The organism is Planosporangium mesophilum, from assembly GCF_016863255.1.
Classification (GTDB): Bacteria; Actinomycetota; Actinomycetes; order Mycobacteriales; family Micromonosporaceae; genus Planosporangium; species Planosporangium mesophilum.
The window spans coordinates 1-57,671 of the sequence record NZ_BOON01000059.1; the positions used below are offsets into that span (position 1 = coordinate 1).

General features: G+C 71.4%; 47 protein-coding genes (1 of these 47 running past the window's edge). 20 read left to right on the forward strand and 27 right to left on the reverse strand.

Annotated elements, in window-relative coordinates:
* The first annotated feature begins 1,136 nt into the window (after positions 1 to 1,136).
* Positions 1,137 to 1,673, forward strand: a complete 537-nt coding sequence (locus tag Pme01_RS26775; RefSeq protein ID WP_168118106.1) for a hypothetical protein — start codon at positions 1,137 to 1,139, stop codon at positions 1,671 to 1,673.
* Between the two features lie 129 nt (positions 1,674 to 1,802).
* Positions 1,803 to 5,345: a DNA polymerase III subunit alpha gene (gene dnaE, locus Pme01_RS26780; protein WP_168118105.1), complete on the forward strand. Its 3,543-nt coding sequence runs from the start codon at positions 1,803 to 1,805 to the stop codon at positions 5,343 to 5,345.
* A gap of 36 nt (positions 5,346 to 5,381) precedes the next feature.
* Here the strand turns inward: dnaE and Pme01_RS26785 are convergent, their stop codons facing one another.
* Entirely contained in the window at positions 5,382 to 6,995 is a 1,614-nt protein-coding gene (locus Pme01_RS26785) for a histidine kinase N-terminal 7TM domain-containing diguanylate cyclase (RefSeq protein ID WP_168118104.1), read from the reverse strand.
* 212 nt (positions 6,996 to 7,207) lie between these two features.
* Between Pme01_RS26785 and Pme01_RS26790 the strand changes: the two genes are divergently transcribed.
* Positions 7,208 to 12,487 carry a diguanylate cyclase gene (locus Pme01_RS26790; RefSeq protein ID WP_168118103.1) on the forward strand — a complete coding sequence of 1,760 codons (5,280 nt, stop codon included), beginning with the start codon at positions 7,208 to 7,210 and terminating at the stop codon, positions 12,485 to 12,487.
* 38 nt (positions 12,488 to 12,525) lie between these two features.
* Positions 12,526 to 13,038: a flavin reductase family protein gene (locus Pme01_RS26795; protein ID WP_203935894.1), complete on the forward strand. Its 513-nt coding sequence runs from the start codon at positions 12,526 to 12,528 to the stop codon at positions 13,036 to 13,038.
* A gap of 21 nt (positions 13,039 to 13,059) precedes the next feature.
* Here Pme01_RS26795 and Pme01_RS26800 read toward each other — a convergent pair whose 3' ends face one another.
* Together Pme01_RS26800 and Pme01_RS26805 are read right to left on the reverse strand one after the other, a co-directional pair.
* Positions 13,060 to 14,556, reverse strand: coding sequence for a long-chain-fatty-acid--CoA ligase (locus Pme01_RS26800; protein ID WP_168118102.1), 1,497 nt, complete (start codon positions 14,554 to 14,556; stop codon positions 13,060 to 13,062).
* Positions 14,557 to 14,681: 125 nt separating this feature from the next.
* The gene (locus Pme01_RS26805) at positions 14,682 to 15,902 is read right to left on the reverse strand and encodes an MFS transporter (RefSeq protein ID WP_168118101.1); all 1,221 of its coding nucleotides are present in this window, start codon (positions 15,900 to 15,902) and stop codon (positions 14,682 to 14,684) included.
* Between the two features lie 202 nt (positions 15,903 to 16,104).
* On the opposite strand from Pme01_RS26805, the gene Pme01_RS26810 reads away from it, so the two are divergent.
* Entirely contained in the window at positions 16,105 to 17,289 is a 1,185-nt protein-coding gene (locus Pme01_RS26810) for a zinc-dependent alcohol dehydrogenase (RefSeq protein ID WP_168118100.1), read from the forward strand.
* A 73-nt stretch (positions 17,290 to 17,362) separates the two neighbouring features.
* On the opposite strand, the gene Pme01_RS26815 is transcribed toward Pme01_RS26810, so the two are convergent.
* The gene (locus Pme01_RS26815; RefSeq protein ID WP_168118099.1) at positions 17,363 to 17,578 is read right to left on the reverse strand and encodes a hypothetical protein; all 216 of its coding nucleotides are present in this window, start codon (positions 17,576 to 17,578) and stop codon (positions 17,363 to 17,365) included.
* 61 nt (positions 17,579 to 17,639) lie between these two features.
* On the opposite strand from Pme01_RS26815, the gene Pme01_RS26820 reads away from it, so the two are divergent.
* Positions 17,640 to 18,764: an NHL repeat-containing protein gene (locus Pme01_RS26820; RefSeq protein ID WP_168118098.1), complete on the forward strand. Its 1,125-nt coding sequence runs from the start codon at positions 17,640 to 17,642 to the stop codon at positions 18,762 to 18,764.
* A 13-nt stretch (positions 18,765 to 18,777) separates the two neighbouring features.
* Here Pme01_RS26820 and Pme01_RS26825 read toward each other — a convergent pair whose 3' ends face one another.
* The 4 genes from Pme01_RS26825 to Pme01_RS26840 form a co-directional block, all read right to left on the reverse strand.
* Positions 18,778 to 20,136: a UDP-glucose dehydrogenase family protein gene (locus Pme01_RS26825; protein ID WP_168118108.1), complete on the reverse strand. Its 1,359-nt coding sequence runs from the start codon at positions 20,134 to 20,136 to the stop codon at positions 18,778 to 18,780.
* A gap of 126 nt (positions 20,137 to 20,262) precedes the next feature.
* A complete protein-coding gene (locus Pme01_RS26830; RefSeq protein WP_168118097.1) occupies positions 20,263 to 21,516 on the reverse strand; it encodes a right-handed parallel beta-helix repeat-containing protein in 1,254 nt (417 codons plus the stop codon).
* A complete protein-coding gene (locus tag Pme01_RS26835; RefSeq protein ID WP_168118096.1) occupies positions 21,513 to 23,399 on the reverse strand; it encodes a right-handed parallel beta-helix repeat-containing protein in 1,887 nt (628 codons plus the stop codon). The genes Pme01_RS26830 and Pme01_RS26835 overlap by 4 nt, the downstream gene beginning before the upstream one ends.
* 11 nt (positions 23,400 to 23,410) lie before the next feature.
* Positions 23,411 to 24,661, reverse strand: a complete 1,251-nt coding sequence (locus Pme01_RS26840) for a glycosyltransferase family 2 protein (protein WP_239088491.1) — start codon at positions 24,659 to 24,661, stop codon at positions 23,411 to 23,413.
* Between the two features lie 751 nt (positions 24,662 to 25,412).
* Here Pme01_RS26840 and Pme01_RS26845 point away from each other — a divergent pair.
* A complete protein-coding gene (locus Pme01_RS26845; RefSeq protein ID WP_168118094.1) occupies positions 25,413 to 26,246 on the forward strand; it encodes an MIP/aquaporin family protein in 834 nt (277 codons plus the stop codon).
* 89 nt (positions 26,247 to 26,335) lie between these two features.
* Positions 26,336 to 27,853, forward strand: a complete 1,518-nt coding sequence (glpK, locus tag Pme01_RS26850; RefSeq protein WP_168118093.1) for a glycerol kinase GlpK — start codon at positions 26,336 to 26,338, stop codon at positions 27,851 to 27,853.
* Positions 27,854 to 27,950: 97 nt separating this feature from the next.
* On the opposite strand, the gene Pme01_RS26855 is transcribed toward glpK, so the two are convergent.
* Complete coding sequence (locus Pme01_RS26855) at positions 27,951 to 29,144, reverse strand: glycoside hydrolase family 3 N-terminal domain-containing protein (RefSeq protein ID WP_168118092.1); 1,194 nt, start codon at positions 29,142 to 29,144, stop codon at positions 27,951 to 27,953.
* A gap of 119 nt (positions 29,145 to 29,263) precedes the next feature.
* On the opposite strand from Pme01_RS26855, the gene Pme01_RS26860 reads away from it, so the two are divergent.
* Entirely contained in the window at positions 29,264 to 29,590 is a 327-nt protein-coding gene (locus tag Pme01_RS26860; protein WP_168118091.1) for a TfoX/Sxy family protein, read from the forward strand.
* A 155-nt stretch (positions 29,591 to 29,745) separates the two neighbouring features.
* Here the strand turns inward: Pme01_RS26860 and Pme01_RS26865 are convergent, their stop codons facing one another.
* Positions 29,746 to 29,952 carry a hypothetical protein gene (locus Pme01_RS26865; RefSeq protein WP_168118090.1) on the reverse strand — a complete coding sequence of 69 codons (207 nt, stop codon included), beginning with the start codon at positions 29,950 to 29,952 and terminating at the stop codon, positions 29,746 to 29,748.
* 139 nt (positions 29,953 to 30,091) lie between these two features.
* On the opposite strand from Pme01_RS26865, the gene Pme01_RS26870 reads away from it, so the two are divergent.
* The gene (locus Pme01_RS26870; RefSeq protein WP_168118089.1) at positions 30,092 to 30,493 is read left to right on the forward strand and encodes a hypothetical protein; all 402 of its coding nucleotides are present in this window, start codon (positions 30,092 to 30,094) and stop codon (positions 30,491 to 30,493) included.
* Positions 30,494 to 30,647: 154 nt separating this feature from the next.
* Positions 30,648 to 31,007, forward strand: a complete 360-nt coding sequence (locus Pme01_RS26875; protein WP_168118088.1) for an STAS domain-containing protein — start codon at positions 30,648 to 30,650, stop codon at positions 31,005 to 31,007.
* A gap of 7 nt (positions 31,008 to 31,014) precedes the next feature.
* Here Pme01_RS26875 and Pme01_RS26880 read toward each other — a convergent pair whose 3' ends face one another.
* Positions 31,015 to 31,482: a DUF309 domain-containing protein gene (locus Pme01_RS26880; protein WP_168118087.1), complete on the reverse strand. Its 468-nt coding sequence runs from the start codon at positions 31,480 to 31,482 to the stop codon at positions 31,015 to 31,017.
* Between the two features lie 91 nt (positions 31,483 to 31,573).
* On the opposite strand from Pme01_RS26880, the gene Pme01_RS26885 reads away from it, so the two are divergent.
* Positions 31,574 to 33,616: a 4-alpha-glucanotransferase gene (locus Pme01_RS26885; RefSeq protein WP_239088492.1), complete on the forward strand. Its 2,043-nt coding sequence runs from the start codon at positions 31,574 to 31,576 to the stop codon at positions 33,614 to 33,616.
* Here Pme01_RS26885 and Pme01_RS26890 read toward each other — a convergent pair.
* A complete protein-coding gene (locus Pme01_RS26890) occupies positions 33,604 to 33,741 on the reverse strand; it encodes a hypothetical protein (RefSeq protein WP_168118086.1) in 138 nt (45 codons plus the stop codon). The two genes, Pme01_RS26885 and Pme01_RS26890, sit on opposite strands and share 13 nt — an antisense overlap.
* Before the next feature lie 83 nt (positions 33,742 to 33,824).
* Here Pme01_RS26890 and Pme01_RS26895 point away from each other — a divergent pair, with 83 nt between their 5' ends.
* The gene (locus Pme01_RS26895) at positions 33,825 to 34,166 is read left to right on the forward strand and encodes a DUF952 domain-containing protein (RefSeq protein ID WP_168118085.1); all 342 of its coding nucleotides are present in this window, start codon (positions 33,825 to 33,827) and stop codon (positions 34,164 to 34,166) included.
* A gap of 124 nt (positions 34,167 to 34,290) precedes the next feature.
* Here the strand turns inward: Pme01_RS26895 and Pme01_RS26900 are convergent, their stop codons facing one another.
* Complete coding sequence (locus Pme01_RS26900) at positions 34,291 to 34,485, reverse strand: phosphatidylethanolamine-binding protein (RefSeq protein ID WP_168118084.1); 195 nt, start codon at positions 34,483 to 34,485, stop codon at positions 34,291 to 34,293.
* Between the two features lie 378 nt (positions 34,486 to 34,863).
* On the opposite strand from Pme01_RS26900, the gene Pme01_RS26905 reads away from it, so the two are divergent.
* Positions 34,864 to 36,039, forward strand: coding sequence for a cytochrome P450 family protein (locus Pme01_RS26905; RefSeq protein WP_239088497.1), 1,176 nt, complete (start codon positions 34,864 to 34,866; stop codon positions 36,037 to 36,039).
* Here Pme01_RS26905 and Pme01_RS26910 read toward each other — a convergent pair.
* Together Pme01_RS26910 and Pme01_RS26915 are read right to left on the reverse strand one after the other, a co-directional pair.
* Complete coding sequence (locus Pme01_RS26910; protein ID WP_203935895.1) at positions 36,029 to 36,910, reverse strand: YceI family protein; 882 nt, start codon at positions 36,908 to 36,910, stop codon at positions 36,029 to 36,031. The two genes, Pme01_RS26905 and Pme01_RS26910, sit on opposite strands and share 11 nt — an antisense overlap.
* Before the next feature lie 20 nt (positions 36,911 to 36,930).
* Positions 36,931 to 39,633 carry an MFS transporter gene (locus tag Pme01_RS26915; RefSeq protein ID WP_168118234.1) on the reverse strand — a complete coding sequence of 901 codons (2,703 nt, stop codon included), beginning with the start codon at positions 39,631 to 39,633 and terminating at the stop codon, positions 36,931 to 36,933.
* Positions 39,634 to 39,831: 198 nt separating this feature from the next.
* Between Pme01_RS26915 and Pme01_RS26920 the strand changes: the two genes are divergently transcribed.
* Both Pme01_RS26920 and Pme01_RS26925 read left to right on the forward strand, forming a co-directional pair.
* The gene (locus Pme01_RS26920) at positions 39,832 to 40,329 is read left to right on the forward strand and encodes a universal stress protein (RefSeq protein ID WP_239088493.1); all 498 of its coding nucleotides are present in this window, start codon (positions 39,832 to 39,834) and stop codon (positions 40,327 to 40,329) included.
* Between the two features lie 40 nt (positions 40,330 to 40,369).
* Positions 40,370 to 41,857 (forward strand): APC family permease, encoded by a 1,488-nt coding sequence (locus Pme01_RS26925; RefSeq protein WP_168118235.1) that lies wholly within the window; start codon positions 40,370 to 40,372, stop codon positions 41,855 to 41,857.
* A gap of 21 nt (positions 41,858 to 41,878) precedes the next feature.
* Here Pme01_RS26925 and Pme01_RS26930 read toward each other — a convergent pair whose 3' ends face one another.
* Together Pme01_RS26930 and Pme01_RS26935 are read right to left on the reverse strand one after the other, a co-directional pair.
* Positions 41,879 to 42,892: an alpha/beta hydrolase family protein gene (locus Pme01_RS26930; protein ID WP_239088494.1), complete on the reverse strand. Its 1,014-nt coding sequence runs from the start codon at positions 42,890 to 42,892 to the stop codon at positions 41,879 to 41,881.
* A gap of 1 nt (position 42,893) precedes the next feature.
* Positions 42,894 to 43,241, reverse strand: coding sequence for a hypothetical protein (locus Pme01_RS26935; RefSeq protein ID WP_168118236.1), 348 nt, complete (start codon positions 43,239 to 43,241; stop codon positions 42,894 to 42,896).
* A 54-nt stretch (positions 43,242 to 43,295) separates the two neighbouring features.
* Here Pme01_RS26935 and Pme01_RS26940 point away from each other — a divergent pair, with 54 nt between their 5' ends.
* Both Pme01_RS26940 and Pme01_RS26945 read left to right on the forward strand, forming a co-directional pair.
* Positions 43,296 to 43,820, forward strand: a complete 525-nt coding sequence (locus Pme01_RS26940) for a helix-turn-helix domain-containing protein (protein ID WP_168118237.1) — start codon at positions 43,296 to 43,298, stop codon at positions 43,818 to 43,820.
* Positions 43,821 to 43,832: 12 nt separating this feature from the next.
* Positions 43,833 to 45,470 carry an ABC-F family ATP-binding cassette domain-containing protein gene (locus tag Pme01_RS26945; protein ID WP_168118238.1) on the forward strand — a complete coding sequence of 546 codons (1,638 nt, stop codon included), beginning with the start codon at positions 43,833 to 43,835 and terminating at the stop codon, positions 45,468 to 45,470.
* Positions 45,471 to 45,474: 4 nt separating this feature from the next.
* On the opposite strand, the gene Pme01_RS26950 is transcribed toward Pme01_RS26945, so the two are convergent.
* The 6 genes from Pme01_RS26950 to Pme01_RS26970 all read right to left on the reverse strand — a co-directional run bounded on the left by Pme01_RS26950 (position 45,475) and on the right by Pme01_RS26970 (position 51,184).
* Positions 45,475 to 46,680 carry a cytochrome P450 gene (locus tag Pme01_RS26950; protein WP_168118239.1) on the reverse strand — a complete coding sequence of 402 codons (1,206 nt, stop codon included), beginning with the start codon at positions 46,678 to 46,680 and terminating at the stop codon, positions 45,475 to 45,477.
* Positions 46,681 to 46,996: 316 nt separating this feature from the next.
* On the reverse strand, positions 46,997 to 47,803 hold the full coding sequence (locus Pme01_RS26955) for an SGNH/GDSL hydrolase family protein (RefSeq protein ID WP_168118240.1): 807 nt from the start codon (positions 47,801 to 47,803) through the stop codon (positions 46,997 to 46,999).
* 459 nt (positions 47,804 to 48,262) lie between these two features.
* Positions 48,263 to 48,388: a hypothetical protein gene (locus Pme01_RS31595; RefSeq protein ID WP_275408572.1), complete on the reverse strand. Its 126-nt coding sequence runs from the start codon at positions 48,386 to 48,388 to the stop codon at positions 48,263 to 48,265.
* 108 nt (positions 48,389 to 48,496) lie between these two features.
* Positions 48,497 to 49,354 (reverse strand): ACT domain-containing protein, encoded by an 858-nt coding sequence (locus Pme01_RS26960; RefSeq protein ID WP_168118241.1) that lies wholly within the window; start codon positions 49,352 to 49,354, stop codon positions 48,497 to 48,499.
* Positions 49,355 to 49,422: 68 nt separating this feature from the next.
* Entirely contained in the window at positions 49,423 to 50,667 is a 1,245-nt protein-coding gene (locus Pme01_RS26965; RefSeq protein ID WP_168118242.1) for an MFS transporter, read from the reverse strand.
* Between the two features lie 55 nt (positions 50,668 to 50,722).
* Positions 50,723 to 51,184: a MarR family winged helix-turn-helix transcriptional regulator gene (locus tag Pme01_RS26970; RefSeq protein WP_168118243.1), complete on the reverse strand. Its 462-nt coding sequence runs from the start codon at positions 51,182 to 51,184 to the stop codon at positions 50,723 to 50,725.
* Between the two features lie 190 nt (positions 51,185 to 51,374).
* Between Pme01_RS26970 and Pme01_RS26975 the strand changes: the two genes are divergently transcribed.
* Positions 51,375 to 51,596, forward strand: coding sequence for a hypothetical protein (locus Pme01_RS26975; RefSeq protein ID WP_168118244.1), 222 nt, complete (start codon positions 51,375 to 51,377; stop codon positions 51,594 to 51,596).
* 9 nt (positions 51,597 to 51,605) lie between these two features.
* Here Pme01_RS26975 and Pme01_RS26980 read toward each other — a convergent pair whose 3' ends face one another.
* From Pme01_RS26980 to Pme01_RS26990, 3 genes are all read right to left on the reverse strand, one after another.
* Positions 51,606 to 53,642: a bifunctional copper resistance protein CopD/cytochrome c oxidase assembly protein gene (locus tag Pme01_RS26980; protein ID WP_168118245.1), complete on the reverse strand. Its 2,037-nt coding sequence runs from the start codon at positions 53,640 to 53,642 to the stop codon at positions 51,606 to 51,608.
* Positions 53,639 to 54,295 (reverse strand): copper resistance CopC family protein, encoded by a 657-nt coding sequence (locus tag Pme01_RS26985; protein ID WP_168118246.1) that lies wholly within the window; start codon positions 54,293 to 54,295, stop codon positions 53,639 to 53,641. Before Pme01_RS26985 ends, Pme01_RS26980 begins: the two co-directional genes overlap by 4 nt.
* An 84-nt stretch (positions 54,296 to 54,379) precedes the next feature.
* The gene (locus Pme01_RS26990) at positions 54,380 to 55,117 is read right to left on the reverse strand and encodes a YcnI family copper-binding membrane protein (RefSeq protein WP_168118247.1); all 738 of its coding nucleotides are present in this window, start codon (positions 55,115 to 55,117) and stop codon (positions 54,380 to 54,382) included.
* 399 nt (positions 55,118 to 55,516) lie between these two features.
* Here Pme01_RS26990 and Pme01_RS26995 point away from each other — a divergent pair, with 399 nt between their 5' ends.
* A complete protein-coding gene (locus Pme01_RS26995) occupies positions 55,517 to 57,232 on the forward strand; it encodes an NAD-dependent malic enzyme (RefSeq protein ID WP_168118248.1) in 1,716 nt (571 codons plus the stop codon).
* A 45-nt stretch (positions 57,233 to 57,277) separates the two neighbouring features.
* Here the strand turns inward: Pme01_RS26995 and Pme01_RS27000 are convergent, their stop codons facing one another.
* Positions 57,278 to 57,671, reverse strand: partial view of an SAM-dependent methyltransferase gene (locus Pme01_RS27000; protein ID WP_239088495.1) — the 3' end only. It continues 404 nt past the right edge of the window; only the last 394 of its 798 coding nucleotides appear in the window; its start codon lies beyond the right edge, outside the window — the gene reads right to left on this strand; the stop codon is at positions 57,278 to 57,280.

Sequence of the window (57,671 nt, forward strand, 5' to 3'; positions counted from 1 at the left end):
CCACCGCCCGAACCGCGCAACACCGCCCCCGACTCTCGTCGGGACCAGCAACACGGGGGAAGTCTGACAGGCCGTCCGCAGCAGCGCCCTCAAGCACCACACCTCGTCCGGTTCCCTGCCGGCCGTTCACCTTACCCGATCCAGCACGCCAGCTCCAACCGGACACCACGTCCGCCCGAAACCGCCGCCCCAACCGGGCCACCAGCCGAGACCGGCGCTGTCCGCGCCATCCGCCTGGCTCGCCTCACACGACCCCGGACTTGATCTCCGGCGGCCCCGCGGGCAGAGAGAAAACTACGCCCGCCCAAACATGACCGTCAAATCAGACGACCTTGTCCTGCGTCACACCGTGACGCCCTCGGACGGACCCCGTAGCTCAACGCCGACCCGAGGAACTTCATTCCCCGCACCGGCGCACCCGACCCGCACCAGCGATCAGCCAGCGCAGCTCAGGTACCTCGCATCTCAACACCACGGCCCCGGGAAGCATTCCCAGGACACCGACGCCCCCGCCGGCGGACCAGCCGCACAGACGGGAGAGACGCAGAAGGTTCAACACCGGCACTGGGACAACAATTCCCAGGCCGGCGGCCCCACCACACCGAACGAATCCGGCGCAGCTCAGGCGGCTCGTATCTCAACGCCGCAGCCTCAGAAGGCATTCCCGGCACCGGCGAACCGGCACCACGACGCCTCCCAGATCCACGACGCCCAGAAATCCAACGCCACCACCACACGCCGCATTCCCCGCTCCGTGCAGGGAGATGGCGACCGCAGCAGCAAACCGCAGGACCAAGCACAACACCGACACCGGGACAACAATTCCCGGGCCAGCGGCCCCACCGCGCCGAATCGGCGCAGCTCATGCGACCTTCAGCTCAACGATCCGGCCCGGCGAGGCATTCCCACCGGCTCGGCACCGACCGCAGGCTCGGCACCGACCGCAGGCTCGGCACCGACCGCGCGGACCAGCCGCGCAAGCGGGCGACGTGGAACTCAACGACGACGTACCGGGACGCATTCCCGGCCTCGGTCCCGCGCCGCCCTCGACGAGTTCAACGCCGGCCGCGCCGCACTGGCTTACGAGGTACGCCACGGCGGGCCCCGGGCACCCGGTACCGACCTAGGCTGAGCCGGTGACGCCGCTCGCATGGCTGGTGGAACTGTACGACCCGGCGGCGCGGTACCTGCGCCGGCACGGCGGCAGGCTCCGGTCACGGCCCCGACGCCGGGCAACGGACCCCGGCGCCGCCGCGTTCGGGTCCGCTGTCGTGTTCGGGCCCGGCGTGCCGGGTGGGGCGCGGCCGGCGACGCCGGAGGAGATGTCCGACCTGAGCGGGCGTGCCGGGCGGCACCGCGACCGTCACCGCGCGGCGGTCGAGGCCGCCCGGCGCCGGTGGGGCGACCGGGCGCTGGCCTGTGCTCGTGAATTACTCGAACACGGCAGCACTGTGTTACCAGTCGACAACGCAACGGTACGGGGACGCCTGGTCCGGCTCTGGCGCGGCGACAGCGTGCTGGAGCTGCGGGCGAGCCGGGACAGCGGTACCACCGGGTCGTCAACCACAACGTCTTCGTTGACGAGGCTGAGCCGCCGCCACCAGGATCCGCAGGTGATCGCCGAGTACCTCGTCCACGTGATCGCGCAGGTGGACGACGGGCAGCGACGATAGGCGTCCCTCGTCACGTTAATCGAGGGGTGACACGCCCCTCTCGCGCCCACCTTCACCGGGCACGGGCGACTACCGTCATGGGGTCCGGCGCCGGGGGGTGCCGGAGGCTGTCGCACCCGGGGGCTCGCTTTGACCGACCAGTTCGTCCACCTGCATGTTCACTCCGAGTACTCGATGCTGGACGGCGCGGCCCGGCTGAAGGAGATGTTCGGGGAGGTCGAGCGGCTGGGCATGCCGGCGGTGGCCATCACCGATCACGGGAACATGCACGGGGCGAACGACTTCTACAAGCGCGCGATGGCGGCCGGGGTCACCCCGGTGATCGGCGTCGAGGCGTACGTCGCCCCGGCCACCCGGTTCGACAAGAAGCGGATCTTCTGGGGCACCCCGGAGCAGAAGCGTGACGACGTGTCGGGTAACGGCGCGTTCACCCACATGACGATGTGGGCGCGGAACGCCGAGGGCCTGCACAACCTGTTCCGGCTGAACTCCCGGGCGTCGATCGAGGGGCACTACGTCAAGGGCCGGATGGACGCCGAACTGATCGCCGAGCACTCCGCGGGCATCATGGGCACGACGGGCTGCCCGTCGGGCGAGGTGCAGACCCGGCTGCGGCTCGGCCAGTTCGACGCGGCTGTCGCCGCCGCCGCGAAGTACCAGGACATCCTCGGCAAGGAGAACTACTTCCTGGAGCTGATGGAGCACGACCTGGAGATCGAGCGGCGGGTCCGTGACGGCCTGCTGGAGATCGGGCGCAAGCTCGGCATCCCGCCGTTGGTCACCAACGACTCCCACTACACCGTCGCGTCACAAGCGGAGGCGCACGACGCCCTGCTGGCCGTGCAGACCGGCGCCAACCTCTCCGACCCCAACCGGTTCCGGCTCGAGGGCGGCGGCTACTACATCAAGTCCGCCCAAGAGATGTACGCCTTGAACTCCTCCGACGTGTGGCAGGAGGGGTGCCGCAACACCCTGCTGATCGCCGAGCGGGTGGATACCACGGGCATGTTCGAGTTCTACAACCTCATGCCCAAGTTCCCGGTCCCGGAGGGCGAGACCGAGGAGTCGTGGTTCCGCAAAGAGGTCTGGCGGGGCATGGACCGCCGCTGGCCGGAGGGCTACGACGAGGAGCACCGCAAGCAGGCCGAGTACGAGCTGGACATCATCTGCCAGATGGGCTTCCCGGCCTACTTCCTGGTCGTGTCGGACTTCATCATGTGGGCCAAGACCAACGGCATCCCGGTCGGCCCGGGCCGCGGGTCGGCCGCCGGCAGCATCGCGGCGTACGCGCTGGGTATCACCGACCTGGACCCGCTGACGCACGGGTTGATCTTCGAGCGGTTCCTCAACCCCGAGCGCGTGTCGATGCCCGACGTCGACATCGACTTCGACGAACGTCGGCGCGGTGAGGTCATCAAGTACGTCACGGAGCGCTGGGGCTCCGACCGGGTGGCGCAGATCGCCACGTTCGGCACGATCAAGGCCAAGGCCGCGATCAAGGACGCCTGCCGGGTGCTGGGCTATCCGTACGCGCTCGGCGACAAGATCACCAAGGCGATGCCTCCCGCGGTGATGGGCAAGGACATCCCGCTGTCGGGCATCTTCGACAAGAACCACCCCCGGTACGGCGAGGCCACCGAGGTCCGGCAGCTGACCGAGAACGAGCCCGACGTCGCCAGGGTGATGGAGGTGGCCCGGGGTCTGGAGGGCCTGGTCCGCCAGCTCGGCGTGCACGCCGCCGGCGTCATCATGTCCGCCGAGCCGCTGATCGACCACGTGCCACTGGTGCAGCGCGACGCAGACGGCTCGATCATCACGCAGTTCGACTACCCGACCTGCGAGTCGCTCGGGCTGCTGAAGATGGACTTCCTGGGCCTGCGGAACCTGACGATCATCGACGACGCGGTCAAGAACATCGAGGCGACCACCGGCAAGAAGATCGATCTGCTGAAGCTGCCGCTGGACGACAGGCCCACGTACGAGCTACTCGGCCGGGGCGACACGCTCGGCGTGTTCCAGCTCGATGGTGGCGGCATGCGCCAGCTGCTGCGCCTGATGAAGCCGGACAACTTCGAGGACATCTCCGCGGCCCTGGCGCTGTACCGGCCGGGCCCGATGGGTGCGAACTCGCACACCAACTACGCCCTGCGCAAGAACGGCCTCCAGGAGGTCACCCCGATCCACCCGGAGCTGGAAGAGCCCCTCGCGGACATCCTGGACATCACCTACGGCCTGATCATCTACCAGGAGCAGGTGCAGCGTGCCGCGCAGAAGCTCGCCGGCTACAGCCTCGGCAAGGCCGACAACCTGCGCCGCGCGATGGGGAAGAAGAAGAAGGAGGTCCTCGACAAGGAGTTCGTGCCGTTCCGCGACGGTATGCGCGACAACGGCTACTCCGACGAGGCGATCCAGAAGCTGTGGGACATCCTGGTCCCGTTCGCCGACTACGCCTTCAACAAGGCCCACACCGCCTGCTACGGGATGATCTCCTACTGGACGGCGTACCTGAAGGCCAACTACCCGGCGGAGTACATGGCCGCGCTGCTGACCAGCGTCGGCGACAAGAAGGAGACCATGGCCTTGTACCTGGCCGAGTGCCGGACCATGGGCATCAAGGTGCTACCGCCGTGCGTCAACGAGTCCGCCGGCGCGTTCACTCCGGTCGGTACCGACATCCGCTTCGGCCTCGGTGCGGTTCGCAACGTCGGCGCGAACGTCGTCGCGTCGGTCGTCGAGACCCGCAAGAAGAAGGGCAACTACACCTCGTTCGCGGACTTCCTGTCCAAGTCCGAGCTGGTGGTGTGCAACAAGCGTACGGTCGAGTCGATGATCAAGGCCGGCGCGTTCGACGGCGTGGGGCACACCCGCCGTGACCTGATCGCCCACCACGAGGCCGGCATCGACGCCATCGTCAGCCTCAAGCGGCAGGAGGCGGCCGGCCAGTTCGACCTGTTCGGCGGGCTCATGGGCGATGACGACACGGACTCGACACCGGTCGGGCTGGACTTCACCTTCAGCGGCCAGGAATGGCCGAAGAAGGAGAAGCTCGCGTTCGAACGGGACATGCTCGGGCTGTACGTCTCCGACCACCCGCTCGCCGGTACCGAGCGCATCCTCAAGGCCAACTCCGATGTGCTGATCAGCGAGGTCCTGGCCGAGGAGACGCCCGACCGCAAGCCGGTCGTGCTGGCGGGCATGATCTCCGGCATCACCCGCAAGATCACCAAACAGGGTGCCACCTGGGCGATCGTCAACCTCGAAGACCTCACCGCCAGCGTCGAGGTGCTGTTCTTCCCGAAGTCGTACGAGCTGCTGCGCGACCATCTGATCGAGGACACCGTGGTCAAGGTGACCGGGCACGTCAGCAAGCGCGACGGCGCGACCAGCGTCTTCGGGCAGGACATGGCGCTGCTGGACGTGCCCAACACGGTCGCCGGGCAGGAACCGCCGATCACGCTGGTGGCGCCGCTGGAGCGGGTCACCCCGGAGCTGGCGAGCGAGCTGCGACAGATGCTCTCCGCCCACCGCGGCGACGTGCCCGTGCAGTTGCGCCTGCGCAAGCGGGACGGCAGCAACCTGCTCCTGGCCCTGGGCCCGGACTTCAAGGTCTCCAACGACATCGCGTTCCGCTCGGAGGTCAAGATGCTGCTCGGCGCCGCCGGCATCGAGTAAGGCGGTTCAGGCGGCTGCGGTTCTGACGGCTGCGGTTCAGGCGGCGAGGGGCTCGGCGATGAGTACCCGGTCCCGGCCCTCGGCCTTGGCCCGGTACAGCGCCTTGTCGGCGGCGTGCAGCAGGGCGGACGCCGACGCGCCCGCGTCCGGGAAGGAGGCCACGCCGGCGCTGAAGGTGGCGCTGAGCTGGCCCTGCCCCGTCGGTACGGTCGCGGCGGCGCACCGGCGGCGCCACTCCTGCGCCCGGTTCCACGCCTGCTCCTGGGTGGCGCCGGGCAGCAGTACGACGAACTCCTCGCCGCCGTAGCGGACCACGGTGTCGCCCTGGCGGGCCGCTGCCGTGAGCGCTCCGGCGATCGCGAGGAGGAGGTCGTCGCCGACGGCGTGGCCGTACCGGTCATTGACGCTCTTGAAGTGGTCGACGTCGAGCAGCACCAGGCTCAGAGGGCGGCCCGTCTCCCGGGCCCGCGCCAGCTCCTCGTCGAGGGTGCGCATCAGGTGCCGCCGGTTGTACAGCCCGGTCAGCTCGTCCCGGCTGGCCTGCTCGGCCAGGTCCGCCCGGAGCCGTTCGATGGTGCGCAGTTGCTCGTGCAGCCGCTCGTTGGCCGCCGTCAGCTCACGCTTCTTGTCGTTGAGCTCGGTGACGTCGCGCACCACCACGACCCGCCCGATCGGCACCCCGTGGCGGTCGGCCAGCCCACCGGAGCGCACGTCGATGTCGACGTGGACCCCGTCCGTCTCGAACACGTGCTCACCGTCGCGCAGCCGCTCACCCGGCCGGCCGCCGGGGACCAGGCGGTAGGACGGCAGGCCGATCAGGTTCTCCGGCAGCTCCGGCTGGAGCCGCCGGACCAGCCGGACCGCGGCCTGGTTGAGGTCGATCACGCGGGAGTCCGGGTCGACGACCACCAGCGCGTCGGTCACCCGTTCGAAGACGTAGCCGCGGGCCACCGGTACCAGCCGCAGCATGCCCTGGCGGAACAGGGCCCACCAGTAGACCAGGCCGTACACGGCGAAGCCGGCCACCGCGAGGTCGATGCTGCCGCCGCGGGCGGCCAGGACGACCGACACCACGTTGGCGGCGCCGGGGAAGGCGGGCGCCACCAGCGCGATGGTCAACTGCCGCCGGTACAGCCCGGTCGCCGTACGCCTCGCCCGGACCGCGTAGGACAGTCCCACACTCAGCAGCACGTAGCTGTACACGCTGTGCACCCAAAAGAACGGGCCGAAGTGCGGCACCATGATCGCCGGGTGGCCCACGGCGTCGGTCGAGGTGACCAGCAGATGGTGCCAGCCGTTGGTGGCGGCCGCCACGGCGAGCGCGACAGGCTCGACAAGCAGCAGCGCCCGGACCAGTGGCGGCGGCGCGGCGTCGCGGTTGACCAGGAAGAGCACCAGCCAGAAGCCGCTGAGCACGACGAGGCCGATGGCGGGGAAGACGGCGAGGACGAGCCCCGTCTGTACCCGCGGGTTGGCGAGGCTGTTGCCGACGACCTCGGCCGTCGACCACCAGACCAGTCCCACCATGGTCCACGCGAGCGCGGTCGCGGCCCGGTCGGACCGCCGTTGCCGCCACGCCGACCAGCCCACGACCGCACAGACGACCGCGCCGGAGAGCGGGAGCAGGACGTACGGCTGCCACTGGAGCACGACGCCCTCCTTGTCTGGCCGACAGCGCGGTCCGGCAGCGGCCGGACACCACCCGTTGACGGACTGATCGGCCCGTATCCACCGAAGTTGAGCACTATCGCCGTCGCTTCGCTCCTGGTCAGCACCGATTCGGCGCCCGTTGAGCGAAACCCGGACGGAGAATGGATCATAAGATCGACTCAGCCCGGGTACACCCCGGCCGATAGACCGGCGTGCCCACCGCGCCCCCGGTACCGGCCGATCCGGTCCACACCCGACAGCCCGGCGACGTCGCCGGGCTGGATGTCGTCGGGGAAATCGGCCGGGGCGCGCAGGCCGTCGTGTACCGGGTCCGCCGGGGCGACGCCGAGTACGCGATGAAGGTGCTCCAGCCCAGTCGCGCCGACGAGGAGGCGGACGCGCGGGCGTTCCGGCGGGAAGCTGCCCTGCTCGCGTCGATCAGCGCCCCGGGGCTCGCGCGGGTCCACGAGGTGGGCACGACCGACGGCAAGCCGTACCTGCTCATGGACCTGATCGAGGGCGAGCGGCTGGCCGGGGCGCTCGCGACCGGTCCCCTGCCCGAGGAGCGGGCGATCGCCCTGGGCCGCGACGTCGCGGCCGCGCTGGCCGCCGCGCACCAGGCCGGCCTGGTGCACCGGGACGTCAAGCCGGACAACATCATGCTCACGCCGGACGGGTCCGCCCGGCTGGTCGACTTCGGCCTGGCGACCCGGATGGACCACGACCACTCCGACCAGATCGCCGGCACCCTCGCCTACAGCGCCCCGGAACAGTCCGGCATGCTCAACCGCGCCGTCGACGGCAGGTCCGACCTGTACGCGCTCGGCGCGGTGCTGTTCGAGTGCGTGACCGGCGCGCCGCCGTTCAGCGCCGCCGACGTGGGTGAGCTGCTACGGCTGCACTCGACCGCACAGGTACCCGATCCGCGTGACCTCGTCGCCGACGTGTCGCCGGTGTTCGCCGCCGTCATCCGCACGCTGCTCGCCAAGGACCCGGACGACCGGTACCAGAGCGCCACCGGCCTGCTCGCCGACCTTCGGCGGCTGGCCGGCGGCGAAACCGACTTCCCGCTCAGCACGGCAGACGAACCCACTCCCGCCGAGGAGTCGTCCCTGGTCGGCCGCTCGGACGAGCTCGCCGTCCTGACCGCCCGCTGGAAGCGGACACTCGCCGGGCACGGCGGGATCGCCCTGGTCCACGGTGCTCCCGGCGGCGGCAAGAGCCGCCTGGTACGGGAGCTGACCACCCCCGCTGTCCGCGGCGGCCACCTCGTGCTGCACGGCAAGAGCTCCCCCGACGACCGGTTGCCGCTGGCACCGCTGCGCGCCGCGGTCGACGGGTACATCCGCTCCGTGCTCCGGCTGCCCCACGCCGAGTCGGCTGCGGCGCTGCGGCGCATCAAGGAGGCGGCCGGACCGACCGCCTCCCTGGTCAAGAACCTGTCCCCGGCCCTGGCGGAGGTACTGGCCGCGCCCGACCTGTCGGGCGACGTCACGCAGGACCGGTACACGGCCGCGGTCGCCGGGTTCGTCGCGGAGCTGGCCCGGTCCGCCGGTGGCGCGGTACTGCACCTCGACGACCTGCAGTGGTTCGACGACGCGACGCTGCGGGTCCTCGAACAGCTCGCGTCGGGGCTGTCCACCGGGCGACTGCTGGTGATCGCCACCGCCCGCGACGACGCGGCCAGCCGGCCCGCGGTGGAGGCCTTCCGCGCGCGCCTGGGTGACCGGCTGGACACCGTGATCGGCCTGCGGCCACTGTCGGCATCGGCCGTCGGAGACCTGGTCAGCGACCTGACCGGCGGCCTGCGGCTGGAGCCCGGGGCGGCGGCGAGACTGGCCGCCCGCAGCGACGGCAACCCGTTCACCCTGCTGGAGTACGTGAAGGCGATCGTCGACGCCGGCCTGGCCCTGCCGTACTGGGGCACCTGGCGGATCGACGTCTCCGGCCTCGATGCCCTGGCCCTGCCCCAGGACGCGGCCGAGCTGGTCCTCAAGCGGGTGGACGCGCTGGACATCGCGAGCCGCCGACTGCTCGGCGTGGCCGCGGGGGTCGGCACCGTGTTCTCCCCCGATCTGGTGGCCGAGGTCTGCGCCGCCGACCGGCAGCGGGTACTCGACATCATCTCCGACGCCGCCTGGCACCGCCTGGTGGAGCCCCGCGACGACGGCCGGTACGCGTTCCTGCACGACCGCATCCGCGAGGCGCTGCTGGGCCAGTGGGACGAGGCGACCCGCCGGGGACTGCACGACCGCATCGCCGACGCCCTCGACCGGCGGGGCTCAGGCGACCCGCAGGCGGTGTACGCGCTGGCCCACCACCGGGCGATGGGCGATCCGGACCACAACCCGGCCGGCACGTTCTCCGCCTGCCGGGCCGCCGGCGAGCTGGCCCTGGCCGACCACGCCCCCGAGTCGGCGGTGTTCTTCCTCGAGCACGCGGCGGCCGCCGCGGCACGCGCCGCGATCCCGACCGACTTCACGTTCGGCCGGATTCTCGGCGTCGCCTACCACCGGGCGACCCGGCTGGATGACGCCGTCGACACGCTGCGGCGGACCCTTCCCCTGACCCGGCGCCGGATGGAGCGCGCCCGCACGCTGTACCTCATCGCCGGCGTCCACGAGAGCGCCTGGAACAGCGCGGAGCAGATCAAGGCCGGTGAGCAGGCGCTCGCCGCGCTGGGCCGCCCGCTGCCGAACAACCGCTTTCTGCTCGTGGTGTCCACCCTGTGGCTGTTCGCGGTGGGGTGTCTGGTCGGCGTGACCCGGATCGGGTACGGCACGGTCGATCCGCGCAAGCGGGAGCTGTACACGCTGCTCACCGCGCTGTATCAGAGCATCGGGGTGGCGAACGTCCGCAACCTGCAACCGCTCAAGGGCGTCGCGTCAGCGTTCCGCGCGGTGTACCCGGTCAACCGGGTGGGCCCGTGTCCGGAGTACGCGCGGCAGCGGATCGAGCTGGTGTTCGTCTGCCGGAACCTCGGGCTGCACCGGCTCGCCGACAAGCTGGCCGGCAGCGCGGCCAGGGTCGCCGTCGACCTCGGCGACCCCGGACTGTCCGCCTACGTGGCCTGGATGGACGGGATCAGCCGGCACGGCAGCGGACGGGACTCCGGCGAGACCGTACGCCGGGTACTGGACGAGCACGACCGCTGGCTCGACTTCGGACACGCCCTCGACGCGTACGCCGTCCTGTGCTGGGACTGGCTGCTGCGCGGCGACATGGCCGAGATGGAGGCCGGCTTCGCCCGCCGCCGAGCCCGGGCGGCGGCCGGCGGCCAGTCCGAACGCAGCGGGGTGGTCGCCACCGACGCCTGCCTGCTGGCCCTTCGCGGGCGGGCCGGCGAGGCCGCGGCGCACCTGGCGAGGCTCCACGACGACGCGGCTCCGCTGCACCAGAAGGTCGACATCCTCATCGCCACCTTCCAGGCGGCGCTGGAGTCCAACGACCTCGGAGCGACCTTCGACGAGGCCGTCGTCGCGTTCGACGCGCTGCGCCTCAAGCCGCTCGACCTGTTGCCGGCCCAGCACACCCTCTACGTGTACCGCACCCTCGGCCACCTGGAGCGGTGCCGGCGGGCCGCCGACCCCGACCGGGCGGCCCTGCTGGCGGCGGCGCGCGACGCCGTCGCCGCCCTCGGCAAGGTGACCCAGCGCCCGATCCTGGCGGCGTACCACCGGGTCGCCGAGGCGACCCTGCAGGAGCTGGCGGGCGCGCCCGCCGAGGCGCTGGCCAAGCTGGCGGCCGCGGAGCCGGTCCTGCGCGCGGTCGACGCGCCGCTGGTGGCGTACGAGTCCGCCCTGCTACGGGCCCGCAGCCTGCGGGCGCTCGGCCTCTCCGGCGAGTCGATGCGACAGGCCGGCTATGCGCTGGCGGTGGCCGAGGAGCAGGGCTGGCCGCACCGGGCCCGGCGGCTGGGCGCCGAGTTCGGCCTCACCAGAACGGGAAGCGTGGTGCACCGCGGCACCAGCGTCACCGGGAACCGGCACTCCCACCGCTGGGCCGCGCTCGAGCAGGTCAGCCTGGCCGCGTCCCGGGTGCTCGACCCCGCCAAGCTGGCCCGGATCGCGCTCGACGAGACGCTGCGCATCCTCGGCGCCGAGCGGGCGTTCCTGTTCCTGCTCGACGGCGGGTCCGGCCAGCTCGTTCCCCGGCTGGGCCGGGACGCGGCCGGCACCGACCTCGAGGAGCTGACCGGCTACAGCGCGAGCCTGGTGGAGAAGGTCCGGCACGAACACGAGGCGCTCGTCGTGACCGGCACCGAGGAGGGCGAGGCGCTCGGGTCGCAGAGCATGATGGTGTACGGGCTGCGCAGCATCCTGGTGGCCCCGCTGCTGCTCGACGGGCGGCTGCTGGGCGTCGTCTACCTGGACAGCCGGGTGGCCAAGGGCGTGTTCACCGTCGACGACGTCGACATCCTCACCGCGATCACGCACCACGTCGCGGTGGCCCTGGAGACCGCCCGCGCCGCCCAACTCGAGGTGGCGGTCGAGGCCGCCAACCGGCAGCGCGACCTCGCCGAAACACTGCGCGAGGCGATGACCTGGCTGGCCGGCACGCTCGACCCGGACACGGTCCTGCGGCGGCTGCTCACCACCGTGACCCGGGCCCGGGGCGGAGAGCGGGCCTGGCTGCTCCTCGGCGCACCGGGAGCGGCCGCTGTGGATATCCGGCCGGCCGCTGCGGACCGGTCGGACACCGTGGAAACCGGCGCCCACCACGGCCTCGGCGCGCTGCTGGGCCTCGACCAGCCGTCCGTGTACGGGCCGGAGGCGGCCTGGTCGCGGGTACTGGACGACGACGCGCCCGTGTCGTGGCTCGCCGTACCGCTCATGGCGCGGGACGAGCACCTCGGGGTACTGGTACTCGGCTCGGACCGGCCGGACGCCTACCGTGAGGCCGACGTCGGGATCGTCGCCGCGCTCGCCGGCCAGGGCATGGTGGCCTACGAGAACGCCCGCCTGTTCAGCCAGGTCCATCATCTGGCCACGGTCGACGGCCTGACCGGCGTCGCCAACCGCCGGCACTTCTTCGAGGTCGCCGAGCGGGAGGTGGCGGAGTCCCAGCGCGGCGGCGCGCCACTGGCCGCCGTCATCCTCGACATCGACCACTTCAAACGCATCAACGACAACCACGGCCACCAGGTCGGCGACGACGTGATCCGCGGTGTGGTGGACCGGCTGCGCTCTCAACTGGGCGACACCGACCTGCTGGGCCGCTACGGCGGCGAGGAGTTCGTCGTCCTGCTGCCCGACGCTGTCCTTTCTGACGGCGCCGACCGGGCGCAGCCGACCGCCGAGCGGCTGCGCGCCGAGGTGGCGCGGACGGCCGTACCCACCCGGGACGGGCCGGTCGAGGTGACGATCAGCGTCGGGGTCGCGTACCTGCGACCCTCGGACACCGGGCCGGACACCCTGCTCGACCGCGCCGACGCGTGCCTGTACCGGGCGAAGGAGAGCGGGCGTAACCGGGTGGTCGTCAGCGACCGGTAGATAGGCTGATCTTCTCGCCGTATCGAGAGGGGGGAGCCGTGGGCTCGGACCGTGACCTGGATCCGTTCCTGGCCGGGCTGGACTACCCGATGTTCGTGGTGACCGCGGTGCACCGCGACACGGGCGTCCGGGCCGGGTGCCTGGTCGGCTTCGCCACCCAGTCCAGCCTCGGGCCGGACCGGTTCCTGGTCTGCCTGTCGCAGAACAACTTCACGTACCGGGTCGCGACGTACGCCGATGTGCTGGCGGTACACGCGCCGGCCGCCACGCAGCGGGACCTGGCGGCCCTGTTCGGGACGCGTACCGGTGACGAGGTGGACAAGTTCGCCCGGTGCGCGTGGCGGCCGGGGCCCTCGGGGGTACCGCTGCTGGACGACTGCCCCCGCCGGTTCGTCGGCGAGGTCCTCGAGCGGGTGCCGCTGGGCAACCACACCGGCTTCCTGCTCAGCCCCATCGAGGTGACCGGCGACGCCACGGCCGACGGCAAGCCCACCGGGCGGCCGCTGATGTTCTCCGACGTCGCCGACCTCGATGCGGGCCACCCCGCCTGAGGCTCCTTGCCGTGCCCCGGCTTACTGCGGCTGCTGCGGCGGTACCGTGATCGAGCGCTTGAGGATCTTGCCGGTGGCGCCCTTCGGCAGGGCGTCGACGATCCAGACCTGCCGCGGGTACTTGTACGCCGCGATCTGGCCCTTCACGTGCTCACGTAGCTCCTCGCCGGTGGCCGACGCGCCCGGCCGCAGGGCGACCACGGCGACGACCTCCTCGCCCAGGGTGCGGTGCGGCATGCCCAGGACGGCGGCCTCGGCGACGGCGGGGTGCTCGTAGAGCACCTCCTCGACCTCCCGCGGGTACACGTTGTAGCCGCCGCGGATCACCAGGTCCTTGGTCCGGTCGACGATCGCGTAGTAGCCGTCGGTGTCGCGGCGCGCCAGGTCGCCGGTACGCAGCCAGCCGTCCACGATCGCCTCCGCGGTCGCGTCGGGCCGCCGCCAGTACCCCTTCATGACGTTGTGCCCGCGGATGAGGATCTCGCCGACCTCGCCGTCCGGGACGTCCTCGCCGCCCGGGCCGGCCAGCCGCATCTCCACGCCCTCGATCGGGGTACCGATCGTGCCGGGCTTGCGCGGCCGGTCCGGGTGGTTGAACGACGCCACCGGTGAGGTCTCGGACAGCCCGTACCCTTCGAGGATCATGGTGCCGAACCGGCGCTCGAACCGGTGCAGCAGCTCGACGGGGAGCGCGGCGCCGCCCGACACGCACACCCGGAGCGCCGACAGGTCGTGGTCGTCGGTGCCGGCCGCGTTGAGCAGCGCGCCGAACATCGTCGGTACGCCGGCGAAGACGGTCACCCGGTGGCCGGTCAGGATCGCGAGGGCCTGCTCGGGGTCGAAACGCGGCAGCAGCGTCAGGCACGCGCCGGTCCGCACGGCGCAGTTGAGCGCCACGGTCTGCCCGAACGAGTGGAACAGCGGCAGCGCGCCGAACAGCACGTCCTCATGGCTCAGGTCCACCAGCGTGGTCGAGGTGACCTCGGCGTTGCGCCGCAGGTTGTCGTGGGTCAGCTCGGCGCCCTTGGGCTGTCCGGTGGTGCCCGAGGTGTACAGGACGACCGCGGTGTCCTGCCCGTCCCGCTCGACCAGCCCCGGCGTCGGCTCGTGGCCGGCCAGCAGCTCGGCGAAGCTCGACGGCTCCACGACGAGGCTGACCCGGTCGCCTTCTCGCGCGGCACCCTGGTCCACGCCGCCATACCAGGCCAGCATGCCGGCGGCCTCGGAGTCGTCGAGGTAGAAGTCCACCTCGCGCCCCTTCAGCAGCGGGTTCATGGGTACGACCACCGCACCGGCGCGCAGGATGCCGTAGTAGGCGACGGCGAACTGCGGCACATTGGGGAGCATCAGGCCCACCCGGTCCCCCGGCTGCACCCCGCACAACCGCAGGTACGTGACCACGCGGGCGGAGGCGTCGTCGAGTTGGGCGTACGTCATCACGTCGTCGCCCAACCGCAGGGCGGGCCGGTCCGGGAAACGCTCGGCGGTCCGCAGCAGCCCGGCAGCCAGGTTGGTCACGGTTCCTCCTCGCGGGCCGGCGGGTGCCCCACCCACCTGATCGATCGTTAGCCTGCAGTGCGCCGCCGAACCGTAGGGTGATCGGCCATGTCCTGTCAACCTGCCGAACAGCCGCTCGACAGCCCTCAGAACTCCTCGCCGACCAGCACCGCCTCGGCCGGAACCTCACGTACGTCCGGCCTGGGTGCCCGCTGGGTCGCGAGCAGCACGGCGGCGACGAGGCAGCAGACCGCGGCCACGAGGAACGGCGCGTGGGCGGAGCCCAGCCACTCGGCGACGTGGCCGACCAGGGTGGCGGCCACGGCACCGCCGAACCACCGGCAGAAGTTGTAGCCGGCGCTGGCGACCGGGCGCGGCGCCGGGCTGACGCTCATCGCGGTACCGGTGAACAGCGTGTTCAGCATGCCCGAGACCAGACCACTGACGATCACCACGGCCACCACGAGCGGCTTGCTCGGTACCGCGAGCAGCAGCATGAGCAGCGCGTAGCCGGCGACCGCGAGTACGGTCGCGTGCACCTCCCCCACGCTGGCCGCGAGCCGCGGTGCGAGCGCGACGCCGGCCACGGCCACGCACAGTCCCCAGCCGAAGAAGATCAGGCCGACCTGCACCGCGCTGAACTGCAACACGAACGGGGTCCAGGCGAGCACGACGAAGAACGCCGCGGTGTAGAGCGCCGACCCGATCGACGTGCGCAGCAGGCCGCCGTGGCGCAGTGCCCGCAGCGGGTCGAGCAGCCGGATCCGGGGCCGATCCGCCGGGGAGTCCGGCGTCAGGAAGAACCCGCACAGCACCAGCGCGGCACCCATCAGGACGGCCGTACCGGCGAACGGGCCTCGCCACGAGAAGCTTCCGAGCAGGGCCCCGAGCAGTGGGCCGACCGAGAGGCCGAGGCCGAGCGCGGCCTCGTACAGCAGGATCGCCCCCTGCTGGCCGCCGGCCGCGGCACCGACGATGACCGAGAGCGCGGTGGCGATGAAGAGCGCGTTACCCAGGCCCCACACCCCGCGCAGGCCGATCAGCACTCCGATCGAGTTGGCCATCGCGCAGGCCGCGGTGGCGAGCACGATCAGCGTCAGCCCGGTGATCACGGTGCGCTTGGCGCCGAAGCGGGCGGTGCAGGCCCCGGTCAGCAGCATGGCCACCACCTGTACGCCCAGGTAGGACGAGAACAGCAGGGTCACCTGGGACGGGGTGGCGTGCAGCCCCTCGGCGATCGACAGCAGGATCGGGTCGACCAGACCGATACCCATGAACGCGATGACCGCGGCGAACGCGGTGATCCAGACCTGGCCGGGTTGGCCCTTGACCGCGCCCATCAGGCTGGGATGGTCGTGCGAACGCATGTGAGTCCTTCCGCGCTGACGCGCGCCTCTCGGCATGAACTTAGCGAGACTAACAAAAATGGTTAGGTTGGCTAAGTAACTCGGGTCACAGTCGACCATTTCGCTCGTTTCCGCCCATCGAGCCGGGGTAATCCCCCAGGAGACGCGCCGACGGCCGGCCTCGATGGCCGGAAGCACGGCGGTCGGCAGGAGGGAGTTCTTCGTGAAGGCAGTCGTCTGGCACGGCAAGCGGGACGTCCGGGTCGAGACCGTCCCGGATCCGACCATCAGGGAGCCCAACGACATCGTCATCCGGGTCACCTCGAGCGGGATCTGCGGTTCCGACCTGCACCTGTACGAGGTGATGGGCCCGTTCATGACCAAGGGCGACATCCTGGGACACGAGCCGATGGGCATCGTCGAGGAGGTCGGCCCCGCGATCACGAACCTGCGTACCGGCGACCGGGTGGTGATCCCGTTCAACATCTCCTGCGGACACTGCCACATGTGCGCGCAGGGCCTGATGAGCCAGTGCGAGACCACCCAGGTACGCGAGCAGGGCAAGGGCGCCGCGCTGTTCGGATACACCAAGCTGTACGGCCAGGTGCCCGGCGGTCAGGCCGAGTACCTGCGGGTACCGCAGGCGCAGTTCGGCCCGATCAAGGTGCCCGACGGACCGCCCGACGACCGCTTCGTCTACCTGTCGGACGTGCTGCCCACGGCGTGGCAGGCGGTCGAGTACGCCGCCGTACCGCCGGGCGGAACGCTGCTCGTCCTCGGGCTCGGGCCGATCGGCGACATGGCCACCCGGGTGGCGCTGCACCGGGGCGTCGCCAAGGTGATCGCCGTCGACCTGGTCCTGGAGCGGCTGGAACGGGCCCGGGTCAACGGCGTCCACGCCATCGACCTCACCCAGCACGACGACGTCGCCGAGGTGATCCGCGAGCTGACCGACGGCCGCGGCCCGGACGCGGTCATCGACGCCGTCGGCATGGAGGCGCATGGCTCGCCTGCCGGCAAGCTGGCCCAGACGATTGCGGGGTTCCTGCCCGACGCCGCCGCCGAGAAGCTCATGGAAAAGGCGGGCGTCGACCGGATGGCCGCCCTGTACCTGGCGATCGACGTGGTCAAGCGGGGCGGCACGATCTCGCTGTCGGGCGTGTACGGCGGCACCGCCGACCCGCTGCCGATGATGGAGCTGTTCGACAAGCAAGTCCAGCTGCGGATGGGCCAGGCGAACGTACGCCGGTGGGTCGACGACATCATGCCCCTGCTGACCAGCGAGGACGACGTGCTTGGCGTGGACACCTTCGCCACCCACCGGGTACCGCTCGACGAGGCGCCGACCGCGTACCGGAACTTCCAGGAGAAGAAGGACGGCACCGTCAAGGTGCTCCTGCGCCCGTAGCCGGCCGACGCCCGCGACCGATACGCCGGGCACCCATCCGCGCGGATGGGTGCCCGGCGTATCAGCGACCGGTCTACCGGGTCTCCGCCCCGGACTGGGCGCCGGTCGGGTCGACCTCGCCGTCATAGTTGTAGACGAGGTGTGAACCCCGGTGCGCGGTGGTCCGGATGTACCGGTGGATCATCCCTCCGATCTCCAGCTCGACCAGGGCGGCCTCGTCGGAGTGGAACGGCGTGCCGTCACGCGGCCCGCCGACGAATATCGCGTCTGGCTCCTCGGCAGTACTCATGCATGCGGATGTTCCCGCGCCGAGATCCACCAAACGTGCCTTGACCGGCGACACTGTTGCGGTGCGTCGTTTCGTCACTCTGGTCGTGACCGCCGGCCTGCTCTTCAGCGCGGGTCCAGCCCCGGCGCGGGCGCAGCCGAGCCCGTCGCCCGGCACCGCTGCGACGCCCGGCGCGACGCCCGCCGAGACCGTGTGCGAGTTCGACGCCCGCACCGCCGAACTGTCCGGCCTGGTGGCCACCGGCAGCGGGTACGTCGCGGTCAACGACAGCAACGACGACCCCGCCGCGATCCGCGTGTTCTTCTTCGACCGCGGCTGCCGGCTCACCCGTACCGTCGGGTACCCGTCCACGGCGCGCGACCCGGAGGACCTGGCGGTCGCCCCCGACGGCACCCTGTGGGTGGCCGACATCGGCGACAACCTCACCAACGCCGCCGCCGACCGCCGGCGGACCGTCGCGCTGTGGAAGCTGCCGCCCGGCGCCCGCACCCCGGTGATCCACCGGCTCACCTACCCGGACGGGCCGCACGACGCGGAAGCGCTCGTCCTCGACGGCGCCGGCACCCCGGTGATCGTGACGAAGGAGCCGTTCGGGGCGGCGGGTATCTACGCCCCGAACGGAGCGCTGCAGCCCGACACCGCGACCGGGACGCCGCTGCGGAGGGCCGGTACCTTCACGCCGCGGCGTACCGGCACGCCCAACTTCCTCGGCTCCGCCGGGGAGGCGATGGTCACCGGTGGCGCCAACGCGCCCGACGGCGCGCGGGTGGCGCTTCGGACCTACGCCGACGCCTACGAGTGGGACGTACCCGACGGGGACGTGGTGAAGGCGATCACCACCGGTACGCCCCGGGTGACCCCGCTGCCGGAGGAGCCGCAGGGCGAGTCGATCGCCTACAGCCGCGACGGTACGAGCCTGCTGACCGTATCCGACCAGTCCGGCCCGGCCCCGCTGCTCAGGTACCCGGCGACGAGACCCGGCCCGGCCGCGAGACCGACGGCCGGCCCGACCGCGCCCGGCGCGGCGGCCGCGACCCGCTCCGGCGCGGCAGCCGCGCCGCGGTCACCGGCCCAGGCCCGGTACCTCATCGGCGCCGCCGGGGCGCTCGGGCTCGCGCTGGTCGCCGCGGGCGTCGTCGCCATCGGCCGGTCGAGGCGGTCACGGCGCGGCAGCCCCGCGCCGTGACCGCCACTCAGACTCAGGCTTCGCCGTCGGGGCGGCCCATGCCCCGGTACTGCCAGCCGGCGCGGATCCACTCCGCGGCCTCCAGGCAGTTGCGGCCGTCGATCACGCGCCGCCCGCTGACCAGCTCGCCCAGCGCCGCCGGGTCGGCGGTGCGGAACTCGGCCCACTCGGTGAGCACACAGACCAGGTCCGCCCCGCGTACCGCGTCGGCCATGGTGGCCTCGTACGTCACGTCCGGCAGGGCCCGGCGGGCGTTGTCGATGCCCTGCGGGTCGTACACCCGCACGTCGGCACCGGCCTTGCCCAGCGTCGCGGCGACGGCCAGCGCCGGCGAGTCGCGTACGTCGTCGGAGTCGGGCTTGAACGTGGCGCCGAGCACGGCGACCCGGGCGCCGGCCAGCTCCGGCCCGGCCGGGCCGTAGCCGCGGTCGAGCATGTCGGCGGCCAGCCGCACCACCCGGCTGCGCCGGCGCTGGTTGATCAGGTCGACCTCGTGCAGGAAGCGCAGCGCCTCGCCGGCACCCAGCTCCTGGGCCCGGGCCTGGAACGCGCGGATGTCCTTGGGCAGGCAGCCGCCACCGAAGCCGAGGCCCGCCCGCAGGAACCGGTTGCCGATGCGCGGGTCGTACCCGATCGCGCGGGCCAGGTTGGTCACGTCGCCGCCGGCGGCCTCGCAGACCTCGGCCATCGCGTTGATGAACGAGATCTTCGTGGCCAGGAACGCGTTCGCGGCCACCTTGACCAGCTCGGCGGTGGCGAAGTCGGTGACCACGACCGGCACCTCGCGGTCCTCGGTGGCGGCCAGCGTGACGACACCCTCGTGCGCGGCGTCGAGCATGGCGGCGGCCCACTCGCTGCGGACGCCCACCACGATGCGGTTGGGGCGCAGCACGTCCTCGACGGCGTGCCCCTCCTGGAGGAACTCGGGGCTCCAGGCGACCTCCACCCCCAGCTCCGACGGGGCGTGCTTGGCGACGAGCTGCTCCACCCATTCGGCGGTGCCCACCGGTACGGTCGACTTGCCCACGATCAGTGCCTTGCGGGTCAGGTGCCGGGCCAGGCCGGAGACGGCCGCCTCGACGTAGCGCAGGTCGGCGCCCATCCCGTCGGCCCGCTGCGGGGTGCCGACACAGATGAAGTGCACGTCGCCGAACTCCGCCACCTCGGCGTAGTCGGTCGAGAAGCGCAGCCGCCCCGAGGCGAGGTTCTTGCGCAGCAGCTCGTCCAGGCCGGCCTCGTGGAAAGGCACCTCGCCGCCGGCCAGCTTGGCGATCTTGGCCTCGTCGACGTCGAAGCCGATCACCTCGTACCCCAGCTCGGCGAAGCAGATCGCGTACGTGGCGCCGAGGTACCCGGTACCCAGGAAGGTCAGCCGCGGCCGGTGCGCGCCTGACGGCGGGGTCACCGGTGCGGGGGCGGACAGGTCTCGGGTAGCGAGGTACGAACTGGTCACGTGCGGATCCTCCAGGGGTGTTGGGGATAGTTGAGTACGGGTGGGTCAACCACAGGCGACGTTGGCGAGGCCCTTCGCCGCTCCGGTCACCTTGTTGTCGCAGCTGAGCGTGTTGCCGTTGGCGGGGGCGAAGTGGAAGCCCCACCCGGGGCCGTTCACCTCGGCGGTGTTGGCCCTGAAGGTGTTGTCGGCCCCCCAGCCCTTGACGACCTCGTGCGTCTGGAAGCCGTCCTCCCGGGCGTTGCGGCCGACGTTGCCCTCGATCACCCAGCCGTTGCCCTTGACGTCGACCCAGGAGTCGGCGTGCGACCCGGACAGCGCGCCCCCGTCGAACGTGTTACCGCTCAGCACACCTCCGGTCGTACCTTCCTTGATGTCGACCGACTCGGCGGTCGTGGCGCTGATGTCGTTGCCGCGCACCACGTTGCGGTCGCTGGCGTCGGGCTTGCAGTCGGTGACGGTGCACCAGTTCGACTGCGCGGTACCGACGTAGATGCCCTCGCCGAACTGGTCCCGGCGCAGGCCGGTGTCGCGGACCGTGTTGCCCTCGACAACGTTGTCCGAGCTGAAGTTGCGCAGGTGGATCGCCTCGTCACCGATGTGCTCCACCGTCAAGCCCTTGATCAGAACCTGCTGCACCCGGTCGGCCATCAGCCCCTTCTGTCCATTGCGGACCCCGAAGCCTACGACGCGCCAGTAGCTGACGCCATCGAGGTGCAGAGCGTACCCGCCCTTGACACCGCCGCCGTCGATGACCGCCCGCGCGCTTCCGCACAGGGAGATCGGCCGTTCCGCGGTGCCGGAGGTCTTCGCCTTGAAGCGCCCTTCGTAACCGCCGTCCTCCATCCAGATGCTGGCCCCCGGCGCCGCCGCGGCAAGCGCGGCCTCCAGCGAGGAGGCGTCGTGCACGACCACTGTCGGAGCGGGGCAGTCCCGTGTGCCCGGTCGGGCCGACGGGGTCTGCGACCGCGTGACCAGGGGCCCGGGCTGCGCTGGGGCCTGCGTCGCGGTCGGGCCGGCGACCGGCCCGGCCCCCCGAGGCTGCGGTTCGTTGCCCGCGGAGAACACGATGACCAGCGCGATCAGTACGAGCGCCGCCGCGCCGGCGGACAGCCAGACCACGGGACCGCCGCGCAGGGCGCGCGGGCTGCCCGGCTGAGCCGGTTCGGCCTGCTGAGCCGGTTCGGCCTGCTGAGCCGGTTCGGCCTGCTGAGCCGGTTCGGCCGGTTCGGCCGGCTGGGGCGTGAGCTGGCTGTCGCCGGGCTCGCTGTCGCCAGCCGCTGGGGATTCCCCGGTCATCGCGACATCACCGGAATCCTGGTCGCGCCGTCCGGCTGCGTCAGTTCCCGGGCCGGCGCCGCGCCCAGCGGCGCCTTGTCGGCGTACGGGTGGACGATCAGACCCCGAACCCGGCGCCTACCCTTCACCGCGGCGAAGAGGATGAGCAGCAGGATGGCCGCCCACAGCATCGTCATCGGGCTGGCGTAGTGCCGGAACTTGACCCAGAACGAGCTCGTGTCGTGCCAGGCGAACATGGGATTCTCCTTGATGACCAGCTTCCCGTTCGCCCGGGACGTGTCCACGGCGCTGGGCCCCACGCCGGCGATCACGTTGTAGGAGACCACGGTACGGCCGGTCTCCCCGATCAGGCTGACGCCGTGGTTGGTCGCCTTCTGGATGGTGTTCCCGCGTACCTCGGCGACGGAGTCGCGCAGGTAGATGGCGGTGTCGGCGCCCTCGATGACGTTGCCGGTGACGGTGGCGGAGGTGACGCCGTCGCGCAGCGCGATGCCCTGCCTGCGCTGGTCGCGCAGGCGGTTGCCGGTGATCGCCACCTTGTCGGACGACTGGCGGGCGACGATACCCATGTCGCCCCCGACGACCTCGTTGTTCTGTACGCCCACGTTCAGGCCGCCGAGAACCTCGATCCCGTAGTGGCCGTTGTCGCGTACCACGCTGTTGGACACCGAGTTCGAGCCGTAGCTGGCGGTCGATTCGCCGGAGGCCGACGGGCCCTTCGCCAGCGGCTGCCCGCTGAGGGTGAAGCCGTTGCCGGCGTTGCCCTCCGCGGTCGAGCCGCTGATGCGTACCTCGCGGGTGGCGCGCGACAGCACGAAGCCGTCACCGCCGTTGCGCCGGGAGGTGGTCCGCTCGATGACCGCGCTGGAGGCGAACCGGTGCATGACCACGCCGTCCTCGCGGCTCTTCTCCACCGTGATGTCGCTGATGTGGATGCCGTTGGCGCTGGAGACGAAGAGGCCGAACGCGTTGTCGGTCACGACGGACTGGCTGATCTTGCCGGAGACGTACGACAGGCCGGGCACCGTGAACCTGCTGTCCGGTGTCACCAGCGGCCCGCTGGGCTGGGCGAGTACGCCGCCGAAGCCGGGATCCTCGTCGGACTTTGCCGGCCCGTCGGCCAGCCGCTGCGCCTTGGCCTCGTGGCGCTGGTCCTTGGTCAGGTGCGCGGGCGCGTCCACGTCGCCGGTGTTCGGCCGGTCGGTGCCGGTCAGGCTGAGACCGCCGGTGCGGCCGCTCCAGAACCCGAGGGACTGGATCTTCGCGTACTCCATCGAGAACTGGCCGCCGATGGCCCGGATGTAGGCCCGCCCGTCCCTCACGTCGGTGTCGGGCTTGTTCGTGCGCGGGTCCCAGCTGGTGATGGTCGTCCGCGCCTGGGGCGTGCCCTGGATGGTGAGCTTCCCGCCGAAGGAGACGATGGAGACGAACCCGTTGCTGGTACTGGCCAGGCGCAGGGTCAGGCCGCCGGGGTTGGACAGCATCAGCTTGGCGCCGGAGTTCAGGTAGAGGTTCTCGGTGAGCAGGTAGGAGCCGTCATTCTGCCGGACGAAGGTCTCCGGGGCCAACTTCAACAGGTCGGCGATCGTGTACTCGGCGCTCTGCTGGGTCAGCACCAGCGTGTACCCGCTGCCGGTGTCGAGGCGGTAGGGCTTGTACCAGTTCGCCCCGCCCTTGGCCGGCGCCACCGCGGTCACCGCCCGGACCTGGATCAGGCGGCGGTCCTCGTCGGCGACGAGCGACGCCTGCCGCTCGGACTCCTCCACGGACACGCCCGGCGCCGGGTCGGCGCTCGGCCCCGCGGTCGCCGCCGTGGGCGTCCAGCCGCAGACGGTCGCCGCGAGCAGGACCGGCACGAGGGCGCGACGCGCCCATACCTTCATGTCTGTCACGGTCAGTGCACATCCGCCGGGATGCGCGGCTCGGTCAGCGTGGCCGCGTTCTGGCCCTCGCCACCGAGCTGGTCGGCCGACCGGGTCAGCCAGCCCTGCTTGTTCATGGTCACGAAGGCGTACAGCTTGATGGGCAGCGAGATCAGGATGACCACCACCGCGAGCACCGGCAGCAGCAGAATCTCCTGGGGGTGGCGCCGCAGGTGCGAGTAGCCGCGGATACCGCGCCCGACCAGGAGCCAGACCAGCACCATCACGACGCTGCGGGGCGTCATGTCCAGTCGGCTCAGCAGCAGGTACCCGAGAGCCATGCCCATCGTCACCGGGGTCAGCAGAATCTGCAGCACCGTCACCTTGGTGACCATCGGCGCCCGCCACAGCCAGCCCTTGTACAGGGCGGTCAGGTAGCAGCGGTACGAGTTGCGGCTCCAGCGCACCCGCTGCTTGACGAAGGCCCGGAACGACGACGGGAACATCGACAGCGCCTTGGCCGACGACTGGTGGACGGTCTTGTACCCGGAGGCGAGCACCAACCAGGTCAGCCGGCCGTCGTCGCCGGCCACGCACCGGCGCCCCAGGAAGAACTCGTTCTCCAGGTTCTCCAGTACCGGCATGATCGCCGCCCGCCGGTACGCGGCGGTCCGACCGGACAGGCAGGCCACGCCCCCCGCGCGGCCCATCGCCGGTACGTAGTCGTAGTAGCGCAGGTTCACCAGCCAGTCCGCGATGCGCCGCCAGATGCTCGTGGTGCGCTGGTACACGTTCTGCTGCGTGCCGACGCCGCCCACGGCAGGGTCCACGAACGGCATCTGTACCGCGTCGAGCAGGCCCGGAGTCCACCGGGTGTCGGAGTCGACCAGCACGACCACCTCGCCCTGTGCGGCGCGGATCCCGACGCCCAGGGCGGAGCGCTTGCCCCGGTGCTGGAAGGCGATGACGCGTACCCGCGGGTCCTCGACGGCCGCCAGCCGCCGTCGGACCTCCACGTCGTCCACGTCGGGCACGATGATGACCTCGGCGGGGTTCTGCGCCAGCCAGGTCTCCAGGCACTCCAGCAGGATGTCGGGGTCCTCGCGGTACGCCGGGACCACCACGGAGACGGTCGTGCGGAAGTTGTTGACCACCGGCTTGGCGAAGCGGGACAGCACCGCGCGGTAGAGCCAGAGCAGCCAGACGAAGATGCCCGCCAGGCCGAGCGGCATCACCTCACGCCATGACGTCTCGCCTACCGCCTCGACTGTCCAGGACCACACGCTGTCGACTAATCCCGACACGAATACCTGACCCCCCTGGGGCGCGAAAGAAGAAAGCCCGAAACTGTGCGTACGCGGATGCGGCGGCCCGGTGGCGTTGCCGTTTCGGGGCGCGACGATGCGCCCCACCGGACCGTTGGATCGGCTCCGCGCCGCCATCGAGTGCCTTGGAAAGGCCGATGGTTGGGGAGCCGGTGATGTTCGAACCGTGAGAATCAGCCGGCGACGCTCGGACGCCCTCGACGGGGCGGACCCGGTGCCGTGACGGCTGCTGTCGAAGGCCGCTACGCGGCTGCCGTCAACGGCAGCTACCCGGCGGTGCCGGTTCGATCAGTTGGGGATTGCATCGCTATGTGCGCATCGCTTCGGCTCTCCTCGAGGATCGAACGTCCTCGGGCGCCGGTTTCGCTACTGACTCCCCGCCGTGCTCGAGCGACCACGTACGCTCGGCGGATCACTGCCTCGCCCTGGACCCGGTTGGGTCCGGACAAGAATCTGCCGCATCTCCCGCCCTTCCTGCGTCGTGAGGCGGTCCGTGATCTGCTACCGACCGGGGGCCGTCGACTCGGCCGACCACCCGACACGCGACGCCCCCGCCGCCCGGTGCCCGCCGGGGCGATCTTCGGCCCCTATATGAACGATCATCGTTGACTCCCCCGGATCCGGGTGCCTACGGTAAACCGATCGGTAACAAGCCGGTCGCCGATGCGACGACACCCCCGCACCGCCCTACCGGGCATCAGGAGGAGACATGGCGTACGCAGGAAGAATTCCCGGAATCGTCGGTGAGATGGCGGCGGAGTTCGCCGGTACGGCGATCCTCATTCTGTTCGGGGTGGGCGTCGTCGCACAGGTCGTCGGCGGCGGTATCGGCGACCACGACAGCATCGCGTGGGCCTGGGGCCTCGGTGTGACCCTCGGCGTCTACGTCGCCGCCAAGGTGAGCGGCGCGCACCTCAACCCGGCCGTCACCGTCGCCCTCGCGGTCTTCCGCAAGGTGTCCTGGAGCAAGGTGCTGCCGTACTCCCTCGCCCAGACCGCGGGCGCTTTCGTCGCCGCCCTGATCGTCCGGTGGAACTACAGCGAAGTGCTGTCCAAGGTGGACCCCGGCCACACGATCAAGACGCAGGGGGTCTTCTCCACCCTGCCCGGCAACGGGACGCTGCCGGTCGGCACCCTGGGCGCGCTGCGGGACCAGATCATCGGTACCGCGATTCTGCTCTTCCTCGTCGTCGCCGTGACCGACCTGCGCAACTCGAGCCCGGCCGCCAACCTTGCCCCGGTCGTGGTCGGCCTGATCGTGGTGGCGATCGGCATGGCCTGGGGTACCGACGCGGGCTACGCCATCAACCCGGCCCGCGACTTCGGCCCCCGGCTGGCGTCGTTCCTGACCGGCTACGACACGGCGTTCATGGACCAGTATGGAAACCTGTACTTCTGGGTGCCGATCGTCGGCCCGCTCATCGGCGGCGTCATCGGGGTCGCCCTCTACGAGGTACTCGTCGGCAGGTTCCTGCCGGAGGCCGAGCCGGTGGTCGTCCCCGGACAGGCCGACGCCGCCGAACCGGCGACGGCAAGCGCCTGACTCAAGGCGGCAAGCGCCTGACTCGAGGCGGCAAGCGCCTGACTCAACAAGAGCGCCTGATCCAAGCAGCGTCAGAAGGGAAGATCCAGATGGCTGATTTCGTCGGCGCGGTGGACCAGGGGACCACCAGCACCCGATTCATGGTCTTCGACCACGGCGGCAACGAGGTCGGGCGGCACCAGCTCGAACACGAGCAGATCCTGCCGCAGGCGGGCTGGGTCGAGCACAACCCGGTCGAGATCTGGGACCGCACGCAGTCGGTGATGCGTACCGCGATGAACAATCTCCGGCTGGACGCGTCCGACCTGGCCGCGCTGGGCATCACCAACCAGCGGGAGACCACCGTGGTGTGGAACCGGCGCACCGGCCGGCCGTACTACAACGCGATCGTCTGGCAGGACACCCGTACCGACGCCATCGCCGCCGCCCTCGACCGCGACGGCCGGGGCGACGTCATCCGCCGCAAGGCCGGCCTGCCGCCGGCGACGTACTTCTCCGGCGGGAAGATCCAGTGGATCCTTCAGAACGTCGAGGGCGTCCGCGAGGCCGCCGAACAGGGTGACGCCATCTTCGGCAACACCGACACCTGGCTGCTGTGGAACCTCACCGGCGGTACCCACGGCGGCGTGCACGTCACCGACGTCACCAACGCCAGCCGGACCATGCTGATGGATCTGGAGACGCTCGACTGGGACGACGAACTGCTGTCGTTCTTCAACATCCCGCGCGCGATGCTGCCGCAGATCCGCCCGTCGTCCGACCCGGACCGGTACGGCACCACCCTCGCGAACGGGCCGCTGGGCGGCGAGGTCGCGCTCACCGCCGACCTCGGCGACCAGCAGGCGGCCACCGTCGGCCAGGTCTGCTTCTCGCCCGGCGAGGCCAAGAACACCTACGGTACGGGCAACTTCATGCTGCTCAACACCGGTACCGAGATCGTCCGCTCTTCCAACGGGCTGCTCACCACGGTCGCCTACAAGTTCGGCGCCGATCCCGCCGTGTACGCCCTGGAGGGATCGATCGCGGTCACCGGGTCGGCGGTCCAGTGGCTGCGCGACCAGTTGGGCATCATCAGCGGCGCCTCGCAGAGCGAGGCCCTGGCCCGCCAGGTCGAGGACAACGGCGGGGTGTACTTCGTACCGGCGTTCTCCGGCCTGTTCGCCCCGTACTGGCGTTCCGACGCGCGGGGCGCGATCGTCGGGCTGTCGCGGTACAACACCAACGCCCACCTCGCCCGGGCCACCCTGGAGTCCATCTGCTACCAGAGCCGCGACGTGGCCGAGGCCATGGAGCAGGACTCCGGCGTGACCCTCGACGTGCTCAAGGTCGACGGCGGCGTGACCGCCAACCGGCTGTGCATGCAGCTACAGGCCGACATCCTGGGGGTGCCGGTGAGCAGGCCGGTGGTCGCGGAGACGACCGCGTTGGGCGCCGCGTACGCGGCCGGGCTCGCGGTCGGCTTCTGGAAGTCCACCGACGAGCTGCGCGACAACTGGAACGAGCACGAGCGCTGGGAGCCGACCTGGTCGGACGAGCGGCGCGAGGACGGGTACGCGAAGTGGAAGAAGGCGGTGTCCCGCACGCTCGACTGGGTCGACGTCGGCTGACGGTTTTTCGGCTGACGCGTCTCTCCCGGCCCCGGGAGAGACGCGTCGCCGGTTCCGGCCGCTTACCGCTGCTTGCCGTCGCAGCCGTAGTCTGTCCTCAATGGAGGGTGTTGCGCAGCGCCGTGACCCGGTCCACCGAGGCCTGGAACGCGGCCCGGTCGAGCTGACCCGCGGCCAGCGCGTTGACCAGGCCGGTCGTGGCGTCCTCACCCTGGCCGACGTCGCGCGCCGAGCACATGATCAGGTCCATTCCCGCCTGGGCGGACAGCACCGCGCGCTGGCGAGGCGCACCGTAGGCGTTGAGCGCGCCGGCCTCGAGCGCGTCGGTGACGGTCACGCCGCGGTAGCCGAGGCGGTTCCGCAACTCCGACCCGACCACCGTGGGCGACAGCCCGGCCGGGCGGGCGGAGTCCAGCGCCGGGTAGACCGCCCACGACAGCATGATGAGCTTGACGCCGCCGGCGATGGCGCTCGAGTAGGGCACCTCGTCCTTGTTCCGCAGGGTGGACAGGCCGACGTTGACGGTCACCGGCCGGGTGTCGGTGTTCTCACCCCGGGCGGCCGACCCCAGGCCCGGGAAGTGCTTGGCGGTGGCCGCCACCCCGGCCTGCTGCTGGGCGGTGATGAAGTTGCGGCCGAGCGTGGAGACCGTACCCGCGTCGTTGCTGTACGAGCGCTGGTACTGATCGATGAAGTTGCCGGGGGTGTAGAAGACGTCGAGTACGGGCGCGAGGTTGACGTTCATGCCGACGCCGCTGAGGTTCCGCCCGGCGGCCGTACCGGTCTGGCTGGCCTGGGCGGGCGGGTTGGCGGACTGCCCCACCTGTTTCGCGGACTGGGCGGGCTCCCCCGGCAGGCGCCTGACCTGGCCGCCCTCCTGGTCGGTCATGAGCAGCAGCGGCGCACGTACCGGACTCTGCTGCTGCGCCTGCCGCAACTGCTGGACCACGGAGGCGATCTGGCTGGTGCTGGAGATGTTCTCCCCGAAGAAGATGACCCCGGCCGCCTCCCCGTTGCGGATGTGCCGCAGCAGACTCTCCGGCGGCGTCAGCCCGGGGTACGAGTAGATGATGCGTTGCCCGGCCTGCTGCTGAGGTGTCAACGCGGCCGGCTGCGGTGTCGCGGCGGGCGCGGGCTTACCGGCGGCGCTGCTCGCCGGCTGCCAGACAGCGGTGGTGTTCGTCTCCGGCAGGCAGGCGGCGAGCAGGGCCAGCGTGCCGGTGGCCAGCACGGCCACCCGCAGCCGCCGTACCCCGCGCCGACAGTTGTGGACGGCACCGTGGATCGACATGACACCTCCGGGAGCGGCGGCAGTTACCGACACCATAGTTACACATCGATGCGTTTGGTGCCTTTCGTACGGTCGCAGCCGCTCGTCGGGCGGTCGCCGGCCGGCCGTACCATCCGGAGATGGCCTACGACGAGGCGCTGGCCGAGCGGGTCCGCGACCGGGTACGCGGCACTTTCGGGGTCTCCGAGAAGCGGATGTTCGGCGGCCTGGTCTTCCTCACGTACGGCAACATGACCGTCGGCGTGCTCGGCGACGACCTGATGGTCCGGGTCGGTGCCGAGCAGACCGACGCCGCCCTGGCCCGTCCGGGAGCGCGGGCGTTCGACTTCACCGGGCGGACCATGCGCGGCTGGGTGTACGTGGCCGGCGACGAGCTGGACGACGACGCCCTCGACTACTGGATCGACGAGGCGATGGAGTTCGTGATCACCCTACCGCCGAAGTAGCGGGTGCACCCTCTCACGTCGCAACGGGAGGCCTACGCACGCAGTAATGTCTTGCCTACACATCGAACATAAACTGTGCGTTGCAGCACTTTCATTGGTCGATCGGCCCCGTGGCGTACGTACTCTCGCCCAATGCCCTGCGACTCCGACAACGATCACCATCCCGGTCCGTCGCCCCATCGGCGGCGGCGAGCCCGCCGCGGCCGGCATGCCGCCAGCTCGAAGCTCGCCTCGGCGCCGGCGGGGTTAGCGGCGGGCATCACCCTCGCGGCGATAGGCGTCGCGTCGTCAGGCATCGTTTCCCCGGCGACGAAGTCGGAGGCGGCCAGGTCGGAGACGACGGCCGCCAGCCAGTTGGCCACAGGGGACGATGGTCGTGCGGCCGCCGGCGCCAGGGGTACCCGCAGCCACAGCCGCGCCACGCCACTGCCTGAATCCGCGCTCTCGGCCCCGCCAGGCCGTACGGGGTGCGCGCCGGTCGCCGGACTCGACCAGACAGCGATGGACAACGCGGTCGCGGTCGTCGAGGCCGGCCGGCAGCTGAACCTGCCCAAGCGCGCGCAGCTCGTGGCCATCGTCACCGCCCTGCAGGAGAGCCAGCTGCGTAACCTCGCGAACCCGAACGTGCCCGCGTCGATGAGCCGCCCCAACGAAGGTACGGGAACCGACTACGACTCGGTCGGCCTGTTCCAGCAGCGCGTGAGCCAGGGCTGGGGCGAGCTCGACCAGCTGATGGACCCGAAGGAGTCCGCCCGCGCTTTCTACTCCCGCCTGGTCACCGTCCCCGGCTGGGAGCGGATGAACGTCGGTGACGCCGCGCAGTCGGTACAGCGGTCGGCTTTCCCCGGCGCGTACGCCAAGCACCAGTCGCGGGCCCAGCAGATCCTCGACGCCACCTGCTGAACGGCGCCATCTGGTGACCGCGTTCTCCAGCTACCGGCCGGAGTGCCGGCCCGGCAACGGATGCGCTCCTTACCGGCTCAGAAGCCGCGCTGACAGCGATAAGATCTTTCCCGGACTCGACGTCGCTCGTGCACATTCCGGTGGAGGGGGCGAGATGGATACCTCTGGACACGAAATCGGCCCGGCCCCGTTGCAGATCGACCGTTCCAGCGACGGCCACGGTCGGGTGTGCCTGGCGGTGGCCGGTGAACTCGACATCAGCAACCTCGACCGGCTGCGCCACGCGGTCGACGGCGTCCTCGCCGAGCCCGGCGTAACCGCGTTGGTACTCGACCTGCGCCCGCTCCAGTTCATCGATTCGTCCGGCGTACAGGTACTGATGCGGGGCAGACGCACCGCCGCCGGCCGCGGCATCGACTTCGGCATCCTCAACGCGCACGGCAAGGTGCTGCGCGTGCTGTCCGTCCTCGGCGTGCACGACGTACTGTCGATCACCGAGCAGCCCGAGCTCTGACCACCGATCACGGCATGATGACGGTGAGCCGGGGAGGTTCGGCCGCCGCCGGATCGGTGGCGTGCCGCGCGTGCCATGCCAGTACGCCGGACACGTCGATCCCGTAGGGCGGATCCGCGGCGTAGCGCCGCAGCCGGCCCGCACCGCGGTCCATGAGGCGGGCCGCCCCCGCGACGTTGCCCCGTTGCGCGTGGGTGATGCCGACGCATATCTGGGCCAGCCCCTGCCAGAGGTCGCGTTCCGTGTCGGGGGCCGCCTTCCAGGCCGCCTCGAGTACCTCGTGGGCCGCGAACGCCCGCCCGGAGTCCAGCAGCGTCTGCGCCAGCACGAGAGCCTCCGACGGCGGCAGCGCCTCCTCCGGTACGGGCGCGACACCGCGAGGATCGCCGTACGGCAACGGTCGGCCCGTCGCGTCCCGTGGACGCGCCTGCCGGGGCCTGCCTGACGGATCCCTGTCCCGCGTACCGCTCGCCATAGCCCCTATTCTCTCCCCCGCCGCCCGGTCAACATATTCCTCCGGGCGAGGGGGTATAAGCCGCGACAAATCGCAAGAGAGGTGGCACGGCGTGGCTGCGGAGTCGTACCGGGAACTGGCCCCACTACTGGAACTCGCGCGAGCGTACGGCGTCGCGACCTCGTACGAGAACTGGGAACGCCGCCGCGTCGACGTCGACCCCGACGTGATCCGTACCGTCTTGAGCATCCTCGACGTCGAGACCGACACCCCCGAGGCGCTACGGCGGGAGCTTGACCGCGCCCGCGCCCGCGCGAGCGCCGGTACCCTGCCGCCGACCGTGGTGGTCCGGCCGGGACAGCGCTGGTCGCTCCCGAGCGGCGGCACCGCGTACGACGAGAGCGGCGCGGCCCACGAGGTACGCGACGGCGCTCCGGTCGAGCTGCCCCTGGGCTGGTATCGACTGTCCGCCGCCGGCTCGGAGGCGACGCTGGTCGTCGCGCCGGAGCGGCTACCCGCCCCGCCGCCGGCGTGGGGCTGGATGCTTCAGCTGTACGCCCTGCGCTCGGCCCGGTCGTGGGGAATGGGCGACCTGGCCGACCTGCGGACCTTCACCGCCTGGGCGGCCGACACCGGACAGGCGGATCTGGTTCTGCTCAACCCGTTGCACGCGGTCGCGACGGTACCGGGTGTCCAGGCGTCGCCGTACTCCCCGTCCAGCCGCCGCTTCGCCAACGCGCTCTACCTCGCCGTCGAGGACACGGAGGCGTACCGGCGGGCCGAGCCGGGCGTACGGGCCCGCGTCGACACGCTGCGACCCGACGTAGGCGGTGAGCACATCGACGACGAACGGATCGACTACGACCGGGTGTGGCGGACCAAGCGCGAGGCCCTGGAGCTACTTTTCCCGTACGCGGAGCCGGTCGGCGACCTGGACCCCGCCCTGCGTGACTTCGCCACGTACTGCGCCCTCGCCGAGGTGCACGGCCCGGACTGGCGCACCTGGCCGGAGCCGCTACGCCGGCCCGGCCCGCCGGCGCGTTCCGAGGCCGGCGACCGGGTCGCGTTCCACGCCTGGCTTCAGCGCGAGACCGCGCGACAACTGGGGCGGGTCCAGGACGGTGCCCGCCGTGCCGGCATGCACGTCGGGCTCGTACACGACCTGGCGGTCGGCGTCGACCCGGGCGGCGCCGACGGGTGGCTGCTACAGGACGTCCTCGCCCGTGGGGTCACGGCCGGGGCACCGCCGGACGACTTCAACCGGCAGGGCCAGAACTGGGGCCTCGCCGCCTGGCGACCCGACCGGCTCGCCGAGACCGGGTACGCCGCCTACCGCGACATGCTGCGTTCGGTACTGGCGCACGCCGGGGGTGTCCGCGTCGACCACGTCATGGGGCTGTGGCGGCTGTGGTGGGTGCCGCCGGGCGCGTCACCCGACCAGGGCACCTACGTCAGCTACGACGACGAGGCCATGCTCGCGATCCTGATGCTGGAGGCGCACCGCGCCGGGGCCGTCGTGGTCGCCGAGGACCTCGGTACGGTCGAACCGCACGTGAGCCGGGCGCTGCGGGACGCGAACCTCCTCGGCTCGCAGGTGCTGTGGTTCGCCCGCGAGGAGAAGGCCGACGACGAACCCGGGGTGCCGCCGTTCCAGTCGCCGACCGGGTGGCCGGCCGGCACGATGGCCAGCATCTCCACCCACGACCTGCCGACGGCGGCCGGCATGCTCGACAGCGAGCACGTCCGGGTACGCGCGGAGCTGGGCCTGCTCGGCGACCGGGCCGCCGTCGAGGCGGAGGCCGAGCGTGCCCGCGCCGACCGGCGGGAACTGGTCGCGCTGCTGCACCGCGAGAACCTGATCGGCGATGATCCCACCGACGACGAGCTGATCGTCGGCCTGCACCGGCTGCTGGCCGCCTCGCCGAGCCGGTTTCTGCTCGCCTCGCCGTACGACGTGCTCGGTGAGAAGCGCCAGCCCAACCTGCCGGGCACGGTCGACCAGTACCCGAACTGGCGCATCCCGCTTCCGGTGACCCTGGAGGCGATGCGCGACGACCCGCGCATCCGCGAGGTGGCGTGGCTACTGGGACAGGCCCGGCCCCGGTCAGGAATGGACGAGGGGGAACCGGGCGATACAGGCGGTCAGTTCGCCTGAGCGGCGATCCGCAGCCCGAGCGCGATCATGACCGCGGCGCTGATCCGCTCCAGCCGCGTCGTCACCCCGGGCGACAGCGCGCGCAGGACGCGCGAGGCCAGCCAGGCCAGACCGCCCAGCCACACCGACGACAGCGCCAGGTGGGAGGCGGTGAGCAGCGCCGACAGGCCCAGCAGGGCCGCGACGAGTCAACGATAGGGTTCGGGGCGTGATCTACAAGCTGCTGTCGGCCGCCGAGTGGGTGGAAGCCGAGGCCCGGGGCCGGTACGACGGCTCGGCGGTCGACCACCGCGACGGCTTCATCCACCTCTCCGGCCGCGACCAGGTGATCGAGACGGCCGAGCGGCACTTCACCGGGCAGACCGGGCTGGTCATGCTCACCGTCGACCCGGACCGGCTCGGCGACGACCTACGGTGGGAGCCGTCGCGCCGGGGCGCGCTCTTCCCCCACGTGTACGGGCCGCTGCCGGCGCACGCGGTCGTGGCGGTACACGCGCTGCCCGACGATCTGCCGGTTGCCGAGGCCGTGGCGGCCCAACTCGACCGCTAGGGAGCCGCCCTCCGTACGTCGTATGTCGGGCCCGTGGCGGCGGGGCGGCGGCCGACTACCGCCGAAGACCGCGACCACAGCCGAAGGCCACGGCCCACAGCCGGACGGCGCCCCGCCGGCGGCGTCAGGTCCCCCGCCGCCCCGGCCTCGGGACGAAGCGGCGCGCCACGTGCGTCAGCCGCGCCCTCAGGCCGCGCGGGTTCCGCAGGATCTCGTTGGCCAGTTCGTCGGCCCGCTTGTCCGGGATCCCGGCGTCGTCGAGTTCGTTACGCAGCCGGCTCCGCTTGATGTCGTACTTGTGACTGCCAGGTCGAGGCATCGAGATCACCTCCCCGTGCCCCAGGTACCCGGGATCGGCGGCGATAACCCAGCCGGCCCCCCGGATCGAAGATCCGGGGGGCCCGGTGTTCGGCGCGACCGGAGCTTGACCGACCTCGGCATACTGGAGCCGCTTCGCGAACCGAAACCCGAACAGGTTCCCCTGCGAACCGTGCTGGAGCGAAAGGCCTGTCGCCGGAGAGCCGACGCCTCGTTCGGCAGGGCATGCAGCGCTGTTTGGAGTTGGAAGGGCTGGCCGGCACCCCAGCCCCCGAGCGATGGAGCGGCGATGTCTGATGCGGCGATCACAGATGCGGCAACGACGGACCGGGGCAGCGCGCTGCCGGCCGCGCCGGGCGACCTCGCCTGGTACGACCGGATGCGCGAGGAGGGCCCGGTACACCGGGTGACCCTGCCGGACGGCGCCACCGTCTGGCTCGTCACCCGGTACGCCGACGTGCGGCAGGCGCTCGCTGATCCCCGGCTGTCGCTGGACAAGCGCCATGCCCGCGGCGGCTGGCGCGGCTTCTCGCTGCCTGCCGCGCTCGACGCCAACCTGCTCAACATGGACCCGCCGGACCACACCCGGATCCGCCGCCTGGTCGGCCTGGCCTTCACACCCCGGCGCGTCGAGGCGCTGCGGCCGCGGATCCGACAGACGGCCGACGCACTGGTCGACGGCGTCGCCACCCGCATCGCCGACGACGGCGTGGCCGACCTCGTCGCCGGGTACGCCACTCCCCTACCCATCGCCGTCATCTGCGACCTGCTCGGCGTCCCGGCCGAGGACCGTACCGACTTCCGCGGCTGGACCGACACCATGCTCGCCACGTACGCCGAACCGACCGCGGTACGGGCAGCGATCGAGAACATGCGGGCGTTCCTGGCCCGACTGCTCGCCGACAAGCGCCATACCCCCGGCGACGACCTGCTGTCCGCCCTGATCTCGGCACGGGACAGCGCCCCAACTCAAACCCGCGAGGACCGGCTCACCGAGGACGAGTTGACGTCGCTGGCCTTCCTCATCCTGTTCGCCGGGCACGAGACCTCGGTCAACCTCATCGGCGTCATCGCCGCCCACCTACTGACCTGTGATCGCGACCGGCAGCGGGTACGCCGCGACCCCGGCGCGCTCCCCGCCCTGGTCGAGGAGTTGCTGCGGGTGCAGCCACCGGCACCGCTGGCGATCCGCCGGTTCGCCCGGGAGGACGTCACGATCGGCGATGCCACGACCGGCGACCCTACGAACGGGTCGATCACCATCCCCGCCGGGGACACGGTCGTGCTCGCCCTGGCGTCGGCGAACCGGGACCCGGCCCGGTTCACCGATCCGACGGCGGTCGACCTCGACCGCCCGGACAATGCCCACCTCGCGCTGGGCCACGGCGTCCACTACTGTCTCGGCGCCGCACTCGCCCGTGTGGAGGCGCACGTCGCTACCGAGGTTCTCTTCGGCCGCCTGCCCGGACTGGCTCTCGCCTTACCCGTCGAGGATGTCGCGTGGCGGCCGACGTTCCGCACCCGGGGGCCGGTTCAGCTGCCCGTCACGTACTGACGGCGTCCTCGACCTGCCGGACCGCCTGGATCTCGAGGTCGATCCGCAGCGTCGGACCGACGACCACGAGACCGCCGGGCAGCCCCATGTTCCAGTTCATCTCGTAATCACGACGCGCCAACTGCGTCGACGCCACCAACGCGATCCGCTGACCACCCCACGGGTCCGACCCGCTACCCAGATACGTCGCCTCCAACGCCACCGGACGCGTCACGTCCCGGATCGTCAAAAAGCCCTCCACCCGCCACCGGTCCTCGTCCTGGCGCACCACCCGCTCACCCCGGTAACGCAACACCGGAAACCGCTCCACGTCCAGGAAGTCCGGCGACCGCAGATGCGCATCCCGATCCGCGTTACCCGTATCGATACTCGCCGCCTCGATCGTCACCTCGACCGTCGACGCCTCCACCGGATCAGCGACACGGACCTCACCGGAGAACGCCATGAACCGGCCCTCCACATGAGACAACGCCAGATGCCGCGCCTTCGCCCGCACGATCGAATGCGCCGGATCCAACACCCACACCCCCGGCTCCGGCAACGCCGTCCGCCGCGGACTGTCCATCAACACCACACCCACATCGGTCGCCCCACGCCCACTGACCGTGATCGACCGGGCCACCGGATCCACCCCCGGCGCCGCACAGATGAACGTCGCCGGACCCGCCGCCGCCACCGCCACCGAAAACGCACCAGCCTCGTCGGCCGCACCCCGCCCCAACTGCGCCCCGGTAGCACCCACCACCGTCACCGCAGCCCCGGGCAACGGCCACCCGTCCACCGTCGAGACCACCCCGCGTACGCGGTGCGCCCGGTCGGGCGTCGGGGCGCCGTTGGCCGCGGAGGGTGTGGCGCGCTCCACAGCGGACACGTCGGGCTCCACAGCGGACATCAGGCGCGGCCCTCGGTGCGGGTGGGGTCCGTAACGGTCGGCACGGCGCCCGGTCCCGACCCTCCCAGGGTGAGGTCCCGGTCGATACGGTCACCCACCAGGTCGATCCGGGCCGCCACCGGCGCGTAGCCGCTCGCGGTCAGGGTGTACCCGCCGGGCAGCAGATCCCGGAACTCGTACCGGCCGTCCTCACCGGTCACCGCCGTACCGGCCACGTTGCCGTACCCGTCGACCAGCATCACCGACGCGTCGGCCACCGGCTGCCCGGTCCGCGCCGCGCGGACCGTACCCAGGATGGTCGCGTTCGAGCGCAGCACCACGTCGAAACGGTGCGACCCGACGCTGTCGACCGCGACGGTACGGGCGACCGGACGGGCGCCCTCCGCGGTCGCGGTCAGGGTGTACTCCCCCGGGTACAGCTCGGCCAGCACGTACTCCCCGTCCGGGCCGGTCACGGCCGCGCCCACGACCTCGCCGCGGGCGTCGGTGAGCGTCACCGTCGCACCGGGGATCGGCTCGCCACCGTGGCGGAGCACCCGCCCCTCGACGACGCTCGCGCCGGCCAGCGTGATGTCCCGACGGACCTCACCCATCCCCATCGCGACCATCGACGCCACCGGCTGGTGGTTCTCCGCCGCGCAGATCAGCAGGTACGTGCCGCCGGTGGGCAGCCCGAGCCGGAAACCGCCGTCCGCGTCGCTGATCCCGCGCGCCACCTGGTGGCCGGGGAAGTCGGTCACCGTCAGAACCGCCCCCGCCAGCGCGTGCCCGTCCGGGCCCACCACGCGGCCGGTGAGGACCGGCCCGTCGAACAGCGGGGCGAGCCCGACCGTGGTTTCTTCACGGTCTCGGGATTCCCGGTCGTCGGCGGCGTGGCGCGGACCGTCCGCCCGGCCGTTCCACGAGGCCGCCGCCGAATCACCCGGCCCGACGCCTGCCGCGGCGCCGACGCCGGCCAAGCCGGCGGCGCCGGCCAGGCCGGTGGAGCCGGCGGGGTCGATGGGGGGCCGCTCGCCCAGCGGCGAGGCCGGCTCCCGCGCCGCCAGGGCGGACTGGGTCCGCAGCGGTACGTGCGGCAGGAACAGCAGGATGAGGAAGGCGAGAACCATGATCGCCGCGGCGATGAGGAAGACGAGGTCCATCGACTCCGAGAACCCGATCTTGAACGGGCGCGCGAGGGCAGCGGTCATGTTCGTCAGGAACGATGTGTCGTCGAGCGTGGCGCCGCCCACCGCGCCGCCACCCCGTACGGCGTCGAGCACGGGGCCGTTCGCCGGGTTCGACGCCACGGCCGGGTCACTCAACGCCGCCCGGAACGCGTCGGTCTGGGCGGCGTCCTGGAAGGCACCCCGGATCCGGTCGGGCACGGTGGAGAACAGCACCGAGAGGAAGAGCGCGGTACCGGCGGTACCGCCGATCTGGCGGAAGAACGTCGCCGAGGCCGTCGCCACGCCGATGTCCCGCGGAGGCATGGCGTTCTGCACCGCGATCATGACCGGCTGCATGACGTTGCCCAGCCCCAGGCCGAAGACGGCCATGAACAGGCTGGTCTTCCAGAACGGCGTGTCGACGCCCACGGTGTGGAGCAGCACCATGCCGCCGACCATGAGAAGCGACCCGAGGATCGGGAAGATCTTGTACCGTCCGGTCCTGCTGATCAACTGGCCGGAGATGATCGAGGCGATCATGATCCCGACGGTCAGCGGCAGGAGCAGCAGTCCGGACTCGGTCGGGCTGGCGCCGCGCACGATCTGCAGGTACAGCGGTAGGCAGACGATGCCGCCGAACATGCTCATACCCATGACGACGCCCGCTACCGAGGTGAGGCTGAAGGTGCGGTTGCGGAACATCCGCAGCGGGATCAGCGCGTCCTCGCCGATCCTGGCCTCGGCCAGGAGGAACAGCAGCAGACCGACGCCGCCGATCGCGTAGCAGGCGATCGCGCGGTTCGTGCCCCAGCCCCAGGTCCGACCCTGCTCGGCGACGATCAGCAACGGTACGAGGGCGATGCCGATGGTCAGCGCGCCGAGCCAGTCGATGCGGTGGTCGCGGCGGGTGTGCGGGATGTTGAGGACCCTCGCCACCACGGCGAGCGCCACGATGCCGATCGGCACGTTGACCAGGAACACCCAGCGCCAACCGGTCACGTTCAGGATGCTCGGGGTGTCGGCGAAGAACCCGCCGATGACGGGCCCCAGCACGCTCGACGTACCCCAGACGGCGAGGAAGTAGCCCTGGTAGCGGGCACGCTCGCGGGGCGGTACCAGGTCACCGATGATCGCGAGCGCCAGGGCGAACAGACCGCCGGCGCCGAGGCCCTGCACCGCACGGAACACGGCCAGCATGTACATGGAGGTGGCGAACGCGCACGCCGCCGAGCCGACGACGAAGATCGAGATCGCCGTCAGGAAGAACGGCTTGCGGCCGTAGATGTCGGACAGCTTGCCGTACAGCGGGGTGGAGATGGTGGCCGTGATCAGGTAGGCGGTGGTCACCCAGGCCTGGAGGCTGAGGCCTTGCAGGTCGTCGCCGATCGTACGGATCGCGGTGGCCACGATGGTCTGGTCGAGCGCGGCCAGGAACATACCGAGCATGAGCCCGGACAGCACGCTGAGGATCTGGCGGTGGCTGAGCTGCACGCCGTCCGCATGACCCCGGTCGGGTCCGGAGGCGGCGGGTGCGACGGTGGGCGTCGCGCTCATGAGGTCTCCCTGACGGTCACGTAAGAGGCAGACGAACACGGAAGGTCGACAGCACCCCCCGTACCCATCGACATTCATTGCCGAGCTTAGCGGTCGTCAATTAATATGACCTCCTCGCCGGCCAGGGACGTCGGGGATGCGTGCGAACGCATGTCCGTGCCGGCAGAGGTGGCGAATCGATGGAGGCTGACCGCCACGATGAGCTTGGTCCCAGCAGATCGCGAAGAGTACGGGCCGGCCCCGTTCCGGCTCCCGTTCGAGTGCGGCACCGACGGACCCCGCGTGGTGATGGTCGGCATCGACGGCTCCGACGCCGGCGCGCGGGCCGCGGCGTACGCCTCCGGACTGGCCCGACGTCAGGGCGCCCGCCTCGTCGTCGTGTTCGTCGCCGTACCGTCGCTCTGGATCGCTGTGGCCAACCCCGCTCTCGTGCTGGCCCAGGAGGAGACGTTCCGCGAACTGACCGCCGAGGCGCGCCGGCAGGTCCGCAGAGGCGCCGACGAGCTGGGGCTGTCGGTCACCTTCGTGTGCCGTCGTGGTGACCCCTGTACCCAGCTCGGACGAGTCGCCGACAAGGTACGCGCCGACCTGGTCGTGGTCGGCGCCGACGGTGGGCGGTGGCGCCGTTGGCTGCCAGGCTCGATGGTCAACCGGCTCGTCCGGGCCGCCCGGTGGCCGGTCGTCGTCGTCCCCTGATCCAGTTCCCTGATCAACTCGGCCCTGGTTACAGTGACGCGTGCCTACCACCAGCCCCACCCCCACCAGTACGGGCCCCTCCGACGCCGGCTCGCAGCCCGCCGGTCGGCTGCGCGGCAACGCCATCGGTGCGATCGGCGCCGCCGTGATCTCCATGGCCTTCATGGGACCGGCCACCAGCATCGCGTTCAACACCCCGGCCGCGGCCGCGAAGATCGGGTACGCCCTGCCGCTGGGTATCCTGCTGGCGCTCCTGGCGTGCTTGATCATGGCGTCGACGATCGGCGCCTTCAGCAGCAAGCTGCCGTCCGCCGGCTTCGCGTACACGTTCACCACGCACGCCTTCGGCAAGGGTGCCGGCTTCGTGTCCGGCTGGCTGCTGGCACTGGCCTACGGTGCGGTCGGCCCGATGATCGTGTCTGCCATGGGCGGTTTCGGCCATCAGTTCCTCGCCGACACCTTCGACTGGAACGTGCCCTGGTGGGTGATCAGTGCCGTCATCCTCGTCGTCCTCTGGTGGATCGGCTCCCGCGGGATCAGCCACTCGGTGAAGGCAGCACTGATCTTCCTCGTCCTCGAGCTCGTGGTGATCCTCGCCCTGGTGTTCACCGTGGTCGGCACGGGCGGCAGCGAGGGCAACACGCTCGCGCCGTTCAACCCGGCCAACTCGCTGGGCGGCGTGTCCGGCATCGGCTTCGGGATGCTCTGGGGCATCCTCATGTTCGTCGGGTTCGAGTCGGCCGGCACGCTGGGCGAGGAGACCCGCAACCCCCGCCGCAGCGTGCCGATCGCCCTGTTCACCGCGGTCGTCATGGTCGGCCTCATCTACGTCGCCTCCGGCTACGCCGCCGCGATCGGCTTCGGCGCCGGTCACGTCGGAGACCTCGCCGCGGACTCCAGCCCCTGGACCACGCTGTCGAACAACAACTGGGGGAAGAACCTCGGCTGGGTCTTCGCGCTCACCGTACTCAACAGCCAGTTCGCCAACGTCCTGTCCGGCTCCAACGGCGCGGTCCGGATCGTCTTCGCGCTCGGCCGGGAGGGCATCCTGCCACGGCGGCTCGCGGTCACCGACGAGCGGAACAGCCCGGTCGGCGCGTGGGGCGCGTACGCGATCCTGACGGCCGTGGTCACGTTCGGACTCGGCGTCACGCTCGGGCCGCTCGGCGCCTACAACTTCCTCGGCAGCATCCTCGGCCTGGGCATCATCGTGCTCTACATCGCGATGAACGTGGGGCTGGTGGCGTACTTCTGGCGGCGGCACCGCGACGAGTGGTCCGTCCTCCGCCACGGCGTCCTGCCGGTGGCGGGCAGCCTGCTGATGCTGCTGCCGATCTACGGCCAGCTGTGGCCGCTGCCGGACTGGCCGTACCGGATCGTGCCGTACCTCATCCTCGCCTGGGTGGTGGCCGGGGCCGTCTACTTCCGGGTGCTGGCGCGGCGGCGCCCGCAGTTGGTGGATGCGATGGGCCGGGTCTGGGAGCCGGCGACCGGCGAACCCTCTGCGACCGAGCCGGCGGCCCGCTAGCGCGGTCAGCCACCAACCCGGTCAGGCTGCCGCCGGGCCGCCGAAGTCGGCGGCCCGGTGGGCCAGCCAGTCGGTCACCGCTGCCAGCACCTGGGCATCGACCGGCCGGCGGGCCTGCTTCTTGTACGTCCGGAGCGAGGCCGGTCCGCCCTCCCGCCGCAGCAGGTGCGTGACGTCGGGCAGGCGGTGCACCTCGACCGGGGCGGGCACCAGCGCGGCGATGCGGTCGAGGTCGTCGGGGTCGACCTGGAGGTCCTTGTCGCCGGTCAGGGCGCACACCGGTACGCGCAGCCGGGCCAGGTCGGCGGCCGGATCGTGGTCGAGGAACTCGCGGGTCCACTTCGCGTTGACCCGGACGCCGCCCATGCGGACCACGTCGGTGGTGGTGCGGCGGATCCGCTCATGGTTACGGGCGACCTTCGCGGCCAGGTCGACGCGGAACAGCCGCAGCAGCGCGCGTACCGGGGCCGGCAGGGTCGGCGCGATCTTCGCCGCCTGCCACAGCAGGAGATCCGCGCCGGTACGGGCGGTGCCGGCGAGCAGCACCACGCCGGCGAGCCGGGAGTCCGCCCGCGCGGCGACCGCGGTCGCGATGATCGCTCCCTCGCTGTGGCCGACGACGAAGAGCCGGTCGGCGTCGACCTCGGGGCGGCCGGCGAGCGTACGCAGCGCGGCGTCCGCGTCGGCGATGTTGTCGCCCAATCCGGCGGCCAGGAAGCTGCCGGTACTGGCACCGACGCCGCGCTTGTCGTACCGCAGCGAGGCGATGCCCTGGGCGGCCAGCGCCTCGGCCAGGTACCGCGTCACGCCCAGCGGTACGCGCTTGTGGTCGGAGTTGCGGTCCAGCGGTCCCGAGCCGGAGATGAGCAGGGCCGCGGGGAACGGGCCCGGCCCCGGCGGCAGCAGCAGGCTGCCGGCCAGGGTCTGCCCGTCGCTGTCGAACCCGACGTCCACACCGCGGGGCTGGGACACGTCGAGCGACCCGGACACGCCGAGCGACCCGGAGGCGTCGAGCGACTGAGCGTCGGTGCCCACCTCAGGCCGTCTCGGGGGCGAGGGCGGCGGCCAGGCTCTGCGGGTCGTCGGTGCCCAGCAGCAGCGCGCTGAAGTCGTCACCCGACAGCAGGACCCGGACGGCGGGCTGCCCCTGGCGCACGTCGACGAACTCCTTGCCGGAGCGGCGGTGCCAGGTGCCCAGCTTGCGCACGCCCGGCAGGCCGAGACCGACGCGCAGGCCGCGCGTGGCGGCCAGGGCGTCTTCCACGATTTCCACGCCACGGATCGCGCTGCGTGGGACGCTGACGTCGCCGTGGATGGTGACGACCTTCTCGACGGCGGTGAGCTGCACCCGCACGGAGTCCTGGGTGAGGACGATCTCTGTCATGCCTCGATCATTCTCGAATTTGATAACGATGTCAATCGTGAGAATATGTGAGGCGTGTCAACCGCCGACCTCCTGCTGCACCCGGTCCGGCTGCGCATCGTGCAGGTCTTCCTGGGCGACCGCGAACTCACCACCGGCCAACTGCGCGACGAGCTGCCCGAGGTACCGACCGCCAGCCTGTACCGCCACGTGGCCACCCTGGTCGAGGGCGAGGTGCTGCAGGTGGTGACCGAGCGCAAGGTACGGGGCACCTTCGAGCGGACCTACCGGCTCAACGCCGTCAACGCCCGGGTCAGCGGCGAGGAGGCGGCCACGATGAACGCCGAGTCCCACCGTCGGGCCTTCATGACGTTCGTCGCCGCACTCCTCGGCGACTACGACCGGTACCTGGCGCGAGCGGAGGTCGACCTGGCCCGCGACCGGGTCGGGTACCAGCAGTTGGCGCTGAACCTCACCGACGCCGAGTTCGACGAGCTTGCCGCGGAGGTGGGCGAGGTGATCCGGAGAAGGCTCGCGCTGCCCTCCGCTCCGGATCGGACACGCCGGCTGTGGTCCACCGTCGTCATGCCGGCCGGGTAGGGTCGCCATCTCGTGAGCGCAACGTTGATCGCCAAGGGCCTGGCCGCCGCGTACGCCGACCGGGTCCTCTTCTCCGGGCTCGACCTCGTGGTCGCCCCCGGCGACGTCGTCGGCCTGGTCGGGGCCAACGGCGCCGGTAAGTCCACCCTGCTGCGGACCCTCGCCGGACTGGTACCGGTGGAAGACGGCACGGTCCAGCTCAACCCGCCGTCGGCAACCGTCGGGCACCTGCCCCAGGAACCGGAGCGCCGTCCCGGCGAGACGGTACGGGCGTTCCTGGCCCGGCGCACGGGCGTGGCCGAGGCACAGCGGGCGCTCGACGCCGCCACCGAGGCGTTGACCGCCGGCGAACCCGGCGCCGACGACGCGTACGCCACCGCGCTGGACCGGTGGCTCAACCTCGGCGGCGCGGACCTGGAGGAGCGCTCCGACCAGGTCGCGGCGGACCTCGGGCTCGCCATCGACCTCGAGCAGCCGATGACGGGCCTGTCGGGCGGGCAGGCCGCCCGGGCAGGACTGGCCTCCCTGCTGCTCAGCCGGTACGACGTCTTCCTGCTCGACGAGCCGACCAACGACCTCGACCTCGACGGCCTGCGCCGGCTGGAGGAGTTCGTGACCGGCCTACGGGCCGGCACCGTACTGGTCAGCCACGACCGGGAGTTCTTGACCCGTACCGTCACCCGCGTCCTGGAACTGGACCTTCACCAGCAGCAGGTCCACCACTACGGCGGCGGGTACGCCTCCTACCTGGAGGAGCGCGAGGTCGCGCGCCGGCACGCCCGGCAGGAGTACGAGGAGTACGCCGACACCCGAGCGACGCTGGAGACGCGGGCGCGTACCCAGCGGGCGTGGATGGAGAAGGGTGTCCGGAATGCCCGCCGCAAGGCGCCCGACAACGACAAGAACATCCGCCACTTCCGGGGCGAGACGAGCGAGAAGCAGGCCGCCAAGGCCCGCCAGACCGACCGGCTGATCGAGCGCCTGGAGGTGGTTGAGGAGCCGCGCAAGGAGTGGGAGCTCCGGATGGAGATCGCGACCGCGCCGCGCGCCGGCGCGGTTGTCGCCTCGCTGCGCGGCGCGGTCGTCCACCGCGGCTCGTTCACCCTCGGCCCGGTCGACCTCCAGATCGACTGGGCCGACCGGGTCGCCATCACCGGCGCCAACGGCTCCGGCAAGTCGACGCTGCTCGCGGCGCTGCTCGGCCGGTTGCCGCTGGACGCCGGGCACGCGTCGCTCGGGCCGGGAGTGGTCGTCGGCGAGGTCGACCAGGCGCGCGGACTGTTCGTCGGCGACCGGGTGCTGCTCGACGCCTTCTCCGCCTCGGTACCCGACCTGACGCCGGCCGACGTGCGCACCCTGCTGGCGAAGTTCGGGCTGCGGGCGGCGCACGTACTGCGGCCGTCGGCGACGCTGTCCCCCGGCGAGCGCACCAGGGCCGCGCTCGCCCTGCTGCAGGCGCGGGGGGTGAACCTGCTCGTCCTCGACGAGCCGACCAACCACCTCGACCTGCCCGCGATCGAGCAACTCGAGTCGGCCCTCGCGTCGTACCCGGGCACCCTGCTGCTGGTCACCCACGACCGCCGCATGCTCGACGCGGTATCCACCAACCGGCGGCTCACGGTCGATGGGGGCCGTGTCACCGACGGCTGACGACTCAGGCCCGGCGCACCTCCAGCGGTAGCTTGCTGACGCTGACCATCACCCACGGGTTGCGGTGCTCGACGGGCGCGTCGGTGGCGACCCGGATCTCGCGGTAGCGCTCCAGCAGGATCCCGAGCGCGATCTTCGCCTCCAGCCTGGCGAGCGGCGCGCCGAGGCAGAAGTGGATGCCGCGCCCGAAGGTCAGGTGCGGGTTGGGCACGCGGTGGATGTCGAACCGGTTCGGCTCAGCGAACACCCGCTCGTCGCGGTTGGCGGCCGCCAACCAGACGACGACGACGCCCCGCGCCGGGATGACCGCGTCGCCCACGGCGACGTCCGTGGTCGCCAGCCTCCCCAGCCGGGGGAAGGGGGTCCGGTGGCGCAGGACCTCCTCGATCGCCGCGGGTAGCAGCGTCGGGTCGACTCGTACCTCCACGACCGCGTCCGGGTGCTCGTCGAAGCCGAGGACGGCGTTGCCGAGGGTCGCCGTGGTGGTGATGTGCCCGGCGAGCAGCAGCAGGCCGACGAAGCCCACGATCTCCCCGTCGTCCAACCGCCGCCCGTCGACCTGCGCCTGCAGCAGCTTGCTGGTCAGGTCGTCGCCCGGGTTCACCCGGCGGTTGCGGATGTGCTCGAGAAGGTACGCGTTCATCTCGCGCATCGTCGGCGCGACGGCCTTCACCGCCTCCTCGCTCACACTGGTCAGCGACTGGTCCGGATCGACGTCGCCCCGCTCGAACAGCGCGTCGGCCCAGCGCCGGAAGACCGGCCGGTCGGAGGTCGGAATGCCGAGCAGCTCGGCGATCACGATCACCGGCAGCGGGTATGCCAGGTCCTCGATCAGGTCGAGCCGGTCGCCACCGTCGCTGGCGTCGAGGATTTCCTCGGTCACCTCGGCGATCCGCGGTGTCAGTCCGGCCACCATCCTCGGCGTGAACGCCTGACTGACCAGGCCGCGCAGCATCCGGTGCCGGGGCGGATCCATCCGTACGAAGTTGCCCCGCTCGAACAGCTCGAAGTCCTCCTGCTGCGGAAGCAGATCGCTCAGGTCGGAGGAGAAGGTCGCCGGGTCGGCCAGCACGGCCTCGGCCTCCGGATGGCCGAGTATCTGCCAGCACTGTTGTCTGTCGTCGTAGTGCACCTGGCCACGCTGGCGCGACTGCTCCAACCAGGCCAGGAACTCCGGCAGCGTGCGCTGCCCGGGGTGGGGACCGGTCATCGAGAAACCTCCCGTCCTTCGGTCGCCCGACGGCGCGTACCGGGTGCGTCGGGTGCCCGAGTTCACCGAAACCGAGGCCGGTGCCTCGGCGTTGCGACGAGTTCGACAGGTCGCCTTCCACGGTAGACCCGCGGAGCGAACCGGCGCGGCGCACGTGTGTCGGCTTCGCGACCGGTCCGGGCGGCGCCCGGATCAGGCACGGCACGGGCCGGTCACGCGGATGGCGGACCGGTCCCGGCACGTGGTCGCCGCGGCGGGTACACCGGTCCGCCATCAGGGGGTTCGGATCAGCAGGATCGGGTCGAGCAGGGTCGCGTCAGCCGGCGGCGGTTCTGAAGACCGGGTAGTAGCCGCCCGCCTGCCCGGAGGCGAACGGGTGGTAGGAGACACTGAGCTCGGCGAAGTTCAGCGCGTGCAGCCACTTGTCGCCGCTGCAGAGCTGGTGGCCGACGAACGCGTTCCGCACGTCCCCGAAGACGAACCGGGAGTGCCGCTGGGCCTCGGCGCGGGTGATGTCGTCCAGCAGGTTGATGCCCTCGTCGATCTTCGCGTGCGACTCCGGGCTGAGCCCGACACAGGGCACCCCGAGCTGGTAGAACACCGGGTAGTCCAGCACCACCACGCGGGCGTTCGGCGCGCGCGACGTGATGCCGTTGTACACCGTCCGCAGCACGTTCGCGAGGTTGGCACGGGCCCAGTCCTCCGCGGCCTGTACCGCGGCCACGCACTCCCTGGTGCCGTACAGCGCGCAGGTCGTCATGATGTTGGCGAACCCGGCGTCGTTGCCTCCGATGGTGATGCTCACCAGCGTCGTACTGGTGCTGAGCGCCGACAGCTGGCTGTTGGTCACGTCGGTCGTCCTCGCGCCGGAGCAGGCAACGGACACATAGGACGCGGGCGCCTTGGCCGCGGCCCACAACGCCGGATAGGCGTTGGTGCTGCGTTGGCAGGACCCGCTCTCGCTGGTGTACGAGCCGGCACCCACGCCGGAGGAGTAGGAGTCACCGAGGGCGACGTAGCGGACGTTGGAGGCGGCCTGGACGGGGGTGGCGCCCAGGGCGAGCACGACCCCGACGGTGGCCGGGAGGCTCACGATGATGGACACGATTCGCGCTCTGTGCACGTTGCCCTCCGGAGGGTAGCGAAAACGTTACCCATCAGTACCATTACATATATCGATCCGGAAGACACCAAAATGGCAGGTCAGCAGGGGTTTCCGCCCCGCTAGGGGCGGCGGCCAGACGCGTGACCGGCGACAGTCACACCAGGGCTGACATCGATCTTATTGATCCACAAATAGTGAAGTGTCGTAGTTACCGCCATTCGAAGCGGCCGGCAGCGACGGACAGCCGTCACAGGCCGACGACGAACGGCCAGCTCAGGCTGATGAGGGGCCGCCGCCCGAGGCTTCGGACAGGGAGCCGTACCGGGGTCGACCACCGCCACGGACACGCCGTACAGCCCGAGCAGCGCCGTAGGGCACCGCCCACCGGGCCGCAACCGGCCGCCAGAACGTCCACATCGGAATGGAACGCGCGACCGGCCAACCCATCGCGGGAGAAGACGGCCGCACCCCGAAGGGCTACCGCCTCCGCTGGTGGTACAGCGTCGGGTTGAAGCTCATCGTGGTCCACCCGTCGAACCAGCGCCAGAAGCCACGCCAGAGGTTACGCGTCTCCTCGGGGTTCACGTACGGCAGCGGAAGCATCCCGGTCCCCCTCCGGTCGGCCGTTCACCGTCACGGACAACCGGCGAACATCCAACCGATGATTCGCCCCGAACGTTCCTTCCGGAGTCGAGACCGGTTGCCATCCGGTTACACCTGCGCCGCGTCGCGCGGACCGAGCCGTGCGCACAGCTCGACCAGCGCCTCCGCCCGGGAGAGCTCGACGGCCGTGAACGGCAGGCCGGGCCGCGACAGGGTCATCGGTACCCCCGCGGCGTCGTTGATGCGTACCGTCTCGCCGTCACCCGCCGGGGATCGTGACGACGGCGCGGACCCGACGGTGGCGCGCAACAGTTCGGCCAGCGCCTCCGGCAGTGCGCGGGGGTCCACCGCCGCCCGGATGGCCAGGGTGAACGCGCGGGTCGGCGGGTCGACGAGGTCGTGGGTATCAGCAGCCGCGATCGCGATGTCCACGCCCCCGCCGGCGTCGACCGCGGCGACAAGCTCCTTGACCGTGACCCCCGGAGGGGCCGCCACGAGCAGGTCGTCCGCGACGCCGTTCTTCGTCGGGTGGACTCCGATCGCGAGGATGTTCACGTTGAGAGCGGCCAGCTTCCCGCTCAGCGCGGCCAGGCTGCCCGGCCGGTCGCGCAGGGTCGCCCGCACCTGCCACATTCTCCTGTCCTCGCCGGGCATCTCCAGCAGGTCGCGCAGCCCCGGCACCGTCGCCGGCGCCTGGCGGGGAGCAACCGCCCGCCGGTGGCGCGTACCCCACCAGCGATGGACCACAGCGCCCACCATGAGCGCCAGTCCACTGATGACCAGCATGGTGCCGCCGTCCGCGTGCTGCCCCACGAGACTGACGAAGAGGTGGGCCACGCCGACGGCCATGAAGAGAGCGGCCAGCTCAACGATCTCCGCCGCCCAGGAGACGGGCTGGGGGCCACGGGCGGAGCCGGCCCGGGAGGCGCTGACGTGGCTGTGCACGGTGCGGCGAAAAGGCTTCATGGCCGCAGCCTGTCGGGTCGGTGTTGCGAGGGTGCCGGCCTTGTGTGTCGCGTCCGTTAAAGATCCGGTCAGGACGAGGACGGCGCCAGTTGCTCGGTCCGGCGTACCCGCCCGAGCGGCGACAGCCGTAGCAGCACCGGCGTGACCACCAACAGTGCCATCAGGACCGCGACCGTGGTCCGAGCCGCCAGCACGGACGCGAGCACGCCGGCGGTGACCGCGCCCAGTGGCAGCGCGCCGCGACTGAACAGCCGGATCGAGGCGACCGTGCGCCCGAGCAACCGGGGCGGCGTGCTGATCTGCACCGCGCTGCGCATGCACACGTTGAAGACGGTGATGCTCGCGTTCACCAGCAGGGACCCGGCGAGGTACCAGGCCAGCCCCGCGCCACGCCCGGTCAACGGCACCAGCAGACCCCCGACCACGCTGACGGCCGGTGCGAGCGTGACGACCCTGGCATCTCCGAAACGGCCGGCCAACCGGTTCGCGAGCAGGGCGCCGACCAGCCCACCGGCCGTACCGACACCGAACAGCAGGCCGATCAGACCGCCGGCGAGCCCCACCTCGCGGGCCAGGAAGACGAACGACACCGCCTCGTACCCACCGAACACGAAGTTGGCGGTGGCGCCGGCCAGCGCGAGGGTACGCGGAAAGGGGTGACGCAGCACGTAGCGCAGCCCGTCGGAGAGGTCGGCGCGCAGGCTGGTCCGGTCGGACCGGTGGGCGACCTCCTCGACGGCGCGGACACCGACGACCGTGAGCGCGGAGAAGACGAAACTGACCGCGTCGGCGAGCAGTGCGAACGGCGCGCCGGCGAGTTGGACGAGCAGGCCACCGAGGCCGGGGCCGCCGATTCCGGCGACCGATGCGCTGGCCTGCAGCTTGCCGTTGGCCTCGATGAGCCTGTCACGACCCACCACGGCCGGCAGGTACACCGGGTACGCCACGTCGAACAGTACGGTCAGCAGCCCGGTGATCGCGGCGACGCCGATGAGCTGGCCGACGGTGAGCGCGTCCAGCGCCCAGGCGGCGGGTACCGTCGCCAGCGCGACCGCCCGCCCCAGGTCCGCCCAGATCATCAGGGGTCGCCGGCGCACCCGGTCCACCCACACCCCGGCCGGCAGCCCTACCACCAGCCAGGCGACCGATGACGCCGCGGTGACCAGCCCGACCTCGAACGGTGTCGCCCGCAGGCCGACCACGGCGACGAGCGGCAGCGCGATCAGGGTCACCATCGACCCGAACTCGCTGACCGTCTGGCCGGTCCACAACAGTGCGAAGTCCCGGTCCCGCCACAACCCCCCGCCGGCCATGGCGGGAGACGCTAACCGGAAACACGATCACCGGCAAGCACCCGGGACCCGTTCATCACCCTGCGGGCGGGGCGCTCCTGACGGCCGCGATCACGCGGGTCAGCGACTCGTGCAGGCGTTGAAGTTCGTCGAGGTCCATGCCCAGGCGCTCGACCACCGCGGCCGGCACCTTCTCCGCACGGGCCCGCAGGCCGGCACCGGCGTCGGTCAGCGTCACCGCGAGGGCGCGCTCGTCGCCGGGGTCGCGTTGGCGACGGACGTACCCCGTGGTCTCCAACCTCTTCAACAGCGGCGACAGCGTGCCGGGATCGAGCTGGAGCAGCCCACTGAGGTCCTTGACCGACAGCGGCGCGTGCTGCCAGAGCGCCAGCATCACGAGGTACTGCGGATGGGTCAGGCCCATCGGTTCCAGCAGCGGCCGGTAGACCGCCACGACGCTGCGCGAGGCGACCGACAGCGCGAAGCACACCTGGCGCTCGAGCGCGAGCGGGTCGGCCGTGTCGGGCACCTCACCCATGTTTCCCGGCCCCCTTCTCCCCTGCTCCCGTATGATTTGCACACAAACTATTGGCCTACATAATAGAACGGCGGCCGGCTGCCGGCGAGGCCACGACGGGTACCGGACCGAATACGAGCCGGCTGTCGGGGTACCGGTCGGGAGGTACGCCGCGCAGGGACCGGGCACGACGAGAACGGATGTCAGACCAGTGAGCCAACCAGACGAGGCAACGCCGAAGCAGCCCAAGGATCGTGACCTCCTCGGCCGGTTCCTCTTCTGGATCTTCGGCCCGCCGACGGCCAAGGACGCGATCAGCGTGCACGGCCCGCAGGCCCGGGCGTACCGGGAGCGCCAGCGCGCGGCCCGCGAGCGGGAACGCGAGGAGCGACGGGCCCGCGAAGAGCAGCGCAAGCGCGACGGCTCCCGCTAGCCGGGAGCCTCACCGGCGCTCGCGCCGGGCGTTGGCCGCGCGCAGGAAGGCGTTGTAGCGGGCGAGCTCGTCCTCGGTACCGTCGGCATCGGCCCGGTCGGCGGCGCGGTCCAGGCGGCGCTGTTCGCGTTCGTCTGTGGTGATCCACTGGCGGACCAGGATGACCATCACGGCGGCCGCCGGGATCTCCCCGAAGGCCCACGCGATGCCGGCGGCCAGGTTCTGGTCGGCGGCCAGGGGTCCCCGCCAGGCCGGGTGCAGCGCGCCGAACCAGGAGGCGGCCAGCAGGCCGCTGGTCAGCATCAGCGTGACGCCGAAGAACGCGTGGAAGCTCATCGAGGCGAAGTGCACGATCACCAGTACCGGATGCGGCAGCGGTCGGCGCCCCGGGTCGACGCCGACCACGACCCAGAAGAACAGGTAGCCGGTCACCACGAAGTGGGTCAGCATCGCCAGGTGGCCCAGGTGCGTACGCATCAGGAACTCGAACAGCCGGCTGAAGTACAGCGCGTAGAGGCTCCCGACCACCAGCGCGAGGGCGACCACGGGGTGGGTGAGCACCCGGGTGAGGCGGCTGTTGAGGGCCAGCAGCAGCCACTCGCGTGGCCCGCGTACGGCCGGGTCCGGTGAGGGGCGCAGCGCCCGCAGCGCGAGGGTGGCCGGGGCGCCGAGAACCAGCAGCACGGGTACCACCATGGACAGCACCATGTGCTGGGCCATGTGCGCGCTGAACAGGATGTACGCGTACTTGCCGACGCCCAGCAGGGTCGCCGCGGCCAGCACGACCACCCCGGCCAGCCAGCAGGCCGTGCGCTCCGCCGGCCACGCCACGCCACGCCGGTGCAGTCGCCAGACCCCGGCCAGGTACGCGCCGGCGGCGACCGTCGCCACGGTGATGAAGAACAGGTCGGGTACGACCTCGGTGATCATCCGAGCCATCGTGGGGGCCGGGGGCATCGCGAAGCCGAGCAGGTCGGTGGTCGGGTCCGGGCTCAGGGGGTTGGAGGGTACCGGCGTCGGGCTGCGCGACAACGCCACCGCCAGCCCGTACGTGGCGGCGAAGACGACCACCTCGGCCCCGGCGAACCGGCGGAACGCGGCCGGGTGCCCGGCCCGCAGCGCGGGCAGGGCGCGCCGGCGGTGCAGCGCGCCGAACACCCCGAGTACCAGCAGCGCGACCATCTTGCCGAGCACGAGGGCCCCGTACCCGGAGCGCCACAGCTGGTCGAGCGAGCCCAGGCGTACCCAGGCGTTGGCAGCGCCGCTGAACGCGACCACGGCGAAGCAGCCGAGCGCCAGCCGGCTGTACCGGGCGGCCACGCCGGCGAGGACGTCCGCGTTCCGCAGTGCCAGCAGTGCCGCCAGGCCGCCGGCCCACAGCGCCGCCGCGACCACGTGCATCGCGAGGCTGGTGACGGCCACCTGATGGTTGCCGGCCCCGGCCGCGTGCCCGGTGAACGCCGGTACCAGTACCGCCACCAGTGCCAGCAGCGCGGTCCAGGCGGCGGCGTTGCGGCGCAGTACCCGCGCGCAGCCGACCGCGACCGCCACCGCGAGCCCCGCCTGGATGGCGTATGCCCGGCCGGTGGAGACCGAGGTGACGAAGCTGACCAGCCCGGAGGCCGAGACGGCCGCCGGTAGCGGTACGCCGAGCAGGTCCGACAGGGTCAGCGCGAGCAGTGCCATCGACGCCGCCGCCCAGCCCAGGGCGGCCCACGCCCCCCGGCGAAGCAGCCGGTAGGCGGGCGCCGAGATCAGCTTGGCGTCGCCGGGCAGGAGGAACGCGGCGGTCACCGCCAGGCCGACGGTGAGGGTACCCAGGGCGTCGGTGAGCAGGCGGACGACCGGCAGCCCCCAGCGGGTACCCGATCCGGGGTCGGGCAGCCCCGGCAGCTCTCCCGCGCCGGCCCCACCACCGGTACGCAGGGCGACGACGAGTACGAGTACGGCGATCGTGCTAATGATCGCGGCGAGCACCGGCAGCACGCGCCACCGGCGCGTTTTCGGTACGGCGGGGGTCGGGACGGGCGCGGAGGTACGGCTCATGATCGTTCACGCCGTTGACGTCGAAACGTCACCCTGCGAACCGTCAGCATGCCAATCGCCACCACCGAGCCGACCGCGATCACCGAGCCGACCGTCAGCGCTGCGAGACCGAGCCGCGACGGCGGCTGTCCTGACGGCGGCTGTCCGGACGGCTGTTGTCCGGGCGGCCGCTGGCCCGCACCTGCGGCGGCTGGCCGGGACGGACCCGGGCCGGGCGCCGATGAACCGGCCGAGGACTCCCCCTGCGCAGGTAGCGCGACGGTGAACCCGAATGTGCCCTCCACCGGGTGGCTGTCGGCGGACACCACCCGCCACCGCACAGTGTAGGAGCCCGACCGGAGCGGACTCACCGGCTGGTGGACGGTCGTGTCGACCACCCGTACCGGGCCGTGGCTGTACAAGACCCCGCCGGGCCCGTTGACCACGACCACGCTGAAGCGCTGCTGAACCGGCTCGTTGAAGGTCAGGGTGACCTCGCTGATCGGCGCCGTCACGGTCGCCCGGTCCGGCGGCGTGGTGGCCAGCAGTTGGCTGTGCGCCCACGCCGGCGCCGGTACCGCGGCGAGCACCGCCACGGTCAAGAACGACACGGTCAACATCGCCACGGTCAACTCCGCGGCGACGAGCACCGCCGCTCTGATCAGTCGTCCCACCCGTACCTCCCGCACGCGGGTGGTGCGCCGGAGGCGGGCGGCCGGCACGCCGGTGTGCCGGCCGCCCGCCCGGCTAGCCGAAAATCAGGCGGGCCGGCGGCGCCAGGCCAGACCGGCCAGCACCACACCGACCAGGGCGAGGACGAGCCCCGCCGTGCCCATGCCGAGGCCGAGGTTGGCGCGCGAGCGGGCCTGCTCGTCGGCGGTCGCGGTCACCGAGGCACGACTGGTACCGGTGTCACCGGTGGCGCCCGTACCGGCCGGGGCGGTGCCGGTGGTCGCCTTGGCCGCCAGCTTCAGCGTCGGGGCCGGATGCGCAGGCTCCTTGCCGTCGGCGGCCGGCTCCTCGATCCAGCGCACCACGTCGCCGTCGGAGTACGTCTGGAGCGCCTTGAACACGATCTTGTCGGTGGTCGGGAGCGGGCCGGCCGAGACGTCGAACTCCTGGAACTGGCCCGGCTGGATCGCGGTCGCCGGGCTGTCGGCCTTCCAGACGATCTTCGTCACTGCCTGGGTGATCTCGCCGTCGTCGTTCTTGATCGGCTTGTCCAGGGTGGACTTCGTCGCGGTGACGGTCCAGCCGGTCGTCGGCTTGACCGACACCGACGCGATCGGTGTGTTCTGCGGAAGGTTGACCTCGACCTGGGTGGTGGCGGCGTTGTCCCGCTCGTTCGGCACCCGGAAGGTCAGCTTGGCGTAGCCACCCTGGGTGGCGTCCTTCGGATTGACCGTGACGTGCGCCGCCGCCGGCGCCGTCATCAGTACGAGCGCGGCGAGCGCGCCCGCCATCCCGGCGCCGCCGCGGACCACAGCTCTGCGCATCAATCGTCTCCTCGCAGTCGTCGTACGTGATACATCTCGGACAGGAACGCGCACGCTCTGACCTGCTGGCGACCACCGGCGATCACCAGCCGGCCAGCCTGCCGGCGACGAGGCGCTCCCGGTCGGGCACATGGTGATGGTCGTTGCCGGCCACCGGAAAGTTCCCGCGATTGTGCGACGCGCGCCGGGGTAGTTCTGTGCGGCTTCAACGTGCGGTCTCGACGGCCTTTTGACGACCAGACCTTTCGACGATCAAGGCCTTTCGACGATCACGGCGGCCTTCCGCGAGATCAGGGTGGCCTCCGCCCGAGATCGCAACGCTTCACCTCATTTGTGAGCCACTCGCGAGCCGTTCGCGAGCCGGCAATCCGTCACTCACCCGCAAGGGGAGATGGTCCCATGACCGCGATGACGAAGGTGTTGGAGAAGCGAAATTTCCGTTTCGATGGCGATGCGTACATCACCACGGCGCGCGGGCTCGAGGTGCTCGGGAGCCCGTTGCTGAACAAGGGGACGGCGTTCACCCGCGAGGAGCGGGAGTCCCTGGGGCTGGCCGGGCTGCTGCCACCGGCCGTCCAGAGCCTGTCCGACCGGGTCCGGCGGGCCTACGAGCAGTACCACGAGCAGCCGAGCAACCTGCTCAAGAACGTCTTCCTGACCGCGCTGCAGGACAACGACGAGGTGCTGTTCTACCGGCTGCTGGCCGAGCACCTGCGGGAGATGCTGCCGATCATCTACGACCCGACGGTGGGCGAGGCGATCAGGCGGTACAGCCACGAGTACCGCCGTCCCCGCGGCGTCTTCCTGTCTGTCGACGAGCCCGACCGGGTCGAGACGGCGCTGGCCGAGCTGGGCCTCGACGCCGACGACGTGGATCTCCTCGTCGCCACCGACGCCGAGCAGATCCTGGGCATCGGCGACTGGGGGGTCGGTGGCATGGAGATCGCCGTCGGCAAGCTCGCCGTCTACACCGCCGCCGCCGGGATCGACCCGGCGCGGACGATCCCGGTCGCGCTCGACGTGGGCACCGACAACGAGGAGCTCCTGCGCGACCCCGACTACGTCGGAAACCAGCATCCGCGGGTACGCGGGAAGCGCTACGACGACTTCATCGAGGCGTACGTCACCGCCGCGTCGAAGCTGTTCGGAAAGGCGCTGCTGCACTGGGAGGACTTCGGGCCCAGCAACGGCCGTCGGATCCTGGAGCGGTACCGCGACCGGGTCTGCACGTTCAACGACGACATGCAGGGTACCGGCGCGATCGTGGTCGCGGCGGCGCTGAACGCGACGCGGGTCGCCGGTACCCGCATGCGCGACCAGCGGATCCTCATCTTCGGTGCGGGTACGGCGGGTGTGGGCATCGCCGACCAACTGCGGGACGCGATGGTGCGCGACGGCCTCGACCGCGTCGCGGCCACCCGTCGGATCTGGTGCGTCGACAAGCAGGGCCTGCTCATCCACGACATGAAGGGCCTGCGGGACTTCCAGGTCCCGTACGCCCGGGCGGCCGGCGAGATCACCGCCTGGAGCCGCAATCGCGGTATCGGGCTGCGTGACGCCGTCGCCCACGTGCAGCCCACCATCCTGGTGGGGACCTCAACTGTGCGCCAGGCGTTCACCGAGGAGATCATCAGCGACATCGCCCGGCACGTCGAGCGGCCGATCATCTTCCCGCTGTCCAACCCGACCGAGCGCATCGAGGCGATGCCCGACCAGCTGATCGCCTGGACCGACGGCCGCGGCCTGATCGCGACCGGCATCCCCGTGCAACCGGTCACCTACAAGGGGGTCACCCACACCATCGGCCAGGCCAACAACGCGCTGCTGTATCCGGGGCTCGGGCTCGGTGCCGTCGTCGCGGGGGCGGCCCGGATCAGCGACGGGATGCTGGAAGCCGCCGCCGAGGCCGTCGCCGGTCTGGTGGACCTCGGGCCGCCGGGCGCCTCCCTCCTGCCACAGGTGGAGAACCTGCGCACGGTGTCGGCCGCGGTCGCGACCGCCGTGGCCGAGCGGGCGGTCGAGGAGGGCATCGCCCGCAACAGCCTGGACGACCCGGCGCGTCGCGTCGAGAGCGCCATGTGGCAACCGGAGTACCGGCCGGTCCGGGTGGAGTGACACAACTGTCGTCGGGGGCGGTGGACGCCGCCCCCGAAGGCCAGGTCAGGGCTTGCGCCCGACGCCGCCGTACAGCCAGCCGGTCGGCGCCACGGTGACCTCGTCCGGCTCGGGCCGCCACTTGTCGAGCATCACCAGCCCCGGCTCGACCAGCTCGAATCCGTCGAAGAACCGCTCGACCTCGGCGTGCGGGCGGAAGTAGATCGGGGTCGGAGTGGTGCTGTAGACCCGCTCCACGCCGTCGACCGCCGCGCGCGGATGCACGTCCCCGGTGACATGGGTGATCGCCAGCTGGCTACCGGACGCGATCGCGTCCCGTAGCGCGCCCATCACCTGGTCGCGCTCGGACTCGAGCAGAAAGTGCGTCATCGCGATCAGGAGAATTCCGACCGGCTGCTCGAAATCGATGAGCCGGCGGGCCTCCGGGTGTTCCAGTACG

Excerpts from the sequence above, each read along its gene's own strand:
- Pme01_RS26805 (WP_168118101.1), bottom strand. The coding sequence starts at position 15,902 with ATGCGTTCGCACGACCATCCCAGCCTGATGGGCGCGGTCAAGGGCCAA.
- Pme01_RS26815 (WP_168118099.1), bottom strand. The coding sequence starts at position 17,578 with ATGAGTACTGCCGAGGAGCCAGACGCGATATTCGTCGGCGGGCCGCGT.
- Pme01_RS26830 (WP_168118097.1), bottom strand. The coding sequence starts at position 21,516 with ATGACCGGGGAATCCCCAGCGGCTGGCGACAGCGAGCCCGGCGACAGC.
- Pme01_RS26835 (WP_168118096.1), bottom strand. The coding sequence starts at position 23,399 with ATGAAGGTATGGGCGCGTCGCGCCCTCGTGCCGGTCCTGCTCGCGGCG.
- Pme01_RS26845 (WP_168118094.1), top strand. The coding sequence starts at position 25,413 with ATGGCGTACGCAGGAAGAATTCCCGGAATCGTCGGTGAGATGGCGGCG.
- glpK (WP_168118093.1), top strand. The coding sequence starts at position 26,336 with ATGGCTGATTTCGTCGGCGCGGTGGACCAGGGGACCACCAGCACCCGA.
- Pme01_RS26855 (WP_168118092.1), bottom strand. The coding sequence starts at position 29,144 with ATGTCGATCCACGGTGCCGTCCACAACTGTCGGCGCGGGGTACGGCGG.
- Pme01_RS26860 (WP_168118091.1), top strand. The coding sequence starts at position 29,264 with ATGGCCTACGACGAGGCGCTGGCCGAGCGGGTCCGCGACCGGGTACGC.
- Pme01_RS26870 (WP_168118089.1), top strand. The coding sequence starts at position 30,092 with ATGGACAACGCGGTCGCGGTCGTCGAGGCCGGCCGGCAGCTGAACCTG.
- Pme01_RS26875 (WP_168118088.1), top strand. The coding sequence starts at position 30,648 with ATGGATACCTCTGGACACGAAATCGGCCCGGCCCCGTTGCAGATCGAC.
- Pme01_RS26880 (WP_168118087.1), bottom strand. The coding sequence starts at position 31,482 with ATGGCGAGCGGTACGCGGGACAGGGATCCGTCAGGCAGGCCCCGGCAG.
- Pme01_RS26900 (WP_168118084.1), bottom strand. The coding sequence starts at position 34,485 with ATGCCTCGACCTGGCAGTCACAAGTACGACATCAAGCGGAGCCGGCTG.
- Pme01_RS26905 (WP_239088497.1), top strand. The coding sequence starts at position 34,864 with ATGCGCGAGGAGGGCCCGGTACACCGGGTGACCCTGCCGGACGGCGCC.
- Pme01_RS26915 (WP_168118234.1), bottom strand. The coding sequence starts at position 39,633 with ATGAGCGCGACGCCCACCGTCGCACCCGCCGCCTCCGGACCCGACCGG.
- Pme01_RS26920 (WP_239088493.1), top strand. The coding sequence starts at position 39,832 with ATGAGCTTGGTCCCAGCAGATCGCGAAGAGTACGGGCCGGCCCCGTTC.
- Pme01_RS26935 (WP_168118236.1), bottom strand. The coding sequence starts at position 43,241 with ATGACAGAGATCGTCCTCACCCAGGACTCCGTGCGGGTGCAGCTCACC.
- Pme01_RS26950 (WP_168118239.1), bottom strand. The coding sequence starts at position 46,680 with ATGACCGGTCCCCACCCCGGGCAGCGCACGCTGCCGGAGTTCCTGGCC.
- Pme01_RS31595 (WP_275408572.1), bottom strand. The coding sequence starts at position 48,388 with ATGCTTCCGCTGCCGTACGTGAACCCCGAGGAGACGCGTAACCTCTGG.
- Pme01_RS26960 (WP_168118241.1), bottom strand. The coding sequence starts at position 49,354 with ATGAAGCCTTTTCGCCGCACCGTGCACAGCCACGTCAGCGCCTCCCGG.
- Pme01_RS26965 (WP_168118242.1), bottom strand. The coding sequence starts at position 50,667 with ATGGCCGGCGGGGGGTTGTGGCGGGACCGGGACTTCGCACTGTTGTGG.
- Pme01_RS26970 (WP_168118243.1), bottom strand. The coding sequence starts at position 51,184 with ATGGGTGAGGTGCCCGACACGGCCGACCCGCTCGCGCTCGAGCGCCAG.
- Pme01_RS26980 (WP_168118245.1), bottom strand. The coding sequence starts at position 53,642 with ATGAGCCGTACCTCCGCGCCCGTCCCGACCCCCGCCGTACCGAAAACG.
- Pme01_RS26990 (WP_168118247.1), bottom strand. The coding sequence starts at position 55,117 with ATGCGCAGAGCTGTGGTCCGCGGCGGCGCCGGGATGGCGGGCGCGCTC.
- Pme01_RS26995 (WP_168118248.1), top strand. The coding sequence starts at position 55,517 with ATGACCGCGATGACGAAGGTGTTGGAGAAGCGAAATTTCCGTTTCGAT.